The 40,483-nt window shown below is 32.3% G+C and carries 39 protein-coding genes, 1 pseudogene, 1 riboswitch and 1 other annotated feature; of the genes and pseudogenes, 25 read left to right on the top strand and 15 right to left on the bottom strand.

Annotation, left to right across the window (positions count from 1 at the left end):
• Positions 1-102: 102 nt before the first annotated feature.
• Complete coding sequence (locus BMX03_RS08065) at positions 103-1,284, bottom strand: aminotransferase class V-fold PLP-dependent enzyme (protein WP_091694769.1); 1,182 nt, start codon at positions 1,282-1,284, stop codon at positions 103-105.
• 131 nt (positions 1,285-1,415) lie between these two features.
• Between BMX03_RS08065 and yedE the strand changes: the two genes are divergently transcribed.
• Genes yedE through BMX03_RS08050 form a run of 3 tightly spaced genes read left to right on the top strand, consistent with a single transcriptional unit; the run spans position 1,416 to position 2,991 of the window.
• Entirely contained in the window at positions 1,416-2,501 is a 1,086-nt protein-coding gene (gene yedE, locus BMX03_RS08060; RefSeq protein WP_091694766.1) for a YedE family putative selenium transporter, read from the top strand.
• 18 nt (positions 2,502-2,519) lie between these two features.
• A complete protein-coding gene (locus BMX03_RS08055) occupies positions 2,520-2,726 on the top strand; it encodes a sulfurtransferase TusA family protein (RefSeq protein ID WP_015562503.1) in 207 nt (68 codons plus the stop codon).
• Positions 2,727-2,745: 19 nt separating this feature from the next.
• Positions 2,746-2,991, top strand: a complete 246-nt coding sequence (locus BMX03_RS08050; protein ID WP_015562502.1) for a putative Se/S carrier protein — start codon at positions 2,746-2,748, stop codon at positions 2,989-2,991.
• 47 nt (positions 2,992-3,038) lie between these two features.
• On the opposite strand, the gene BMX03_RS08045 is transcribed toward BMX03_RS08050, so the two are convergent.
• The 9 genes from BMX03_RS08045 to BMX03_RS08005 form a co-directional block, all read right to left on the bottom strand.
• A complete protein-coding gene (locus tag BMX03_RS08045) occupies positions 3,039-3,848 on the bottom strand; it encodes a MerR family transcriptional regulator (protein ID WP_091694764.1) in 810 nt (269 codons plus the stop codon).
• 20 nt (positions 3,849-3,868) lie between these two features.
• Positions 3,869-4,477, bottom strand: a complete 609-nt coding sequence (gene scpB, locus BMX03_RS08040; RefSeq protein WP_008538311.1) for an SMC-Scp complex subunit ScpB — start codon at positions 4,475-4,477, stop codon at positions 3,869-3,871.
• Positions 4,478-4,669: 192 nt separating this feature from the next.
• The gene (locus BMX03_RS08035) at positions 4,670-5,938 is read right to left on the bottom strand and encodes a galactokinase (RefSeq protein ID WP_008538310.1); all 1,269 of its coding nucleotides are present in this window, start codon (positions 5,936-5,938) and stop codon (positions 4,670-4,672) included.
• Between the two features lie 229 nt (positions 5,939-6,167).
• Positions 6,168-8,225: an elongation factor G gene (fusA, locus tag BMX03_RS08030; protein WP_091694761.1), complete on the bottom strand. Its 2,058-nt coding sequence runs from the start codon at positions 8,223-8,225 to the stop codon at positions 6,168-6,170.
• 147 nt (positions 8,226-8,372) lie between these two features.
• Positions 8,373-9,524 (bottom strand): S41 family peptidase, encoded by a 1,152-nt coding sequence (locus BMX03_RS08025; RefSeq protein ID WP_091694759.1) that lies wholly within the window; start codon positions 9,522-9,524, stop codon positions 8,373-8,375.
• Between the two features lie 20 nt (positions 9,525-9,544).
• A complete protein-coding gene (locus BMX03_RS08020) occupies positions 9,545-10,648 on the bottom strand; it encodes a murein hydrolase activator EnvC family protein (protein WP_075554617.1) in 1,104 nt (367 codons plus the stop codon).
• A gap of 13 nt (positions 10,649-10,661) precedes the next feature.
• Positions 10,662-11,549 carry a permease-like cell division protein FtsX gene (ftsX, locus tag BMX03_RS08015; RefSeq protein ID WP_091694755.1) on the bottom strand — a complete coding sequence of 296 codons (888 nt, stop codon included), beginning with the start codon at positions 11,547-11,549 and terminating at the stop codon, positions 10,662-10,664.
• Positions 11,539-12,225, bottom strand: coding sequence for a cell division ATP-binding protein FtsE (gene ftsE / locus BMX03_RS08010; RefSeq protein ID WP_075555457.1), 687 nt, complete (start codon positions 12,223-12,225; stop codon positions 11,539-11,541). Before ftsE ends, ftsX begins: the two co-directional genes overlap by 11 nt.
• A gap of 105 nt (positions 12,226-12,330) precedes the next feature.
• Positions 12,331-13,203 (bottom strand): methionyl aminopeptidase, encoded by an 873-nt coding sequence (locus BMX03_RS08005; protein ID WP_091694752.1) that lies wholly within the window; start codon positions 13,201-13,203, stop codon positions 12,331-12,333.
• Between the two features lie 235 nt (positions 13,204-13,438).
• On the opposite strand from BMX03_RS08005, the gene BMX03_RS11420 reads away from it, so the two are divergent.
• The 7 genes from BMX03_RS11420 to csaB all read left to right on the top strand — a co-directional run bounded on the left by BMX03_RS11420 (position 13,439) and on the right by csaB (position 22,490).
• Positions 13,439-13,924 (top strand): YdeI/OmpD-associated family protein, encoded by a 486-nt coding sequence (locus tag BMX03_RS11420; protein ID WP_255361451.1) that lies wholly within the window; start codon positions 13,439-13,441, stop codon positions 13,922-13,924.
• 157 nt (positions 13,925-14,081) lie between these two features.
• Positions 14,082-14,615, top strand: coding sequence for a ribosome hibernation-promoting factor, HPF/YfiA family (hpf, locus tag BMX03_RS07995; RefSeq protein ID WP_008538300.1), 534 nt, complete (start codon positions 14,082-14,084; stop codon positions 14,613-14,615).
• Positions 14,616-14,889: 274 nt separating this feature from the next.
• Positions 14,890-17,400 carry a preprotein translocase subunit SecA gene (gene secA / locus BMX03_RS07990; protein ID WP_091694748.1) on the top strand — a complete coding sequence of 837 codons (2,511 nt, stop codon included), beginning with the start codon at positions 14,890-14,892 and terminating at the stop codon, positions 17,398-17,400.
• 108 nt (positions 17,401-17,508) lie between these two features.
• Positions 17,509-18,616, top strand: a protein-coding gene (gene prfB, locus BMX03_RS07985) for a peptide chain release factor 2 (protein WP_177159371.1) whose coding sequence is annotated in 2 segments (ribosomal slippage) — positions 17,509-17,577 and positions 17,579-18,616 — 1,107 coding nt in all. Because the reading frame shifts where the segments join, the coding sequence is not laid out codon by codon here.
• 19 nt (positions 18,617-18,635) lie between these two features.
• Complete coding sequence (locus BMX03_RS07980) at positions 18,636-19,325, top strand: LmeA family phospholipid-binding protein (protein ID WP_091694747.1); 690 nt, start codon at positions 18,636-18,638, stop codon at positions 19,323-19,325.
• A gap of 20 nt (positions 19,326-19,345) precedes the next feature.
• The gene (locus BMX03_RS07975; RefSeq protein WP_091694744.1) at positions 19,346-21,400 is read left to right on the top strand and encodes a DUF5693 family protein; all 2,055 of its coding nucleotides are present in this window, start codon (positions 19,346-19,348) and stop codon (positions 21,398-21,400) included.
• Complete coding sequence (csaB, locus tag BMX03_RS07970) at positions 21,393-22,490, top strand: polysaccharide pyruvyl transferase CsaB (RefSeq protein ID WP_022228003.1); 1,098 nt, start codon at positions 21,393-21,395, stop codon at positions 22,488-22,490. The genes BMX03_RS07975 and csaB overlap by 8 nt, the downstream gene beginning before the upstream one ends.
• Before the next feature lie 41 nt (positions 22,491-22,531).
• Here the strand turns inward: csaB and dnaJ are convergent, their stop codons facing one another.
• The 4 genes from dnaJ to hrcA all read right to left on the bottom strand — a co-directional run bounded on the left by dnaJ (position 22,532) and on the right by hrcA (position 27,404).
• Entirely contained in the window at positions 22,532-23,689 is a 1,158-nt protein-coding gene (gene dnaJ, locus BMX03_RS07965) for a molecular chaperone DnaJ (RefSeq protein ID WP_075554610.1), read from the bottom strand.
• Positions 23,690-23,813: 124 nt separating this feature from the next.
• The gene (dnaK, locus tag BMX03_RS07960) at positions 23,814-25,661 is read right to left on the bottom strand and encodes a molecular chaperone DnaK (RefSeq protein ID WP_091694741.1); all 1,848 of its coding nucleotides are present in this window, start codon (positions 25,659-25,661) and stop codon (positions 23,814-23,816) included.
• Positions 25,662-25,751: 90 nt separating this feature from the next.
• A complete protein-coding gene (gene grpE / locus BMX03_RS07955) occupies positions 25,752-26,330 on the bottom strand; it encodes a nucleotide exchange factor GrpE (protein WP_091694738.1) in 579 nt (192 codons plus the stop codon).
• A gap of 48 nt (positions 26,331-26,378) precedes the next feature.
• Positions 26,379-27,404, bottom strand: a complete 1,026-nt coding sequence (hrcA, locus tag BMX03_RS07950) for a heat-inducible transcriptional repressor HrcA (RefSeq protein ID WP_022228007.1) — start codon at positions 27,402-27,404, stop codon at positions 26,379-26,381.
• 254 nt (positions 27,405-27,658) lie between these two features.
• A riboswitch (cyclic di-AMP (ydaO/yuaA leader) is annotated at positions 27,659-27,816 on the top strand.
• Between the two features lie 6 nt (positions 27,817-27,822).
• On the opposite strand from hrcA, the gene BMX03_RS07945 reads away from it, so the two are divergent.
• The 3 genes from BMX03_RS07945 to BMX03_RS07935 all read left to right on the top strand — a co-directional run bounded on the left by BMX03_RS07945 (position 27,823) and on the right by BMX03_RS07935 (position 30,595).
• Positions 27,823-28,485, top strand: a complete 663-nt coding sequence (locus BMX03_RS07945) for a C40 family peptidase (RefSeq protein ID WP_008538289.1) — start codon at positions 27,823-27,825, stop codon at positions 28,483-28,485.
• A gap of 114 nt (positions 28,486-28,599) precedes the next feature.
• On the top strand, positions 28,600-30,027 hold the full coding sequence (locus BMX03_RS07940) for a histidine kinase N-terminal domain-containing protein (protein WP_022228008.1): 1,428 nt from the start codon (positions 28,600-28,602) through the stop codon (positions 30,025-30,027).
• On the top strand, positions 30,020-30,595 hold the full coding sequence (locus tag BMX03_RS07935; protein WP_015562475.1) for an ANTAR domain-containing response regulator: 576 nt from the start codon (positions 30,020-30,022) through the stop codon (positions 30,593-30,595). Before BMX03_RS07940 ends, BMX03_RS07935 begins: the two co-directional genes overlap by 8 nt.
• Before the next feature lie 81 nt (positions 30,596-30,676).
• On the opposite strand, the gene BMX03_RS07930 is transcribed toward BMX03_RS07935, so the two are convergent.
• Positions 30,677-31,051: a MarR family winged helix-turn-helix transcriptional regulator gene (locus BMX03_RS07930; protein ID WP_022228009.1), complete on the bottom strand. Its 375-nt coding sequence runs from the start codon at positions 31,049-31,051 to the stop codon at positions 30,677-30,679.
• 205 nt (positions 31,052-31,256) lie between these two features.
• Here BMX03_RS07930 and BMX03_RS07925 point away from each other — a divergent pair, with 205 nt between their 5' ends.
• The 12 genes and pseudogenes from BMX03_RS07925 to BMX03_RS11540 all read left to right on the top strand — a co-directional run.
• Entirely contained in the window at positions 31,257-32,024 is a 768-nt protein-coding gene (locus BMX03_RS07925) for a YdcF family protein (RefSeq protein ID WP_008538285.1), read from the top strand.
• Between the two features lie 39 nt (positions 32,025-32,063).
• Positions 32,064-33,887 carry an excinuclease ABC subunit UvrC gene (gene uvrC, locus BMX03_RS07920; protein WP_022228010.1) on the top strand — a complete coding sequence of 608 codons (1,824 nt, stop codon included), beginning with the start codon at positions 32,064-32,066 and terminating at the stop codon, positions 33,885-33,887.
• Between the two features lie 83 nt (positions 33,888-33,970).
• Positions 33,971-34,221: a binding site (T-box leader), on the top strand.
• A gap of 170 nt (positions 34,222-34,391) precedes the next feature.
• Complete coding sequence (locus BMX03_RS07915) at positions 34,392-35,840, top strand: sodium:solute symporter family protein (protein ID WP_091694735.1); 1,449 nt, start codon at positions 34,392-34,394, stop codon at positions 35,838-35,840.
• 117 nt (positions 35,841-35,957) lie between these two features.
• A complete protein-coding gene (ylxM, locus tag BMX03_RS07910) occupies positions 35,958-36,314 on the top strand; it encodes a YlxM family DNA-binding protein (protein ID WP_008538282.1) in 357 nt (118 codons plus the stop codon).
• 2 nt (positions 36,315-36,316) lie between these two features.
• The gene (gene ffh / locus BMX03_RS07905; RefSeq protein WP_008538281.1) at positions 36,317-37,684 is read left to right on the top strand and encodes a signal recognition particle protein; all 1,368 of its coding nucleotides are present in this window, start codon (positions 36,317-36,319) and stop codon (positions 37,682-37,684) included.
• A gap of 43 nt (positions 37,685-37,727) precedes the next feature.
• Positions 37,728-38,003: a 30S ribosomal protein S16 gene (gene rpsP, locus BMX03_RS07900; RefSeq protein ID WP_008538280.1), complete on the top strand. Its 276-nt coding sequence runs from the start codon at positions 37,728-37,730 to the stop codon at positions 38,001-38,003.
• A 15-nt stretch (positions 38,004-38,018) separates the two neighbouring features.
• A complete protein-coding gene (locus BMX03_RS07895; RefSeq protein WP_008538279.1) occupies positions 38,019-38,249 on the top strand; it encodes a KH domain-containing protein in 231 nt (76 codons plus the stop codon).
• 130 nt (positions 38,250-38,379) lie between these two features.
• Complete coding sequence (locus BMX03_RS07890; RefSeq protein WP_008538278.1) at positions 38,380-38,787, top strand: YlqD family protein; 408 nt, start codon at positions 38,380-38,382, stop codon at positions 38,785-38,787.
• Entirely contained in the window at positions 38,759-39,280 is a 522-nt protein-coding gene (gene rimM, locus BMX03_RS07885; protein ID WP_091694733.1) for a ribosome maturation factor RimM, read from the top strand. The genes BMX03_RS07890 and rimM overlap by 29 nt, the downstream gene beginning before the upstream one ends.
• A 2-nt stretch (positions 39,281-39,282) precedes the next feature.
• Positions 39,283-40,023 carry a tRNA (guanosine(37)-N1)-methyltransferase TrmD gene (trmD, locus tag BMX03_RS07880; protein WP_022228013.1) on the top strand — a complete coding sequence of 247 codons (741 nt, stop codon included), beginning with the start codon at positions 39,283-39,285 and terminating at the stop codon, positions 40,021-40,023.
• Positions 40,024-40,262: 239 nt separating this feature from the next.
• Positions 40,263-40,457: pseudogene (locus BMX03_RS07875) on the top strand (IS607 family transposase); the annotation flags it as partial.
• A partial coding sequence (locus tag BMX03_RS11540; protein WP_177159372.1) for a helix-turn-helix domain-containing protein occupies positions 40,435-40,483 on the top strand: 49 nt, incomplete at its 3' end. The pseudogene BMX03_RS07875 and the gene BMX03_RS11540, both read left to right, overlap by 23 nt.

Below are 40,483 nucleotides of genomic sequence, written 5' to 3'. Positions count from 1 at the left end.
CCATAAATAAATTTAGGGGCTTTACGCTCGCATTTGGTAAAACTTTGATAGTGAACAACAGCACAAAAAGATTCTAATTGTCTAAATTCCATAATTAATATCCTATATATTTTGTATATCTTTATTTAAAATGAGTTTAGTTAAGGCTTCTATAGTTAAATCTATCTCTTTTAATGTATTGAAATAACCAAAGGAGAAACGGATTGTGCCTGTAGGAAAAGTACCTAAAGTTTTATGTGCCTGTGGGGCGCAGTGAAGACCGACTCTAGTCATAATTTGAAATTTATCATCTAAATCATAAGCAATTTGTGATAATTCATGATTTAAAATTTGAATAGAAACTACACCTGTACGCATAAGAGTATCTTTTTTGCCAATAAGGCGAATATATTTTTCATCAGGGTCTAATTGTTGTATCTGTTGCAAAAAATAATTTGTCAACATATTTTCATGTTCATGGATTTTGGCGATAGTAATTTTTTTTAACCATTGTAAGCTCGCATGTAGTCCAATAATACCAGGAAGATTTAAAGTACCAGCTTCAAATATATCAGGCATAAATTGAGGTATTTCTTCTGTATGACTGATACTACCTGTACCACCACTAATTAAAGGTTCAATTTGTTTAATCATATCTTCAGATAAAATAAAACCACCTATTCCTTGTGGACCTAATAAACCTTTATGACCTGTGAAAGCTAGAGCATCAATATGCATTTTTTGCATATCAATGGGCAAAATACCAGCAGTTTGAGCGCAATCTACCATGAATTTTAAATTATGTTTGACACAAAAATCACCAATTTGCTCAATGGGTAAGATGGTTCCACATACATTACTAGCATGAGTTACAATGATAAGCTTAGTGTTTTCTTGTAGACAATCAGATAATTTTGCTAAAGAAAATGTTCCATCTATATGGCAAGGGACTTGAGTATAACTGATATTTTGTTTAGTTAATTGAGTTAAAGGACGCATAATAGCATTATGTTCCATAGAAGAAATTATTACATGATCATTTGGTTTTAAAAAGCCTTTTAATAATATATTTAAACTTTCTGTTATATTTTTAGTGAAGACTACATTTTTACTATCTGTAGCGTGAAATAAATCTTTTAATAATTCTCTTGTTTCAAAAACTATTTCTTCAACAGAATAAGCATTATTATAAGAACCTCTATTGATATTCACTGCATTATGAGCAAGAAAATTATAGACTTCTTTAGCTACTGAAGGTGGTTTGGGAAATGATGTACTAGCATTATCTAGATAAATTTTGTGCATGATAAAAACCTCATTTATTATGATTTTTGATAAATAGATGAAAAATATTAATAAATTAAATTAGACATAGCTTAAGTTTAGATGCTATGATAAACGCATTGTGCATATACATAGAAAGGGAGGCATATATTATGCAAAAGAATGAAAGTATGATGATTATACTTTCAGGGGGAATTATAGGTATTATAGCATCTTGTTTAGTTTATTTTGGTAATCCTATGAATATGGGTTTTTGTATTGCTTGTTTTTTACGTGATACAGCAGGTGGTTTAGGTTTACATTCCACAGCAACAGTTCAATACATTCGACCAGAAATTATAGGTTTGATTTTAGGTAGTTTTATAATTGCTGTGGCTAAAAATGAATTTAATGCTAAAGGTGGCAGTTCGCCCTTAACACGTTTTATATTGGCTTTTTTCGTGATGATTGGCTGTTTGATGTTTTTAGGTTGTCCTTTTAGAATGATATTGCGTTTAGCAGGTGGAGATTTAAATGCTATTTTTGGCTTAGTAGGGTTTATCGCTGGCATTATGGCAGGAGTATTTTTCTTAAATAAAGGATATAGTTTAAAAAGAACATATAAATTGCCTAAATTAGAAGGTAGTATTTTACCAATTATCGCTGTAGTTTTATTAGTATTTTTACTTACAGCACCAGTATTTATTCATTTTACGGAAAGTGCTTCTGCTCCAGGTGGCAAACATGCAGCTTTAGCTATTAGTTTAGGTGCAGGTATTGTTGTAGGTATGTTGGCTCAACGTACGCGTTTATGTATGGTTGGTGGCATAAGAGATATAATTTTATTTGGTCAATCAAGATTATTATTAGGTTTTGTTGCTATTTTAGTGAGTGCATTTATTTGTAATTTAATACTTACAAATATCACAGATGTATCATATTTTAATTTAGGTTTTGATAAACAACCAATAGCTCATACAGATGGAATTTGGAATTTCTTAGGTATGTTATTAGCTGGTTTTGGTTGTGTATTACTTAGCGGTTGTCCATTGCGTCAATTAGTCTTAGCAGGTGAAGGTAATTCTGATAGTGCTATCACTGTTTTAGGTTTAATTATCGGAGCTGCTTTTGCCCATAATTTTGGTTTGGCTTCTAGTGGCAATGGTCCAACAGTAAATGGTCAAATTGCAGTAGTTATCGGTCTAATTGTAACGATATTCATAGCATATTTTAACACATTTAGTATTAAATCAAAATAATGAGGGAGTTTTAGATTTATGGAAATTTTAGATGCAAGAGGACTTTCTTGTCCAGAACCTGTGATTATGCTTAGCAAAGCAATGATGAGCAAAGAAAATAAATATCAAATGATAGTAGATAGCCCTACAGCTAAAGAAAACGTGAGCAATTATGGTAAAAAGCAAGGCTATAATGTCAATATTACTGAACAAAATGGAGAATATACTTTGACTTTTACAAAGTAAAAGTTAAATATAAACTACAATGAAATATATAGTAACTTTTTATGCACATTTTGGTGCTATTCGCTTTAAAAAATTATGCGAACAAATGAATATAAAAGCTAAAATTATGCCTGTGCCACGAGATTTGAGCAGTAGTTGTGGGACTTGTGTCTTATGTGAAGGTGAATTGATTGATGAACAGCAAATTCATCAAGATGAAGTCGAACAAATTGTAGAACTTAAAGAAAATAAGTATCATCTTATCTACAAGGCAGAAAATAGTTAAAAGAAAGTAAAAGCTATTAATAGTAATATCTATTAATAGCTTTTTTGTTAAAGGATACGAGCTTCTATTCTCATTAAATAATAGTTGAAATCCGTTTCAGAAAGATAATTGAGCATATCTTCTTCATATAAAGCACCTATGACATTGTAATTCATATTATCTAGTTCTTCTACGAATTGAGCATAAGCTTTGATTAAATCATCATAAGAACCACGAATATATTTTATGGCATATAATCCAGCAGGTTTTATCAATAATTGTTTATTGTTTACTTTGCGATTTATTTTTGTGCAAAAATACGTAGTTTGGAAAGTTTTGTCTTGAATATGTTCAGCAGAAATGATTTCACCTAAGGAAAAAGTATAGTAAAAATTATGCTTATTACAATAATTGACATGTTGAGAAATAGCTGAAAAAACAGCTTTATCATCAGGGGTTTTAGGCCCTTGTGTTACAATAAAATACTCTTCTTCTTTATGAGTGAATGTAATTTTATCAATTTCTACATTGAAAGAATCAAGTGTGATATTCATTGTATTTTTTAATAAACTACGCAATCTTTTTAACCGTTCTATTTCTTGATGGATTTTTTTATCCTTTTCTTTTAACATGGATAAAAAAGTTTTAGCATCGCGATTATCCATATATATTTTGATTTCTTCTAAGCTAAGACCTACTTCTTTTAAAAGTGAAATCATATCAAATAAAAATGCTTGATTAGCTGAATAATATCTATAGCTATTAGGGGCTATTTTGGCAGGTTTTAATAAATTAATATCATCATAGTGAAATAATGTATCTTTTGTTGTATTGCAAAATTTAGCAAATTCGCCACTGGTGAATAATTTTTGTCCCATGATAAAATACCTTAATTGTTTTAATCAGTTTTTAAATCTTCATTAGAAAATAAATTTGCTTCTTGATAGAGTTTTTCTCGTTCTTCATAACTCATATTTGGTAATTCTGGCAAATCTTTTATATCATTTAAGCCGAAACATTGTAAAAATGTAGAAGTAGTACCATATAATATAGGTCTGCCGATGACCTTTTTACGGCCAACTTCTTGAATTAAATCTCTTTCAAGTAAACGACGTAAGATTTTATCTGTATTTACACCGCGAATTTCTTCGATTTCTTGTTTAGTAACAGGTTGTTTAAAAGCAATGATAGATAGTGTTTCCATTATAGGTTGAGATAGCTTTTTATCAACGACTTGAGTGAATTTTTCAAGATAAGGAGCTATTTTTATTTTTGTACATAATCGATAGCCACCAGCAATTTTGACTAATGCTAATCCACGATGTTTAGCTTGTAAATCTTCTTGTAGGGACATGATGAGTTCATCTAATTCATCGCTTGTAATGTTTAAAGTATTTGCTAAGCGAAAATGAGATACTGCTTCACCGGATATAAATAAAATTGCTTCTAGTGCAGCTTTTAACTCATCTTTATCTTTGGAAATTATAGGAGTTTTTTCTGTTTGCATAAATTATCCCTCTTTTTTTAGTTATTAAATATAAGAAATATATTTGAGGAAATAGTTGTATTTTATTTTATCAAAAAAGCTGTGATTTGCCTATTAAATATCAATATAATCATAAAATAAATAGCAGGCAACACAAAAATATGTTGCCTGCTATTTGGAGATTGTATATTAAGAGAATTAGAGAGAGCTAAATTAGAAAACTTTAACGCTACCTGCATCACGCATATGAATTTCATAATATTCATTTTTAAGAACATCTTTGAGGAATGCTCTAAATGCAGGAGATTCTTCTTTTGGAATAACAGAAAGAATAGAACCAGCAAAACCGCCACCATGAACACGACATACACCTTTATGATTCTGGAAGTAAATTTCATTCATAGCGAGGAAGAGTGCAATACCTTGATGTTTAGGGTCTGGTGTTGCACAGTTTTGTAAAAATCTCCAAGAAGAAAGACCAGAATCAGTAACAGCTTTTTCAAAGTTAGTGTAATCATGTTCTTTAACTTCTGCAGCTAATTTGCGAACACGTTCTGTTTCTGTAATGAAGTGGATAGCACGAAGAACTGCACGGTCGCCAGCTTTTTCACGAAGAGCTGGAAGATTTGCCATGATATCGTCCATGCTAACATCTTTTAAGTATTCTTTACCAAAGAATTGGGAGATAGCTTTCATTTCTACAGTGATAGCAGTGTATTCGCCATCAAGAGCGGAGTGATCTTCGCCTGTAGGAGTGATGAAAAAGTCATATTTATCTTGAATAACTTTACTATCTAATTTTACAACTTCAGGGTTTTCATAGTTAGCAAAGTCAATAGTAATCATACCACCAGTAGCACATGCTAATTGGTCTAAAAGTCCGGATTTTTTATCCCATTTGTTATTTTCAGCCCATTGACCAGCTTTAGCACATTCTAAAGTAGAGATTTCGTTATTGTTGTAGAGGTCATTTAAAATTGCGCAGATAAGCATTTCAAATGAAGCAGAGGAGCTAACACCAGCAGCACTTAATACTGTAGTTGTCATGAATGTAGTGAAGCCACCAATTTTTCTGCCATTTTGAACGAAACGTTCGAGAATACCTTTGATTAATTTAACAGTACGAGAGTCATCTTCTTTAACAGCTAAATCATTAACATCAATAGTGAATTCATCATATTCTAAGCTTTTTACATGAATTTTGCCGTCAGCATTAGGAGTAACAATTGCGATTGTATCCATGTCGATACTTGCAGCTACGATACGACCAAGTTGATGGTCTGTATGGTTACCAATGATTTCAATACGACCAGAAGAACTGAAGAAAGATGCATTATCAACAGGATAAACTTCAGCAAAAGCATCAGCTAATTTTTGATAACGTTTAACTTGAGTATCTACAGCTTGTTCATCAAGATTGTAAAGGCTCATAAGTTTTTCTTTAGCTTCTTGAGATTTTAAGAATTCGATAATATTAGACATTTTTATACCTCCATTTTGGTAAACGTTTTCTTTAAATAGCAAAATAAAAAAGGGAAAAAGCCCAATCCCTACACTACAGTTGTATCTTATATAATATATTATGCAGCTTTTGTGGTTGATTGTCAAGTATAATTTTTAAATTTAATTTTTTTATATATTTTCTGAAAAATGCAAGATAGACCTACAAAAAATGTAGGCTATCTCACATTTCATTTATTATTTTGAGATTTTATTTATTATTTTCAGCAATTATTTGTTCACTGATTTTAGCAGGAACTTCTTCATAATGTGAAAATTCCATAGTATAACTACCACGACCTTGAGTTGCTGAACGTAAATCAGTAGCATATTTATATAATTCAGCTAAAGGAGCTTGAGCTTCAATGATGCTGATATCGTGAGATGGGCTTTCAGTATTGATGATGCGACCACGTTTTGTATTGATACCACTGATTACATCACCCATATAATATTCTGGAATTGTGATTTTTAGAGTATAATATGGTTCTAAAAGTACAGGTTTTGCTTCAGGAATACCTTTTTTTATAGCAAGAGCTGCTGCTGTTTTGAAAGCCATTTCTGAAGAGTCAACAGTATGGTAAGAACCATCAAAGAGATTAACTTTGATATCAACCATTGGATAACCAGCTAAAATACCTGTTTGAAGTGTTTCACGAACACCTTTTTCTACAGCAGGAATGTATTGACGAGGAACAGCACCACCTACAATAGTTTCAGTGAAAGTAACTCCACTGCCTAATTCACCAGGGCTAAATTCTAACCAAACATCGCCATATTGACCATGTCCACCACTTTGTTTTTTATGTTTTCCTTCAACTTTGCTAGTGCCACGGATAGTTTCACGATAAGCGATAGCAGGCTGATAAAGTTTAGCTGTAACGCCAAATTTATTTAAGAGTTTTTCAATAGCTACATCGAGATGTAATTCACCTACACCACTGATAGTTAAATCGCCAGTTTCTGTATTTTTATAGATTGTTAAAGTAGGGTCTTCATCTACTAGACGAGTTAATGCATTGCCGATTTTATCTTCGTCAGCTTTTTTATCTGCTTTGATTGCCATAGTAAACATAGAAGCTGGATGAGTAACAGGTTCATATTTGATAGGTTCTTCTTCATTACATAAAGTATCACCTGTTTTTGTTGCTTGAAGTTTGGTGATGATTACGATATCACCAGCATGAGCAATTTTTTGAGCTTGTTGATTTTTACCACAAGCACTATAAAGACTGCTAATACGTTCAGTTTTTTCGCTAACGCTATTATATACAGAACTGTTTTCAATTAAAGTGCCAGATAAGATTTTTAAGTAACTAACTCTGCCGATGAACTGGTCAACAACTGTTTTAAATACATATCCGGAGAAAGCATCTTCTGTACGGCGTTCAATGAGTTCATTATTTTTTGGATTAATACCCATAGAAGCACGGAAGTAAGGAGTTGGCATATATTCAATGATACTGTTCATTAATTGTCTAAAGCCAATACCTTTAGTAGCACTACCGCAAAGTACAGGGAAAATTTTAGCATTTACGATACCTTCAATGAGAGCAGCTGCTACTTCTGTCTCAGTGATTTCTTCGCCTTCAAGATATTTTTCTAATAATTCATCATTGAATTCAGCGCAAGTTTCCATGAGCATATGACGAGCAGTATCTACTTCATCTTTCATATATTCAGGAATTTCATAAATTAAATCTTTATTTTTGATTAAGACTTTTGTATTCATAGTGATAAGGTCAGCTACGCCTTGGAAACTAGCTTCGCTACCAATAGGAATTTGAATAGGAACAATTCCTTTACCAAAATGAGCACGTAATTCTTCTACTACTTTATAAAAATCAGCATGTTCACGGTCCATTTTATTGATGAAAATAGCACGTGGTAGAGATAATTCTTCAGCATATTTCCATGCTCTATCTGTTTCAATTTCGATACCAGATGTAGCAGAAACTACTACGATTGCTGATTCACAAGCAGTAAGAGCAGATTTTACTTCTCCTGTAAAATCAGGATACCCTGGAGTATCTATGAAATTAATTTTGTAACCTTGCCATTCACAAGAAGCTAGACTAGAATCAATAGTCATTTTGCGTTTTACTTCTTCTGGTTCATAATCAAGTATGGAAGTGCCATCATCTGTTTTGCCTACACGATTAGTAGCACCACATTTGAAAAGGCAGTTTTCTGCTATTGATGTTTTACCAGATTTGCCATGTCCTACTAATGCTAAGTTTCTTAATTGTGTACTATTAAATTCTGTCATATTAAAATCCCTCCTGGGTGTAAAATCTTAAAAATCTATATTTAATATATTCTCTGAAAATTTTTAAAATCCTTTTATAATTTTAGAAAAAAATAAAAGACTATCACTAATATTATTTATTTTTTAGTGATAGCCTAAATAAAATATTTAATTATTATTTAATTGAGCTTTTAAAATTTCTAATGCTTTATCTAATTGTGTATCTGAAGTAGCATTTTCATCTAAATTTATTTCAATATCAGGTGTGATACCTGTGCCATCTATAGAACGTCCGCTTGGTGTATAGTACTTAGCAATAGTTAATTTTACAGCATCATCTTCAAACATAGGTAAGATTGTTTGCACAGAGCCTTTACCATAAGAAGTATTACCGATTATTGTACCTGCTTTCGTATCTTGAATAGCGCCAGAGAGTATTTCAGATGCACTAGCACTGTTTTTATTGATCAATACAGCAAGAGGATATTCAGGAGCTTCTAAAGATGAAGAATATGTTTCTTTATTTCCTTGTTTATCAACGATAGAAACAATTTCTCCTTTAGGTACAAGTTTTTTAGCAATTTCAACACAAGTTGTCAAAAGTCCGCCAGGATTGTTGCGTAAATCTAATACAAGTGCCTTCATACCTTGATTTTTTAAATCATTGTAAGCTTCATTAAATTCATTGGCAGTGTCTTCAGAGAAAGATACTATTTGTATATAACCGATATTGTTATCTAACATTTTATGACCGACAGTTTTTAATTTTATATTGTCACGTGTAATTGTTATATCTTGATTTGTATTATCGCGCATAATGGTTAAAACTACATCGGTACCAGCTTGTCCACGAACATGGGCAGCTACTTCATCAAATGCCATTTGAGTTACTGGTACCCCATCAACGGCTAAAATTTCATCACCTTCTTGAAGACCTGCTTTTTGCCCTGGAGAATTTTCCATGATGTCGACTATATGAATTTTTTGTTCATTATCCATACCCATGACAACACCGATACCAGCAAAAGAGCCTTCTGTTTGTTCCATTAAGGTTTTATACATTTTAGGTGATAGGTAATTGGAATGAGGGTCATTTAAGGATTTTACCATGCCATCAATCGCACCATCAATTAGTTTTACATCATCAGTATCATTGACATATTTTGTTTCAATGAAGCGATAAGCTGTAATAAAACGCATTAGATTGCTAAATCCTTGCTCATTAAAACCGAGAGCATAATAAATTAAACCTAAGGTAGAAATTGAGGAGATAATTGCTATGAGTAATACTGCAATTATAGTTTTTAAAATTTTATTCATAAAATATCACCACTTAGTATTTATAAATAGTCATATGGGTTAGTAGGTTCACCATTGACACGAACTTCAAAATGACAATGAGGGCCTGTGGAATTTCCTGTAGAGCCGCAATGAGCTATAACATCGCCTTGAGAGATATTTTGACCGACACTTACAGTGAGTGATTGATTATGACCATAAAGTGTAGAAACGCCATTTCCATGGTCAATAATAACAGTATTGCCATAACCGCTAATCCAGCCTGAATATGTTACAGTACCAGAGTCAGCAGCATAGATATTCATGCCATAATCACCACCGATATCAATACCGCTATGATAGCGAGCATTGCCATAAATAGGGTGGGTTCGCCAGCCATATTCAGAAGTGATAGGGCCACCTAAAGGCCAAATCATTTGCCCTGTGCCGACATATGCCGAAGCACCTCGTCTTTGTATCATTAAAGCAATTTGTTCAGATGCATTCATGAGTTCTTTATATGCTTTTTCTGATGTTTCTTTGTCATATTTTATTCTATCTATCATTTTATCAAGAGCGGATTTTTTATCATCAAGAGCAAATTTTTTAGTTTTAGTTTCGTCATATAATTTTTCTGTAGCAGTTTTTTCTTTTTCTAATTCTGCTTTAGTTTGTATAATGCTATTGCGTTCTTGATGAATTTTAGTGATTAAATCATAATCATAGCGTAAAATTCTTTTGATTAAATCCATTCTAGTCAAAAAATCTGAAAAATCTTTTGCACCAAATAAAATATCTAGATAAGAAATTTGTCCATGTATATAGATATCACGTACACGTTTTTGCAAATATTTCTGGTTCTTTTTCAATGATTGTTCAGTATCTGCTAATTGTTTTTCCTTTTGGGCAATCTGTTCATTAGCATTGTCTAATTTAACTTTTATTTCATTATAAGCTGTATTTGCTTCATCTAATTCTGCTTGTAAGATACGCATTTTTTCAGAAACCTCGTTTAATTTATCAGTGGCTTCTTGTATTTTATTTTTTTCTTCTTGGGCTTGTTGTTCAATGCGTTCTTGTTTTTCAGAAAGGCTTTCGGCAAAAACAAGAGGTGTATTTGTCATAAAAAAGCATAATAATAAAGATAAAATAAGAAATTTTTTCATTAAAATATGCTCCTTAAACTTTTAGAAATCTTTTTAAAGAAATGGTACTTCCCAAAGCACCAATGATAATTCCTGCAACTAAGATAGCAAGGCTGATATAATTAATGAATGGGTGTTGCGGAATGAGTGGGAAAAATGCCATAGCTTCATAGATTTCTTGAGTAACTTGATTGTAGACTATATAAAGAAAAATAGTAGCTAAACCCCCACCGATAAAGCCAAGACAAATGCCTTCAAGAAGGAAAGGCCAGCGAATAAACCAATCAGTTGCACCAACATATTTCATGATGGCTATTTCTTTTCTGCGAGCAAATACAGTGAGGCGTATTGTATTTGAAATGATAAAAATAGCAGCACCAGTCAATAGGATTATTAAAGCTACACCAATTAAGCGAATTAAGTGAGTCAGATTGAATAAATGATTGATGATATCTTGACTATAGGAAGCAGATTCTACGCTATCGAGAGCAACAACAGTATCAGCTATAGTTTTTACTTGCTGAGGAGAAGTAACAGTCAAAGAAAAAGAATCAGGTAGAGGATTTGTATCATCTAAAGCATCTAATAAAAATTGTTGGTCGCCTAGACGTTTTTTGAAATTTTCCATAGCTTCTTCACGAGTAGTGAATTTAATATCTTGTAATCCTTCTATTTTACTCAAGGTTTCTTTAGTTTCATCGATTTCTTCTTGGGATAAATCATCTTTCAAATATACGCTTATTTGTACTTGTGATTCTAATGTGTCTGCCATTTTATTTAAATTTAAAATGACGATAGAGAAAAAACCTAAGATAAATAAAGAAAGAACTACAGTAAAAATAGAAGCTAAAGTCATCCAAATGTTGCGTTTAAAAGAGGTATAGACTTCTTTGATAAAATATTCACTTGTACTAAGCTTCATCACTATAACCTCCTTGAGCAACATCTCGAATAATTTGACCGTTTTCAATAGTTAATACGCGTCGTTGCATAGTGTCTACAATTTCTTTATTATGAGTAGCCATGACGATTGTAGTACCAGCTTTATTGATGCGATAAAATATTTCCATGATGCCCCATGTAGTTTCTGGGTCAAGATTTCCTGTTGGCTCGTCAGCAATGACGATAGCAGGTTGATTGACGATAGCTCTAGCTATAGCTACACGTTGCTGTTCACCACCGGATAATTGATGAGGAAAACAATTATATTTATCTTTCAAACCTACGACATCTAAAACACTATTTACGCTATGCTGTATTAGACGGCGAGGCGCTTCGATAACTCGCATAGCAAAGGCAATATTTTCATAAACCGTTTTATCTGGTAAAAGGCGATAATCCTGGAAAACAATACCTAGACTACGACGTAAATAAGGAATATCTTGTCGTTTCATTTTAGTGATATTATATCCATTTATGATAACTGTTCCAGAAGTAGGTAAGGTTTCATGTAAAAGCATGCGCATAAAGGTGGATTTACCAGCTCCACTTGGACCTACGATAAAAACAAATTCCCCTTTATGAATTTTTACATTTATATCATTTAGAGCTAGAGCATTATTTTCATATTTTTTAAATACTTTTTCCATACTAATAATTGGTTTATTAGTCATTACAAAACCCCTTTAATAAAATTTAAGCAATATTACAAAATGCTTCCTGTATTTGTAGCAGGAAGCATTTTTAGTTTAATAATTTGAGTATTAATCAGCAAGTATTTCTGTACCAGTTTCAGTGATTAATACAGTTTTTTCCCATTGTGCAGATAAAGAGCCATCTTTTGTATAGATTGTCCATTCATCTACTGGGTCTAAGACTACATGACGAGCACCCATATTAATCATTGGTTCAACAGTTAAAACCATACCAGGAACGAGAAGCATACCTGTATTTTTTTTACCAAAATGAGCTACGAATGGTTCTTCATGGAACTTTTTACCAACACCATGACCACCTAAATCTTCAACTACAGAATAGCCGTGTTTATGTGCATGATGTTCAACGACAGCTCCGATATCACCAACAAAGCTCCATGGTTTAATAGCTTTAATACCGATTTCCATACATTCTTTAGTAACTTCTACTAATTTTCTTGCTTTATCAGAAACATTACCTATCATAAACATACGAGAAGCATCAGCATAATATCCATCAAGAATAGTAGTTACATCTACATTTACAATATCGCCATCTTTTAAAACGATGTCGCGACTAGGAATACCATGACAAACTACATTATTAATAGATACGCAGATACTTTTTGGATAGCCTTCATAATTTAAGCAAGCAGGAATACCGCCATGTTCAACAATATAATTATGTGCTAATAAATTGATAGTTTCTGTATCCATGCCAGCACAAATTTTAGAAGCTATTAAATCAAGAGCACCATTATTTATAATGCCACTTTTGCGAATACCTTCAATATCTTTTTCATTTTTTATAATATTGCGAGGTGGTCTTTTTTGACCTTTGAATGCCTTTAGTTTAATGGAATTTAAGTGTTCGTCAAATTGTTTATGGCAGTCTTTATATGCTTTATTACTGCCACACCAACATAAATCAGTATCTAACATATTTTTATCTCTCCTATTCTATAGCATATTATAAAGCTTTTTAGTTAATTTGAACAGAATAAAATTAGGTATAAATTATTATCTAGTGATGTATAATAAAATTTATCGAAAATAATCAAAATGGAGTATTTATAAGATAAAAGAAGTAAAACCTATAAATATATTAAAGGCTAAAAATAAAGAAGAATTAAGACTATGGCTAGAAAATAATTATGAAACACAAAAAGAATGTTGGGTGATAGTAAAACGAGGTAAGCCACAAAATGATGATACATTTTGGTATATAGATGCTGTGGAGGAAGCTTTGTGCTTTGGTTGGATAGATAGTACGGTAAAAAAACTTGATAATGGAATAACAATACAAAGATTATCTCCACGAAAAAAAGGCTCTATCTGGTCGGAATTGAATAAAGAACGTTGTCGAAGAATGGAAAAGTTAGGAAAAATGACACAAGCAGGTAAAAAAGTATTACCAGATATATCGGAAAAGGGATTTAATATTGATATAGATATATTAGAAGCATTGAAAAAAGATGAGATAGTTTGGGCAAATTTCCATAAGTTTCCATCATTATATCAACGTGTACGCATAGATACTATTCAAATAAAAAAGAAAAATCCTCAATTATTTCAAAAAAGATTAGAAAAATTAATTGAAAATACAAAGAAAGGTATTATGTATGGAGAATGGAATGATAATGGAAGATTATTAAATTATTAGGAGAAAATATTGAGATATATAGATAATTAATTAGTATAAATCAATAATACATAAAATTTGTAAAAATTTTTTAAAATTTTTATAAAAAATAGAAGGAATAGAAATAGTAGTTGTAGAATATATATAATCAAAGATACAGAAAAGGGGATGAATGCATATGGCAACATTCACTATTAGAGGCAAAAACATTGAAGTCACTCCAGCACTTCGCGATTATGTAGAAAAGAAAGTAGGAAAAGTAACAAAATACTTCGATAATGTTGGAGAAATTACCGTCCTTCTTACAGTATCAAAAGACCGTCATATTGTAGAAGTTACTGTACCTGTTCAGGGAATTTTATTACGTGGACAGGAAGCAACAATGGATATGTATACATCTATTGATTTAGTTATCGAAAAAATTGAACGTCAGATTCGTAAATATAAAACTAAATTGGAAAAACGTTTCCGTGAAGGTAGTATCAGAACTGAAATGATGACTCCACCTGCAAAACCTGTTGAAGAAGATGAAGCAGTTGTTATTAAAACAAAACGTTTTGTGGTAAAACCTATGGATGTTCAAGAAGCTATTATGCAGATGAATTTATTAAACCATGATTTCTTCGTATATCGTGATGATAAAACTGAAGATGTTAACGTTGTTTACAAACGTAAAGATGGTAAATATGGTTTAATTGAGTCTGGTGTATAATATATTTTAGGTAGACAATAATACATTGAGATAAAATCGGGCTAAGTTAATTAGCTCGATTTTTTTATATAAATAAGTAAATAAAATAATGACTATCTTTGACTTATTAAGCATTGTTTGATAAAATTTGATGTAGTTTTATTTGTATATAATTTTTACATCTATAATATTTTAGTTTGTAGATAGTAAATTATCTTAGATTTTTTAGGATAAATAGATTTAGATGTTTTAGTTATACTACATTAAAATATGATTTTGTTAGGGGTTGAGATTTTTGTTCGGCTTTATTAAAAGATTTTTAGGCGATAATAATGAAAGTGAAATTCGCCGTATGCGCGGTATTGTAGAAAAAATAAACGCTTTAGAACCGCAAATGAAACAGCTGAGCGATGGCTCATTATATGGAAAAACAAGTGATTTTAAAGACCGTATAGCAAATGGTGAATCTTTAGATAGTATTTTGCCAGAAGCTTTCGCAACTGTTCGTGAAGCTTCTAGACGTGTGCTTGGTATGCGTCATTTTGATGTACAGATGATTGGTGGTATTTGCCTACATGAAGGTAAAATCGCTGAAATGCGTACAGGTGAAGGTAAAACATTAGTAGCTACATTAGCTGTATATTTAAATGCATTAACTGGTAAAGGCGTGCATATGATTACAGTTAATGATTACTTGGCAAAACGTGATAGCGAATGGATGGGTAGATTATATCGTTCTTTAGGATTAACAGTTGGTTTAATCACTCATGATATGGATTTCCCTTCTCGTAAATTTGCTTATAATTGCGATATTACTTTCGGTACAAATAATGAATTTGGTTTTGACTATTTAAGAGATAATATGGTTGTATCTAAAGAACAGATGGTACAACGTGAATTAAATTATGCTATCATCGATGAAGTAGATAGTATTTTAATTGATGAAGCTAGAACACCACTTATTATTTCTGGTCCTGGTGCAAAATCTACTGATATGTATGCTATCATGGCAAAAGCTGTAGCAAATTTAAAAGAAGGAGAAGATTATGTTTTAAATGAAAAAGAAAAGACAGTTTCTCCTAATGATTCTGCTGTAGCAAAAGTAGAAAAAGCATTAAATATTAAAAACTTATATGATAGTGCTAATATAGAAATGTCTCACTGCTTTACACAAGCACTTCGTGCTAAAGCAATGATGAAACGCGACCGCGATTATGTTGTTCGTGATGGTGAAATCGTCATTGTCGATGAATTTACAGGTCGTTTGATGTTTGGTAGACGTTATTCTGAAGGTTTACATCAAGCTATTGAAGCTAAAGAAGGTGTAAAAATTCAGCGTGAATCTCAAACTTTAGCAACAATTACTTTCCAGAATTATTTCCGTATGTATGAAAAATTGGCTGGTATGACAGGTACAGCAAAAACAGAGGAAAATGAATTCTTAAAGATTTATAAATTACCAGTAATTGTAGTGCCTACAAATAAACCTATTAAACGTATTGATTATCCTGATGTTATTTATAAAACTAAAAAAGCTAAAATGAAAGCAGTAATCAATACAATAAAAGAATGTCATGCTAAAGGTCAGCCAGTCTTAGTAGGTACAACTTCTATCGTTCAATCTGAAGAAGTAAGTGCAATGTTAAAACGTCAAGGTATAGACCATAAAGTATTGAATGCTAAATATCATGAAATGGAAGCTGAAATCATCAAAGACGCAGGTCAAAAAGGTGCTGTAACTATTGCCACTAATATGGCTGGTCGTGGTACAGATATCAGCTTAGGTGAAGGCGTAGCAGAAGTTGGCGGTCTTTATGTAATTGGTACAGAACGTCATGAATCTCGTCGTATTGATAATCAGTTACGTGGTCGTGCTGGTCGTCAAGGTGACCCAGGTGCATCACGTTTCTTCTTATCCTTAGAAGATGATTTAATGCGTCTATTTGGTTCTGACAATATCGCCAATATCATGGAAAAACTTGGCATGGGTGAAGATGATCCTATTGAACATAAATTAGTTACTCGTTCCATTGAACAGGCACAGAAAAAAGTTGAAGCACGTAACTTCGATATTCGTAAACATGTCATTGAATATGATGATGTCATGAATCAACAGCGTGAAGTTATCTATGACCAACGTCGTAAGATTTTACTTGGTGAAAATCTCTATGAAAATATCATTGAAATGGTTAAACGTATAATTGACAGTCAGATGGATAGATATGCTAATGAAAAATTTTATCCAGAAGAATGGACATTAGAAGGTTTAATCCAAGAAGCAGAAGATATTTATGCACCAAAAGGAACTCTAGTAAAAGAACAATTAGAAGCGATGAGTCGTGATGAATTAAAAGAAACTTTATATAAAGTGGCTAAAGATAATTATGATAATCGTGAAAAATTATTCGGTAGTGAAGTAATGCGTGATTTAGAACGCATCATTATGCTTAAAGTTGTAGATAATAAATGGATGGAACATTTAGATCATATGGATATGCTTCGTGAAGGTATTAGCTTGCGTGCTTATGGTCAAAGAAATCCATTAGTTGAATATAAAATTGAAGGTCATGATATGTTCCAAGCAATGATCGATAATATTCAAGAAGATATTGCAAAATTGATGTATCGTGTAAATGTTGTTCGTGAACAACCACAGCCAGAAGACCGTTTGAAAAATGCAACTGTAAATCATGGTGAAAGTATTTCTAAATCTCCACAGGCAAAAAGCAATAATATAGGTAGAAATGACCTTTGTCCTTGTGGTAGCGGTAAAAAATATAAAAACTGTTGTGGCAAAAATAAATAATTAATATATAATGATAAGGAAAAGCTCTATTTTTATTTAATTTAATAGAGCTTTTGCCTATAAATAATTTTATTTATTTTAGTTAAAAATAAAAAAGGAAGTGAAATGATGCTAGAAGATTTACACACTACGATTGTAGCGATAGAAAAAAAGCTCACTGAAATGGGGGATTCACTTTGACATCGCTCGCAAAGAAGAAAAAATTGCTGAGCTAGAATATAAAATGGGTGAACCTACTTTTTGGGACGATCCAGACCAAGCCCAAAAAATCACTCAAGAATTAAATGGTGTCAAAGCTGGTGTAGACAAATATAAAAACATTCTCCATAAATTTGAAGAAATGCAGATTTTATGGGAAATGGGCATGGAAGATAAAGATGAAACTGTTTGCGATGATGTAGAAGCAGAGATTAAAGAAATCAATGAAGCTATAGAACAGTTGGAATTAGAATTATTATTATCAGGAAAATATGATGCTAATAATGCAATTTTGACTCTACATGCAGGTGCTGGCGGAACAGAAGCGCAAGATTGGACACAGATGTTATTACGCATGTATGGACGTTGGGCAGAACGCAATGGCTTTAGCGTAGAAACAGCAGATTTATTACCAGGTGATGAAGCTGGGGTAAAATCTGTTACTTTATTGATTAAAGGTCATAATGCTTATGGCTATTTAAAATCAGAAAAAGGCGTTCATCGTTTAGTTAGAATTTCTCCATTTGATGCTAACTCTCGTAGACATACATCTTTCTCTGCTTGTGATGTTATGCCAGAAATTGATGATGATGTAGAAGTGGATATCAATATGGCTGATGTACGTGTAGATACCTATCGTGCAAGTGGTGCAGGTGGACAGCATATCAATAAAACTGACTCTGCTGTACGTATGACACATATTCCAACAGGTGTTGTAGCACAATGTCAAAGTGAACGTTCTCAGTTACAAAACCGTGAACAATGTTTGCGTTTACTTCGTGCTAGACTTTTTGAACTTGAAATGGAGAAGAAAGAAAAAGAACTTGCAGCACTTGAAGGTGACCAGCAAAAAATTGAATGGGGTAGTCAGATTCGCTCTTATGTGTTCCACCCATATAACTTAGTAAAAGACCATAGAACAAATACAGAAACAAGTGATACACAAGGCGTAATGGACGGAGATATCAATAAATTTATTGAATCTTATCTACATGCAAAAGCTAATCATATAATTTAAAATACGAGGTATCTTGAATTTGCGAAAATTATTAATTGGTTTAATCCTTGTAGTTGTAATAGCATTGGCAGGTGCAACTTATATATTACCAACATATATAAGTAATCAAATATCTGGACGTATAGAAAGAAGTTTGCAAACTGATTCTGTTAATGCCAATATAGAAACATCACCTAGCTTTATGATGCTATTTGGTCAAGTAGATAATATAGATATTGAAGCTACAAATATAAAATTAGATAAAGTAAATTTAAATGAGTTATCTTTAAAGGGCGAAAATATAGAGATTAGCGTACAAGATTTATTATTAGCTCGTAGATTGGTGATAAACTCAGCTGATAATTTAACAATAACAGGTCTAATCGATGAAAATAATTTAGCCCAATTATTAGCAAAAGAAGTAGATAAAATTTCTGATATAGCAGTAAAAATTACACCTGATAATGTTGAAGCTACAGGAAAAATTTCTTTCTTAGGGCAAGAAGCAACTATCAATGTAAAAGGTATTATTGTAGTGGAAGGAAAAAATTTACTTTTCCGCATTACAGATGCTAATACAGAAAACAGATTGTTTGGTAAAATTGGTATAAGTTTCACCAAAGATATATTCTTAGTTTCAACAGATAAATTACCATTAGAAGGTGCAAAATTTACTAGAGTAGAACAGCAAAATGGTCAAGTACTTATTGAGGCAGGCATCAATAAGTAATAAGTAAGGTGGAATAGAGATTGACAAAGTTTAAATATAATCGTTTGTTGATTGTTTGTATAATAATTGGCCTAATAGCTGCTATTGGTGTAAATATTCAACGTAATAGTGTAGAAAAAGCAAATATGACAGTGGATTTAGCCATTGATTATGAAGATATGGTTAAATTAGCTCAGTTAGAAGGAATACCAGTAGAGGAAGTATTATCTCAAGCAAAACAGGCAGGCATTTCTTCACTTGCTGTATATGAAACTACATTTGAAAAATTGAATAAAAATGGCAAAGCTATGGCTATTGCAGGTAGTTCTGTACTAGAAAATTATTATAGTGGAACTTTAAGTGATCCTGCATGGCGTACTTTAGTTCAGCAAGGTACTATAAAAGCTGACGAAGTATATGTTGTAGGACATGATAAGCAAACATATACAGAAGTAAAAGAAGATTTATTTAGACGCTTAGGCAAAGAGAGAGTAAATGTTCTAGATTTAGGAAATCAAGAAATATTAGCAGTAAAAGCTAATTATACAGAGTTATTAAAAATGAATTTAGGAATGCCAACTGATGAAATGAAGGCTGTTAATGATGCAGGTTTTTATGTGTTGGCTAGACCTAGTAACTATAAGAATGTAACAGATGATGATATCAATGCAGTTTTTGACCGTTTAAAGGATTTCAAAATATCAGAAATAGTATTTTCTGGTTCTGAAACATTAGGTGGTTTGCATAATACTGAACGTACTATTGAGTTGATGAAAGAAAGAGATATCACTCTTGGTATGATTGAACATGTTACACAATTGCAATTTTATCCACAAGATGGTTTATATGATATTGCTAGAGGTTTAGACTATAAAGTCGCTAGATTATATACTATACCAAAAGATGAACAGCCAAAATTGAAAATGGATGTAGCTGTTGAGCGTTGGGCAAACACTGATGAAGAACGTAATATACGTATAGATTTAATGCGTATTTATGAAAAACCTGAAGGTGATATGTCCTTATTAGCTACAAATATGAAATATATTTCAGATACAAAAGCAAAACTTGAATCTAAAGGTTTCACTATTGGGTCTGCTAGTCATTTTGAGCCATTTTTTGGCAATACAATTTTACAAGTTATAATGCTTTTAGGTATTTGTAGTGCTTGTGTATTGTATATTTCTTTGGTTTATCCAAGCTTATCAAATAAAAAACAGTATATTTTATTAGCAATCTGCTTTGTAATAACAGCTGTTCCAGTATTGATAGGAAAGGGCTCTACAATTCGTATAATGGCTGCTTTAGCTGCGGCAAATGTTTTCCCTGCTATTGGTATGATAAGTCAATTAGATGTAATTCGTAGAAATCATCTAATTGGTAAATTAAAATTTGGTCCATTATTATTAAAAGCAGTGAAAGCTATTGTCTGTGCAAGTGTTGTTTCTATGATGGGGGCAATGTTCTTATCTGGTATTTTATCTGATGTAGAATTCTTCTTGGAAATGAGTATTTTCCGTGGTATCAAGTTAACATTTGTATTGCCAATTATTTTAGTGGCTATAGCCTTTATGCAACGTTTTGATATATTCGGTGATAATTTATTAACACCACCAGCTTTTAAAGAACAGGCTAAACGTATATTGAATATGACTGTATCTGTAAAAGCTTTAGTAGGATTTTTGATAGCTATGATTGTAGCTGTTATCTTTATCGGTCGTTCCGGTCATACAGCTGGCGTTCCTGTTCCTGGCATAGAATTGAAAATAAGAGCTTTCTTAGAACAAGCGTTTTATGCAAGACCTCGTTCAAAAGAAATTTTTATTGGTCATCCAGCGCTTATAATAATGATCATGGCATGGTATCGTAAGTGGCCAGCAGCTATCTTCTTTATTTTATCTATAGTAGCGACTATTGGACAAGGTTCTATGGTAGAAACTTTTGCACATATGCGTACGCCGGTATTTATGTCATTAATGAGAGGCTTTGATGGTGCTTTATGGGGTGCTGTCATAGGCTGTGTTGTCATGGGTGCATTGTATTTATGGCAATATATTGCATCTTCATCAGATAGGAGTAAGTCTTTGAATGAATAATATTGTAATTTCTGGGTATTATGGTTCTAAAAATGCAGGCGATGAAGCTATGCTATCTGCAATGTTAGAAGTATTCTCAGAGCTTAATCCAAAACTTCATATTACAGTTATTTCATCAGACCCAGAATATACAAGAAAACGCCATAGTGTTGATGCAGTTAATTGGTTAAATGTAGTAGATATTTTGAAAGTGTTGAAAAAGGCGGATTTACTTATAAGTGGTGGCGGTAGCTTATTACAAAATGTAACTAGCGGTCGAAGCTTATATTATTATATGGGTGTATTATTTTTAGCTAAATTAGTTCATACACCAATAATGTTATATGCTCAAGGTATTGGCCCTATTTATGGTAAATTCGCAAGACGCTTGATGAGATGGTTTGGTAATCATAGTGCTTTGATTACAGTTCGCGATAAAGATTCATTAAAAGAATTGGATATGCTTAAGATTGTAAAACCACCGATAAAAGCTACAGCAGATCCAGTGTTAGCAATAAATGCAGTAGATAAAAAAAGTGGGCGAGAGATTTTTAAGAAATCACATATTTCACTCACTAAGCCGATAATTGGTATATCTGTGCGTGAATGGCGTGAATGGCAACATTATAAAGACGTCTTAGCAGAAGTGGCTGATGAAGCAGTAACGAAATTAAATGCTCAGATTGTTTTTATGCCAATGCAATATCCAGAAGATGTAAAGGCTGCTAAAAAAATTGTAGTTAAAATGAAACAGCCGGCATGTATCTTGAAAGAAGATTTTACAACAAGGGAATTAATGTCATTAGTAGGAAACATGGATTTAATGATTGGCATTCGCCTTCATGCATTGATTTTTGCAGGTGTGATGGGCACGCCAATGATAGGTATATCATATGATCCTAAAATTGATAGATTTTTAAAATCCATTGATGAAGATGTTGTAGGCGATTTAGAGAATGTAACAGTGGAAGCTTTGATGCAAGAAATTAATGCTAAATGGAATAATAAAGAAATATATCGCAATCAGAATTTGAAGCGAATGGCTAAATTGCGTAGTTTAGCAAGGTCAAATGCGGAAATGGCTTTAGAATTTATAGATAAAAATAAATAATAAAAAATGACTCCTAGTTATAATTACTAGGAGTCATTTTTTTATTTAAAGAGATTTTTTAAAGTCTTAAAGAAGCTTTCTTGTTCTGGATTTGCTTTATCATTTTTAATACCAGCAAATTCACGAAGAAGTTCTTTTTGTCTGTCAGTAAGTTTTTGTGGAGTTAAAACTTTAATGCGAACATGTTGATCGCCACGACCAGCACCGCGAAGGAATGGAATACCTTTTCCTTTTAAGCGCATTATTGTACCAGACTGAATACCAGCTGGTATTTTCATTTCTACTTTACCATCAAGAGTTGGTACTTCTATAGTATCGCCTAAGGAAGCTTGTACAAAAGTGATAGGAACTTCGCAGATGATTTCAGTGCCTTCACGTTTAAAGAATTTATGATCTTTTACTGTGATATATACGTATAAATCACCAGTAGAGCCGCCACGAACACCTGCTTCACCTTCGCCAGCTACACGGATACGGTTTCCAGTATCTACACCAGCAGGGATTTTAACTTCAACTTTAGAGCGAACAGATTTAACACCTTTACCATTACAATCTTTACATGGTGTTTTAACGATTTCACCTGTACCACTGCAACGGGAACAAGTACGCTGATTTACCATGCGACCAAATGGTGTATTTTGAGTGAATTGTACTTGACCTGTACCATGGCAATCAGGGCAAGTTTCAGGATGGGTACCAGCAGCAGCACCTGTACCATTACAACTAGAACATTTTTCTGTACGAGGAATATGGAGTTCTACTGTTTTACCAAATGCAGCTTCTTCAAAGGAAATAGATAAATTATAGCGTAAATCAGAACCACGTTCTGGGCCACGACGGCGAGCAGAACCGCCAGCACCACCACCGCCAAAGAACATGTCAAAGATATCGCCAAAACCTTCTCCACCAAAGCCACCTTGACCAAAACCGCCGAAACCGCCAAAGCCACCGCCAGCTCCACCAGTACCATCAAAAGCTGCATGACCAAATTGGTCATATTGAGCTTTTTTCTGTGGATTGGATAAAACTTCATAAGCTTCATTTACTTCTTTGAATTTTTCTTCGGCTTCTTTTGGATTATCACGATTGAGGTCAGGGTGATATTTTCGAGCCATTTTTTTGTAGGCTTTTTTTATTTCTGCTTCTGTAGCATTTTTACTTACGCCTAAGACTTCATAATAATCGCGTTTTGTACTCACTTTGCACCACCTAAACCTAAATAAAGATTTTATGCTTAATTGACATAACTCCAGCTAAGGATTAACTGGAGTTATGTGCATCGAATTTCTTATATTAATATTTCTTATATTAATTAAACTTAAATTATTTATCAGTTACATCTTTAAAATCAGCGTCAACAACATTGTCATCATCTTTTGTCTGAGTCTGTTGCTGTGCATTAGCACCTGCTCCGCCAGCTTGTTGTTGAGCTTGCTGAGCCTGCTGATATGCAGCTGCGCTTAATTCATAAAGAGGTTTTTGTAATTCTTCCATAGCTTTTTTGATTGCTTCAATATCTGTACCTTTGAGAGCATTTTTAGCGCCTTCAATGCCATCTTTTACTTTAGCTACAGTATTAGCATCAGCTTTATCGCCTAAATCTTTGATTACTTTTTCAGCTTGGAATACTAAAGAATCAGCATTATTTCTAGTTTCTACTTCTTCTTTACGTTTTTTATCTTCAGCTTCATGAGCTTGAGCTTCTTTGACCATGCGGTCGATATCTTCTTTGCTCATACCGCTATCAGATTGAATAGTGATATTTTGTTCTTTACCAGTACCGAGGTCTTTTGCAGATACATGAACGATACCGTTAGCATCGATATCGAATTTAACTTCGATCTGAGGAACTCCTCTTGGAGCTGGTGGAATGTCTGTTAAATCGAAACGACCGAGAGTTTTATTGTCTGCTGCCATTTCACGTTCACCTTGAAGAACATGAATGCTAACTGCAGGCTGATTATCAGCAGCTGTAGAGAATACTTGGCTTTTAGAAGTAGGAATAGTAGTATTTCTTTCAATGATTTTTGTGCAAATACCACCTAATGTTTCAATACCTAAGGAAAGTGGAGTTACATCAAGAAGTAATACGTCTTTAACTTCACCAGCTAAGATACCAGCTTGAATAGCTGCACCTACTGCAACGCATTCATCAGGGTTTACACCATGATTTGGTTCTTTACCAAGATATTTTCTAATAGCTTCTTGAACAGCAGGGATACGGCTAGAACCACCAACTAAGATGATTTTATCGATTTCGGAAACGGATAAACCAGCATCAGCCATAGCTTTACGAGTTGGTTCGATTGTAGCTTCAACAAGATCTGCTGTTAATTCATCAAATTTTGCACGAGTAAGAGTTAAATCTAAGTGTTTTGGACCTGTTGCATCAGCAGTGATGAATGGTAAGTTGATATTTGTAGAAGTCATGCTGGAAAGTTCGATTTTTGCTTTTTCAGCAGCTTCGATAAGACGTTGAGCACTCATTTTATCTTGAGATAAGTCAATGCCGTTGGATTTTTTGAATTCTTCTACCATCCAATTCATTACTGCATGGTCAAAGTCATCGCCACCTAAATGAGTATTACCATTAGTGGATTTTACTTCAAATACGCCATCACCAAGTTCGAGGATAGATACATCAAATGTACCGCCACCTAAGTCGAATACTAAGATTGTACCATCTTCACCTTTATCAAGACCATAAGCAAGAGCAGCAGCAGTTGGTTCGTTTACGATACGAAGAACATCAAGACCTGCGATTTTACCAGCATCTTTAGTTGCTTGACGTTGGCTATCGTTGAAGTAAGCAGGAACAGTGATAACTGCTTGAGTTACTTTTTCGCCAAGATATTTTTCTGCATCAGCTTTTAATTTTTGAAGAATCATAGCAGAAATTTCTGGTGGAGTATAAGATTTACCATCAATATTTACTTTATAATTAACTTCGCCCATATGACGTTTGATTGAAGCGATTGTTCTATCTGGATTGGAAACGGCTTGACGTTTTGCAAGTTGACCTACAAGACGTTCACCATCTTTTGTGAAACCTACAACTGAAGGAGTAAGTCTGCTACCTTCTGGGTTTGTAATAACTGTAGGTTCGCCACCTTCCATAACAGCGACTACAGAGTTAGTAGTACCTAAGTCAATACCAATTACTTTGGACATTATAAATTCCTCCTAAAAACATCTATATATAAATATAAGTGTTATGCAATTTAATAAAATATTTTATATTAATTATAGTTAATTAAATGATTAATTAGCTACAACTTTTACCATACTTGGGCGAATTACTCGACCTTGTACCATATAACCTTTTTGGAATTCTTCTTCGATGGTATCATCTTCTTTTTCAGGGTCTTGAACGCGCATTACAGCTTGATGGAAATTAGGATCAAATTTTTCACCAGCAGCTTTAATAACTTCAAGACCATTTTTCTTCAAAGATTCCATTAATTGGTTGTAAACCATGGAAATTCCGTCATGAAGAGGAGTACCAGCAGCTCCTTCAACAGCTAAAGCACGTTCAAAATTATCAATGATAGGTAATAAATCTTTAATTAATCCTTGAAGGACTACACTAGATAATTCTTCACGTTCTTTTTCATTGCGACGACGGAAGTTTGCAAAATCAGCTTGCAATCTTTTATAGTGGTCTTTGCTTTGCTGTAATAATTCTTTTTGAGCTTCAAGTTCTTTTTTTATTGTATCAAAAGTTGCTTCATCATTTTCTACAGCAGTCTCAGTAGTAGTTTCTTCTACTGTTTCTTTAACTTCATTATCAGAAGTAGTTTCAGTCTGCATAGTTTCTTTAGTTTCTTCTGGAGTAGCCATGAATCAACCACCTTCTTAGTTAATAATAAATAGTTTAATCTTTATAGATTACAAATGAAATCTATGGAAAATATCAGCAAGATTAGCATTCATAAATTTTAATAAAGAAATTATTTTGCCATAATCCATACGTGTTGGACCTAAAACAGCTAATGTGGCAATTGGTTTACCATCTAAATGATATGTGGCACTGATAATACTGCAATCTTTAATATCATTATATTTGTTTTCTTGACCAATGGTAACAGCTAAACTTTCATCTTTTTGTGCATGTAAAATATCATATAAAAGTTGTTTTTCTTCAAACATAGATAATAGTTTTTTTACTTTATCTATATTATGAAATTCAGGCTGTTCCATTAATTCTCTTGCACCACCTAGATAAAGTCGTTCTTGCTTATCTTTGGCTAATGCTTCATCTATAATATTAATGATAGCATTAAAAACTGTGGAATTAACAGTTTCACCACGAATTTTGCGAATTGATGCCATACTAATATCTGATAGACGCTTACCTTTGAGATAATGATTAAAGATACTAGCGATATTATCAAAATCCTCAAAAGAAATACCACTTGGAATATCGATAATTTTGTTATCAATAAAACCAGCATCTGTCATGATGACAGCTATTACTTGATGTTCATTAAGTGGTAAAAATCGCAAATACTGAAAAGCTGTTTGCGTTAATTGTGGAGCTAAAACTAAAGATACATTTTTTGTCAGTTGAGAGATTATACGTGAAGTTTCACGGAAAATTTCTTCAACAGAACGTACCTTAGTAGCATACCAATTATTGATAAGAGATATCTCATTCTCCGACATTTGTTCTAATGTTAATAAGTCATCAACATAAAAACGATAACCTTTTGATGAGGGGATACGCCCAGATGAGGTATGGAGATGCTTGATATAACCAAGTGTCTCTAAATCTGCCATTTCATTACGAATTGTCGCAGGGCTAATTCCCAAACTATATTTCTTAGCAATTGTTCGGGAGCCTATTGGCTCTGCAGTAGATATATAGTCATCTACAATGGCTCGGAGAATGCGTTGCTTTCTTTCATCTAGCATTTCTTTCACCCCTATTGTTAGCACTCTATAATAGTGAGTGCTAACTTCTAATTAAGAATGTATCACTATTTAGACAAAATGTCAATGTCTTTTGTTTAATTAAATAAAAAATTTCTTAAGTATAATAAAAATAGTTGAAATTAGTTTAGTTATTATTATATAGGAACTAAACTAAATGATAAAAATTATTGATTATAGGTTGAGGTTTTTAATAAAATAGTGTAAAATATAGATTATGAGCGTAATAAAAAAATAAAAATAGAAAGCCGAATCCAGCTCAGGAGCGGGAGAACCAATTTTTTGGGGTGAATCTAATTTATTTTGGTAGAATTTACTGAAATTTTAGATGGATAGTCTTTCCTTCTCTGTCCTAACCCGTCAGCTAACCTCGTAGGCGATTTTGAGAGGAGTCTTTTTTTTGAGTAAAGTTGTCCGTGTTTTAGTTTTATCTTTGTGTTTGATCTGTATGAGTGCTATTGCTAGCGCATCTTCTTTCCGTTTAGGAGACCAAGGTGCAGAAATCGCTGAAATTCAAGCAGCATTGGCAAGTCAGGGTTATGATGTAACAGCAGATGGAGATTTCGGTCCAGCTACACAAGCTGCAGTGGCAGCATTCCAATCAGCTAATGGTTTGGATAATGATGGTTTAGTTGGCGCTATGACATATCAAACATTGATGGGACGTAACATGCCTGTAGTAAGCCGTAGTTCTAATTACATTGCAAAACGTATCATTAATTCATCTTTGAATTATATTGGCGTGCCATATGTATTTGGTGGTACAACTCCAAGCGGTTTTGATTGTTCTGGTTTTACGCGTTATGTTTTTGCTACAGCTGGTATTTCTCTTCCACGTACAGCAGATGTACAATTTGAAATAGGTACACCAGTATCTTATGATAACCTTATGCCTGGTGATTTAGTATTTTTCTCTACTTATACTTATGGAGCATCTCATGTAGGTATCTATATGGGTGATGGTAATTTTATTAATGCTTCTTCTAGCCGTGGAGTAGTTGTCGATTCTTTAAGTAGTTCTTATTGGGCATCTTGCTATATTGGAGCACGTAGAGTTTTATAATTACATAAATTAAATTAAACATAATTTAATTTAATACAAAGGAGACGATAGGTCTCCTTTTTTCTTTATAAAAATAAATAAAAGCATAAATTAAAGAAAGTGAAGTGAAGAATAATGTCTTTTTTGAATAATTGTAGACAATTTACTAATTTATCCGCTATGAAAGCTAATTTTTTACAAAGAATTAATACAGTATTACCTTTAGTTTCTGATTTGGTACATGCACATGTAGCTATGTATACATTTTCCCAAAAAGAAAATTATTTCACTGTTGTTTCTGAATTTGAACCACATACTACGTATAATCCTATAAAACAATCATTGATAGGGAAGGAAATTCCTAAAGTACAAGAGCCTTTAATTGATAAAACTATTAAATTTAAATCAAAATATGAAGGTCAAAGAGAATTAGATTTTGGTAAATTTTATCAAATGTATACTATACCGATTGTCGTTGATTATGAAGTAATAGCTGTTATTTGTTTTGAGATAAATTATGAAGATACACAAACAAGAGGTTTTACTCGTCTTTTGAAAACTGCCTTTATTATTTTGGAAAATGCGCCTAAAAAAGCAGATAATAAAATGTATAGAGCAATTTCTTCACGAGATGGGATTATCATTACAGATAAAAATGAACGTATTATTTTTGCTAATATGGTAGCTTCAAGAATATATCATGTTTTAGGTGTTAGTAATTTGTTAGGTTGTTATCTCTTTGATAGACAGTTGACTTTACATATTAGAAAAGAAACTATTTTGCCTAGATGTCCTTATGAAAAAGAAATTGAAGTGGGAAATTTAGTATTGATTAGAAGAGACATTCCAATCAATGAAGCAGGCAATTTATTGACACGTATAGTGATTTTATCTGATGTTACTGAAATTAGAAAAAAGGATAAAGAATTAAAAATAAAATCAGCAGTGATACAAGAAATTCATCATCGCGTAAAAAATAATTTGCAAACTATTGCTAGTTTACTTAGATTACAAGCTAGACGCTCAAATTCAATGGAAGTAAAAGAAGCTTTAAAGGAAAGTGTAAATCGTATTTTAAGTATATCAGTTGTGCATGAATTTTTATCACAACAAGGTGATGAAAATATAGATGTAATGGAAGTAACAAAAAATATTTTGCAATTAATTCAGCAAAATATGTTAGATAGTCATTTTAAATTGGAGACAGAATTTATTGGAGAGACAATAATTTTACCATCAAAACAAGCTAGTAATTTAGCTTTGATCATAAATGAATTGATTTTAAATTCAATTGAGCATGGATTTTTAGGCAGAAATTATGGTAAAATTGGTCTTAAAATAAGTCAAAGTGATGAAGCCTATATAATAGAATTGTATGACAATGGTAATGGTTTACCAGAGATTTTTTTTGATTTACCGACAAAATCTTTAGGACTTCAAATTGTGAGAACTTTAATTGAAGGAGATATGAATGGTTCTTTTGACTTATATAATGATAATGGGGTTCATGCCAAGATAGCTATTCCCTATAAATTTTTAATGGAGAGTGAAGTTGATGTCTAAGTTAAAAATTGTGATTGCTGATAATGAATCAATCATTCGTATGGATTTGAAAGAAATGTTAGAAGAAGCTGGGCATGAAGTCGTTGGAGAATGTTTTAATGGATTAAAGGCTATAGAATTAACGCAGCGATTAAAACCTGATTTAGTGATTATGGATATAAAAATGCCAGAAATGGATGGGATTACAGCTGCAAAGAGAATTTCTGACCAAAAATTAGCTCCTGTTATTTTGCTTACAGCTTTTAGCCAAAAAGACATTGTAGAAAAAGCTAAGAATTCAGGTGTTCTAGCTTATTTGGTAAAACCAATAAAGCCAAGTAATTTGTTTCCAGCAATAGAAATTGCACTATCTAGATTTAATGAAATTAAACAATTAGAAAGTGAATTAGATGATATAAAAAATTCACTAGAAATGAGAAAATTATTAGATAGAGCAAAAGGTATTTTGATGGAGGCTTATAATTTGTCTGAAAGTGAAGCTTATCGTAGAATACAAAAATATAGTATGGCAAAACGAAAAACAATAAAAGAAGTTGCACAATCAATTATTCGCGCAGCTACAAAATGATAAATAAAAAGGGCATTAACTTTTATAAGATAATGCCCTTCTTTATTATTTATACTATTTATGATAATTATGTTTTAAAAGTTAAATGTCATCATTGATTTTATTTTTTATTTTGCTCAATAAACCCATTAGTATTTTTTGTTCTTCTACATTGACAGCTTCTAATACTCGGCGACAATTTTGAGCGATAACTTCAAACCATTCATTATATTGTTCAATCGCCAATGGTGTGAGATAAATATATTTTTCACGTTTATCCTCACCACTTTGACGCATGATAAGATTTTTTTTCATCAGCTGACGAATTGTTTTAGAGATTGTAGCAGGTTCAATATTTAAATAGTTAGCAAGTGCTGTCTGTGTCATAGTGCCTTGATCGTGAATTGTTTTTAAGATAGTCCATTCAGAACCATAGATATTTGTACTGTATAATGCACGGTTTACACTTTTTGACATAGCACGTGTTGTTTGATATAGTTGATGAACTAATTCGTCTGTCTGTTGAATTGTTTCTAGAGAAATTTCGATGATAATCCCCTCCTTATATACTGTTATAACAAATAATAGATATTTTTACAATGAAAATTAATGAAGAAATTAACGATGATTTTGTTATATTTATAATTTTTAGGGGAAAAAGTACGTTATAGGAGGTATATTTATGCTTTATTTAGTTAAGATTTTTTATGCTTTTATAATTCCACCGGGAGGAATTATATCACTTCTGATTTTATTTAATATTTATTTATACTGGAAAAAGATTAAAGGTAAATATATTTTAAGCATGATTACTTTATTGTTTTATTTGTTATCTACAAATTTTATAGCTTATCATTTAGTTAAGCCATTAGAGAATTTTTATCAAAATAAAACTATTGAACAGTTAAAGCAAGATAAAAATGATGTGATAATTATGCTAGGTGGTGGTGCGATAAATGTAGCAGATATTGATGGCGAAGGGCAAGTTTCAGGATATGTAGCTAATCGCATGATTACAGTTATGAGATTGCAAAAAGAATTGGATATTCCTATTATTTTATCTGGCGGAAAGGTGTTTGAAGATACAGGACGAGAAGCTGATATTGAAAAGCGTATATTTGAAGGTATGGGCGTAAATTCGCAAGCTTTGATATTAGAAAATCAGAGCAGAAATACAGTAGAGAATGTGCAAAATAGCAAAGTTATAATGGAAGAATATAATTTTACTAAGCCATTAGTAATTACATCAGGCTTTCATTTGTTAAGAGCAATGGAAATATTTGCACGTGAAGGAATTGAAGCTACACCATATGTAGCAGATTATCAAATGAGTGATGAGTTAGTCTTTAGTATTTTTAATTTCTTACCTAATAATGGTAGTTTAAATACATCTTGTATGGCTATTCGTGAATATTTGGGTATTTTGGCTTTAAAATTAAAAATGCAATGAGTTTTAATATAAATATAATTAGATTAAAGAGAATATAAAATGATGATTAATGAAGTATTACAAGAAAAATTAAAATTATTGCCTACAAAATCAGGTGTTTATTTGATGAAAAATAAGCAAAAACAGATTATATATGTAGGTAAAGCGATTAATTTAAAAAATCGTGTGCGACAATATTTTCAATCGAGTAGAAATCATTCAGCAAAAACAATTGCTATGGTGTCGCATATAGAAGATTTTGAGACAATAGTTACAGATAATGAATTAGAAGCATTAATTTTAGAATGTAATTTGATAAAAAAACATCATCCTAAATATAATATTATGCTTCGTGATGATAAGACTTATCCCTATTTAAAAATCACGTTGAATGAAAAATATCCAAGAATAGTAACTACTCGTCGCCTTATCAAAGATGGCTCAAGATATTTTGGTCCATATACAAGTTCTACAGCAATGAAGGAAACTTTAAATTTATTGCGTAAATTATTCCCTTTGCGAACTTGCAAGCATTTAGCAGATAGACCTTGTTTAGAATATCATATAAAAAGATGTTTAGCTCCTTGCGCTAATTATATTGATGAAGATACTTATAAAGAGATGGTAGATGGAGTATGTTTATTCTTAGAAGGTAAAAGTGAAGTTGTAGAGCAGAATTTGGCGAAAAAAATGCAGATGGCAGCACAGAATTTAGATTTTGAGAAAGCTGCTAGATTGAGAGACCAATTATTAGCTGTGCGCAAGATAATGGAAAAACAAAAGATATTATTAGATGATGGTGATATAGATGCTATTGGTATCGCTAGAGCTAATTATGGAATTTGTATAGAGATATTTTTTATTCGCAATGGTAAAATGTTAGGTCGCAATCAATTTTTATTAAATGATGAAGATGATGATGAAAAAAATCTTATAACAGCCTTTTTGAAACAATATTATAATGATGCGGTGGATATTCCTAAAGAAATATTGATACCAGAAGAGATAGCAGAAATAGAATTATTGCAAGAATGGCTTTGGACAGAAAAAAAGAAAAAGACAAAAATTTTATTGCCTAAACGTGGTGTGAAAAAAGATATTTTGACGATGGCAAAAGAAAATGCAGAAAAATATTTATTAGAGCAAGAGCAAAAATTAAAAGATATGAAGGCTCGTAGTTTAGGTGCTGTCTATGATTTACAAAAATATTTAAATTTACCTAAGCCACCAATGCGTATGGAATGTTTTGATATATCACATATTCAAGGTTCAGAAACAGTAGCTTCTATGGTAGTATTTCAAGATGGCAAGCCAGATAAAAATTCTTATCGTAGATTTAAGATAAATTCTACTGAAGGAAAACCAGATGATTTTATGTCGATGAGGGAAGTAACTACTCGCAGATATGTAGGCATTGATAAAAATGATTTACCAGATTTGATAATCATTGATGGTGGTAAAGGTCAATTGAGTTCAGCTTTGGAAATTATTCGTGGAGCAGGTCATTATAGCGTTCCTGTAGTGGGGCTTGCTAAGCAATTTGAATATATTTTTACAGAACAATCATCAGAGCCTGTTATTTTGCCACGACAATCAGATGCTTTATATTTAGTGCAAAGTATAAGAGATGAAGCTCATCGCTTTGCTATTACTTATCATCGTAAACTTAGAACAAAACGCAATAAGATATCTATATTAGATAATATCTCTGGAATTGGTGCTAAGCGAAGAAAAAGTTTATTTGACCATTTTGAAACGATACAAAATATAAAAAATGCTTCAGTTGATGAATTGATGGCGGTACCAGGAATTAGCGAGCAAATAGCAAAATCTATATATAATTTTTTCCGCACACATGAGTTAGTGAGCAGTAAATTAAAATAAATTTACAACTACACATTTAATTTACAAGTTTACAATAAATAATCATTGACAAATATGAATTTTATTGTTATAGTAATAGACAGATAAAAACAGTGAAGAGGAAAAGTAGATTTATGAAGCTTGCAGAGAGCTATGGTTTGGTGGGACATAGTAGTGAATTAAATTGAAATACACCTTAGAGTTGCAAGGCTGAACAATTATAATAATTGAGATTAATTAAGTAAGTTTTGTCGGAGTGCCTCCGTTATCATGGGCTAGGATATGTTAGTATCCGAATGAGTGGCTAAAAAAGCAAATTGGGTGGTACCACGGGTTATAACAGCTCGTCCCTATATAGGGGCGAGCTTTTTTGTATGCTTTTTTAGTTGGATGAATTTATTTTAAACTTATATCAGCTGATAATAATACTTAAGTTTTTGACAAATTAAAATTTAATCTGCAGTAATTTAAAGATTGATGTTAAAGTAAAAATTTTGATTAACATCATAAGAAAGGATGAAAACTATGTCTATTCAATTAATGATAGTCTGTTTATATGTAGTATTATTATTTGCAATATCTTTTTATGTAAAACATCGCGCTAATAAAAATCCTATGGAGTATTTATTTGCAGGAAGAAAATTATCTACATCACTTATTGCTTTTAATGTAACAGGTCTTGCTGTAGGTGCTGCTTCTACTGTTGGTGTGGCAGAAAATGCAACACAGGTGGGCATTGCAGCTGGTTGGTACAATGGAGCATGGGCAATCGGTGCTGTGGTTATGGGAATTTTAGCCGCAGGGAAATATAGACAAATGGGTTGCTCTACGATACCAGAATTATTTGAACGTTATTATGATAAAAAAGGTCGCCTTATAAGTGCAATTGGTTTAGCAATCATTCTTATTTGTATTATTTCACTTCAATATGTAGCAGGTGGGGCAATTTTATCAACACTTATGCCAGATATATTTTCTATGAAAACAGGCATGATAATGAGTGCTATAGTTTTCATCGGTATTACTGTTGTGGGCGGATTGTGGTCTTCGGGTATGTCTAATATGATAAGTGTTAGCTTAATTTATTTAGGAATTTTATATTCAACTATTTCTGTCGTAGATAATAATGGTGGTCTTGTAAATATCAATAATAATTTACCTGTAGTTGATTTTTCTTGGTTTAGTCCTATTGGTGGCTTAGGCTTAGCTGTAGTATTGGGTTGGATTTTGATTATGATATCTCAAGCACTCACTTTGCAAGGAACTGTACAGATTGCCTGTGCTGCAAAAGATGCTAAAACAGCAAAAAAAGGCTTTATTTTAGGTGGAGCATTGATTTTCCCAATTGGCTTTTTATCAGCTATTTTAGGTTTAGCAGCTAAAGTTCAATATCCAGATATTAATCCAACTATGGCACTTCCTCAAATCATCATGAGCTTAGATCCTGTAGTTTCAGGGATAACACTTGCAGCATTATGGGCAGCAGATGTTTCCACTGCTTGTACAATATTATTAGGTGCAGGTACGCTTATTTCTCAGGATATTTATAAACGTTTTATCAATCCACAAGTAACAACTGCAAAATTTTTGCAAGTAAATCGTTTAGTTATATTATTAGTAGGTCTTGCTACTTTATGGTTAGCGTTTAATGCAGTGGGAATTTTAAAAACTATGATGATTGGTTTAAGTTTGACTACTGCGTTTACTGTAGTATTTTTATTTACTGTGTTTGCTCCTAGTCTTTGTCGTAAAAATTCAGCATTTTACACTACAGTTGTAGGTTTGATGGGATTGGTTTTATGGCAATTTGTACCTCAGATACATGTATTGCCACATGTAATTTATTTTGAATGGATTATCTGCATAATCAGCTTTTTAATTATCAGTGTTGTGGATAAACAACCAATTAAAATTGTAGAAAAAAATAGATATGAAGAAAAAGTGCTAGTAAAACAAGAAGTTTTGAGCCGTTAAAATTTTTTACAACCTGACAAGTAAAAATACTTGACAGGTTGTTTTTTGTCATATATAATAATCAAAGTCGTAGGACATAATTAAATTTGATGAATAATGAAAGCTCAGGTGGTTTAAATGTTAGAAAAGTTTTTGCACATGAGCGCTTTATTTGATATTTATGGGGCTTTGCTAACTGACAAACAGAAACGTTGTCTACAAATGCACTTATTCGAAGATTTTTCACTATCAGAGATAAGTACAGAGTTAGGAATTTCACGTCAAGCTGTTTATGACATGTTGCGTCGCAGTGAGCAAATCATGCAGCAATATGAAGATAAATTAGGTTTGGCAGCCCGTTCGACAAAAGAAAAAACAGAGCTTTTGTCAATTTTATCTGATTTATTAGCATTAAAGCAGGAATCAGAAGATAACAGGCTTAATAATATAATAAGACGTATTTCTGTGTTAACAAATGATAGCAAGGAGGCATAAATTTGATTTTTGAAAATTTAGCTGATCGTTTGCAAGAGACTTTTAAAAAATTGCGTGGTCATGGTAAATTAACAGCTGATGATGTTAATGCTACCATGCGAGAAATTCGCATAGCTTTATTAGAAGCCGATGTAAACTTTAAAGTAGTTAAAGATTTTATTAAAAAAATAAAAGAACGTGCAGTAGGACAAGAAGTTTTAGAGTCCTTGACACCTGCACAAGCTGTTATTAAAATTGTTAACGAAGAGTTAACAGCATTGATGGGGCAGACTCAAAGTCATATAAACATTTCACCAAAAGCTCCTACAATTATCATGATGGTAGGTCTTCAAGGGGCAGGTAAAACAACATCTGCTGGTAAACTTGGTTTGATGTTTAAAAAGCAAGGCAAACACCCATTGATGGTTGCAGCAGATATCTATCGTCCAGCAGCTATCAAGCAGTTACAAGTACTCGGTAGTCAAATTGATATTCCAGTATTTGCTAAAGAAGATTGTAAAGATGCTGTGCGTATCGCTAATGAAGCAATAGATTATGCAAAATCTCATGCTAATGACATTGTAATCATCGATACAGCAGGACGACTTCATATAGATGAAAACCTCATGCAAGAGTTGAAATCTATAAAAGAAGATGTAAAACCGCATGAAATCTTATTAGTAGTTGATGCAATGACTGGTCAAGATGCAGTTAATGTAGCAGAAAGCTTCAATAATGATTTAGGTTTAGATGGTGTTATCTTAACTAAAATGGACGGGGATGCTCGCGGTGGTGCGGCGCTTTCCGTTAAAGCTGTTACAGGTTGCCCTATTAAATTTGTGGGTGCTGGTGAAAAATTAGAAGCCTTAGAACCATTTTATCCAGATAGAATGGCTTCTCGTATCTTAGGTATGGGTGATGTGCTTACTTTAATTGAAAAGGCACAGACTGCTTTTGATGCAGAAGAAGCAAAAAAAATGGAAAAAGCTTTCCGCAAAAATGAATTTACATTAGATGATTTCTTATCTCAATTAAATCAAGTGAGAAAGCTTGGCTCTTTTGAAAATATCTTAGGTATGATACCTGGTATGGGTGGACTTAAGAAAAAACTCGGTGATGTGGATATCGATATGAATGGTAAAGAAATCAAACATATCGAAGCTATTATTAGAGCCATGACACCGGAGGAAAAAAGAAATACAAAAATCATCAATGGTTCTCGCCGTAAGCGTATCGCTATGGGTAGTGGAACAAAAGTTCAGGAAGTCAATAAGCTCTTAAAGCAATTTGATGAAATGAAAAAAATGATGAAGAAAATGTCTAATATGAAACAGTTAAATAAGAAAGGTAAAAAAGGAAAAGGCGGTTTTAAACTTCCTTTCTTTAGATAAACCTTCTATAATATAACTTAATCACTTTAAGGAGGTGAAAACATTGGCAGTTAAAATTCGTTTAAATCGTATGGGTGCTAAAAAACGTCCATTCTATCGTATCGTTGTAGCAGATTCTCGTGCTCCACGTGATGGTCGTTTCATCGAAATCTTAGGTAACTATGATTCCACAAAAGAACCTGCTATTATCAATATTGATGAAGAAAAAACTTTAGACTGGATGCTCAAAGGTGCTCAGCCTACAGATACAGTTAAATCTTTACTTAGCAAAAAAGGTATCATGACTAAATTTGATGCAGCTAAACATGCTAAGAAATAAGAAAGAGGCAAATAGATGAAGGAACTTGTTGAAGTAATAGCAAAATCACTCGTTGATTATCCAGAACAAGTTACTGTTGATGAAATCGTTGATGGTAATCATGTTTTGTTAAAATTGCGTGTAGCTTCAGCTGACATGGGAAAAGTCATTGGTAAACAAGGCCGTATAGCTAAAGCTATGAGAACTGTAGTGAAAGCTGCAGCTTCCTGTGAAAATAAAAAAGTTACAGTTGATATCATCGAATAATTGCAATAAAAATAGCCGAAGGTCGATTATGACTTTCGGCTTTCTCTTTATCCAAAATCTTTTCATTATAATATATATATGATAGTATATATCATGAGATTAATGAAATAATTAAAGTGAGGTTATAATTATGGAAAGTATTTCTTTACAATGTCCAGTAACAATTAAAGTAAAAGTTACTGAAAAATTTAGAGCTAAAATGTTAGATAAAATGGAAAAACAATTAGCAGAAGTAGATTTAAAATTATCTAAAATCGACATTCAAAAGAAAAAATTTTTAGAAGAACATGCTGAAGATAATATTCAACAAGTCGGAGCAATTGTTCAAAAAATGGAAGTAGACAAAGCTAAAGGTTTAAAATTAAAAGCTAAAATTGAACAAGATATTGCTGATATGAAACATTTAGGTTTAGGTGCTGAAATTATTCAAGGTACTATGCAACATGTATTTAATGTAAAAGTTGGCGATAAAATGCCAGCTGTTATGAATACTGAAATTATCGTAGAGGATGAAAAAATCATTGAAATCCGCAACTAATAAAAAGATTATTATTGGTAAAATCGGTGCAGCTCATGGTGTTAGAGGAGATATGAAAGTATATCCTTTAACAGATTTTCCGGATAGATTTAATACTATAAAAAAAGCATATGTAGACGATAAAGAAATAAATATTATTTCTACTCGCTATCAGGGAAATTTTGTAGTGATGAAAGTAGAAGGTGTTAACTCTCGTGAAGAAGTAGCACGTTTTACGAATAAATTATTGAAAATAAATCGCAGTGATGTACCACCACTTGAAGATGGAGAATATTATGCTTTTGATATAATCGGACTTCAAGTAATCAATCAAGATGATGTTGTTTTAGGTGAAATAACAGAAATTTTGAAAACTGGTAGCAATGATGTATATATTACTAAAGCTAAAGATGGCAGACAAATTTTAATTCCAGCATTAAAGAAAGTAGTTACTGAAATAAATGTTGAAGATGGATTTATGAAAGTAATTTGGGATGAAAATCAGGAAGTGTAATTATGAGAATAGATATATTATCGTTATTTCCTGAGATGTTTGGCGGAGTTTTTGGTTGTAGTATTACTAAAAGAGCGATTGAAAAAAATATTTTAGATATACAAATAACAAATCCTCGTGATTTTGCTTTTAATAAGCATAATCAAGTTGATGATACAGCTTATGGTGGTGGTGCTGGCATGGTGATGAAACCAGAGCCATTATTTAGAGCTGTAGAAGACGTTAAAGCTAAAACGCAAATTGAAAATAGCAAGGTTATATTGATGTGTCCTACAGGAAAAGTGTTCACTCAAGAAAAAGCGAAAGAACTTGCTAATTTTGATCAGTTAATATTTATCTGTGGTCATTATGAAGGCTTTGATAATCGTGTGGTACAAAATTTAGCTGATGAAGTAATTTCTATTGGTGATTATGTATTAACAGGTGGAGAACTTCCTGCTATGGTGGTAATCGATGCTGTATCAAGAATGCTTCCAGGTGTATTAGGCTCTGGAGAGTCTGCGCCAACAGATTCTTTTTATAATGGACTTCTAGAATATCCACAATATACAAAACCACGTGAGTATATAGGTCTTAGCGTACCTGATGTACTACTTTCAGGAGACCATGCTAAAATAGCAAAATGGCGTCGACAAGAATCTTTGCGTGTTACGTATACAAATAGACCAGATTTACTTGAAAAAGTAGAATTAAGCAAAGATGATAAGAAATTTTTAGAGGAATTAAAAAATAATTCTAAATAGAAAAAGGCTTTTAATAGAAGACAAAATCTATTAAAAGCCTTTTATAATTTTTTAGGCTCTGTCACAACAAATGGTTGATTTTGACGAGAAATAGCGTATAATAATAGTAAGAAACAGTACCACCGAAGGAGGCTTAAAGCTGTTATAAATAATATATAATTTTATATAAAAATCTATAAATTATTTAAAGATTATGATATGGCACTATTGAGGTGATAATATGAAATATTACTCAATAGGAGAATTTGCAGACAAAATATGGAACAACAATTGAAATTATTGATAATACAGAGAGAACTGAAGAACAAGAGTTAGTAGAAGATTTAATTCAAATAGTTACTGTATTTAGTTGTAGACTTCAAGGAAAAAGAGCTAATAAAGCTAAAAAAATGATTAAGGAGTTAATAGAAGATGATACTTGCGAAAAAAGTTAGAATTTATCCAACAAAAGAGCAAGAAC

It is taken from the genome of Megamonas sp. Calf98-2, from assembly GCF_900110235.1.
In the GTDB taxonomy this organism is placed as follows: Bacteria; Bacillota; Negativicutes; order Selenomonadales; family Selenomonadaceae; genus Megamonas; species Megamonas funiformis.
This window is presented reverse-complemented; position numbering and strand designations above follow the sequence as displayed.

Excerpts from the sequence above, each read along its gene's own strand:
- csaB (WP_022228003.1), top strand. The coding sequence starts at position 21,393 with ATGAATAATATTGTAATTTCTGGGTATTATGGTTCTAAAAATGCAGGC.
- BMX03_RS08005 (WP_091694752.1), bottom strand. The coding sequence starts at position 13,203 with ATGTTAGATACTGATTTATGTTGGTGTGGCAGTAATAAAGCATATAAA.
- BMX03_RS08050 (WP_015562502.1), top strand. The coding sequence starts at position 2,746 with ATGAAATATATAGTAACTTTTTATGCACATTTTGGTGCTATTCGCTTT.
- BMX03_RS08025 (WP_091694759.1), bottom strand. The coding sequence starts at position 9,524 with ATGAATAAAATTTTAAAAACTATAATTGCAGTATTACTCATAGCAATT.
- ylxM (WP_008538282.1), top strand. The coding sequence starts at position 35,958 with ATGTTAGAAAAGTTTTTGCACATGAGCGCTTTATTTGATATTTATGGG.
- BMX03_RS08020 (WP_075554617.1), bottom strand. The coding sequence starts at position 10,648 with ATGAAAAAATTTCTTATTTTATCTTTATTATTATGCTTTTTTATGACA.
- grpE (WP_091694738.1), bottom strand. The coding sequence starts at position 26,330 with ATGGCTACTCCAGAAGAAACTAAAGAAACTATGCAGACTGAAACTACT.
- scpB (WP_008538311.1), bottom strand. The coding sequence starts at position 4,477 with ATGCAAACAGAAAAAACTCCTATAATTTCCAAAGATAAAGATGAGTTA.
- BMX03_RS08065 (WP_091694769.1), bottom strand. The coding sequence starts at position 1,284 with ATGCACAAAATTTATCTAGATAATGCTAGTACATCATTTCCCAAACCA.
- trmD (WP_022228013.1), top strand. The coding sequence starts at position 39,283 with ATGAGAATAGATATATTATCGTTATTTCCTGAGATGTTTGGCGGAGTT.
- BMX03_RS08045 (WP_091694764.1), bottom strand. The coding sequence starts at position 3,848 with ATGGGACAAAAATTATTCACCAGTGGCGAATTTGCTAAATTTTGCAAT.
- uvrC (WP_022228010.1), top strand. The coding sequence starts at position 32,064 with ATGATGATTAATGAAGTATTACAAGAAAAATTAAAATTATTGCCTACA.
- hpf (WP_008538300.1), top strand. The coding sequence starts at position 14,082 with ATGGCAACATTCACTATTAGAGGCAAAAACATTGAAGTCACTCCAGCA.
- BMX03_RS08035 (WP_008538310.1), bottom strand. The coding sequence starts at position 5,938 with ATGTCTAATATTATCGAATTCTTAAAATCTCAAGAAGCTAAAGAAAAA.
- BMX03_RS07915 (WP_091694735.1), top strand. The coding sequence starts at position 34,392 with ATGTCTATTCAATTAATGATAGTCTGTTTATATGTAGTATTATTATTT.
- BMX03_RS07895 (WP_008538279.1), top strand. The coding sequence starts at position 38,019 with ATGAAGGAACTTGTTGAAGTAATAGCAAAATCACTCGTTGATTATCCA.
- BMX03_RS07925 (WP_008538285.1), top strand. The coding sequence starts at position 31,257 with ATGCTTTATTTAGTTAAGATTTTTTATGCTTTTATAATTCCACCGGGA.
- BMX03_RS07930 (WP_022228009.1), bottom strand. The coding sequence starts at position 31,051 with ATGTCAAAAAGTGTAAACCGTGCATTATACAGTACAAATATCTATGGT.
- ftsX (WP_091694755.1), bottom strand. The coding sequence starts at position 11,549 with ATGAAGCTTAGTACAAGTGAATATTTTATCAAAGAAGTCTATACCTCT.
- BMX03_RS08055 (WP_015562503.1), top strand. The coding sequence starts at position 2,520 with ATGGAAATTTTAGATGCAAGAGGACTTTCTTGTCCAGAACCTGTGATT.
- fusA (WP_091694761.1), bottom strand. The coding sequence starts at position 8,225 with ATGACAGAATTTAATAGTACACAATTAAGAAACTTAGCATTAGTAGGA.
- BMX03_RS07890 (WP_008538278.1), top strand. The coding sequence starts at position 38,380 with ATGGAAAGTATTTCTTTACAATGTCCAGTAACAATTAAAGTAAAAGTT.
- yedE (WP_091694766.1), top strand. The coding sequence starts at position 1,416 with ATGCAAAAGAATGAAAGTATGATGATTATACTTTCAGGGGGAATTATA.
- BMX03_RS07940 (WP_022228008.1), top strand. The coding sequence starts at position 28,600 with ATGTCTTTTTTGAATAATTGTAGACAATTTACTAATTTATCCGCTATG.
- hrcA (WP_022228007.1), bottom strand. The coding sequence starts at position 27,404 with ATGCTAGATGAAAGAAAGCAACGCATTCTCCGAGCCATTGTAGATGAC.
- dnaK (WP_091694741.1), bottom strand. The coding sequence starts at position 25,661 with ATGTCCAAAGTAATTGGTATTGACTTAGGTACTACTAACTCTGTAGTC.
- rimM (WP_091694733.1), top strand. The coding sequence starts at position 38,759 with ATGAAAAAATCATTGAAATCCGCAACTAATAAAAAGATTATTATTGGT.
- BMX03_RS07935 (WP_015562475.1), top strand. The coding sequence starts at position 30,020 with ATGTCTAAGTTAAAAATTGTGATTGCTGATAATGAATCAATCATTCGT.